The organism is Kineococcus xinjiangensis (assembly GCF_002934625.1).
Lineage (GTDB): Bacteria > Actinomycetota > Actinomycetes > Actinomycetales > Kineococcaceae > Kineococcus_A > Kineococcus_A xinjiangensis.
Map to the genome: position 1 here is coordinate 1 of NZ_PTJD01000020.1, position 42,529 is coordinate 42,529.

General features: G+C 69.7%; 39 protein-coding genes and 2 pseudogenes. 13 read left to right on the plus strand and 28 right to left on the minus strand.

The features are described 5' to 3' along the window. Positions 1 to 507 precede the first annotated feature (507 nt). On the plus strand, positions 508 to 1,068 hold the full coding sequence (locus CLV92_RS21155) for a hypothetical protein (protein WP_146099678.1): 561 nt from the start codon (positions 508 to 510) through the stop codon (positions 1,066 to 1,068). A gap of 96 nt (positions 1,069 to 1,164) precedes the next feature. On the opposite strand, the gene CLV92_RS19510 is transcribed toward CLV92_RS21155, so the two are convergent. After that, a protein-coding gene (locus tag CLV92_RS19510) for an IS5 family transposase (RefSeq protein ID WP_245886987.1) occupies positions 1,165 to 1,921 on the minus strand; the annotation gives its coding sequence in 2 pieces (ribosomal slippage) (positions 1,165 to 1,618 and positions 1,617 to 1,921; 759 coding nt in all). A 291-nt stretch (positions 1,922 to 2,212) separates the two neighbouring features. Between CLV92_RS19510 and CLV92_RS19515 the strand changes: the two genes are divergently transcribed. Then, the gene (locus CLV92_RS19515; RefSeq protein ID WP_104435584.1) at positions 2,213 to 3,607 is read left to right on the plus strand and encodes a chymotrypsin family serine protease; all 1,395 of its coding nucleotides are present in this window, start codon (positions 2,213 to 2,215) and stop codon (positions 3,605 to 3,607) included. 323 nt (positions 3,608 to 3,930) lie between these two features. Beyond that, entirely contained in the window at positions 3,931 to 4,152 is a 222-nt protein-coding gene (locus CLV92_RS19520; RefSeq protein ID WP_146099679.1) for a hypothetical protein, read from the plus strand. Positions 4,153 to 4,300: 148 nt separating this feature from the next. Here CLV92_RS19520 and CLV92_RS19525 read toward each other — a convergent pair whose 3' ends face one another. From CLV92_RS19525 to CLV92_RS19560, 8 genes and pseudogenes are all read right to left on the minus strand, one after another. Next, on the minus strand, positions 4,301 to 4,648 hold the full coding sequence (locus CLV92_RS19525) for an integrase core domain-containing protein (RefSeq protein WP_104435588.1): 348 nt from the start codon (positions 4,646 to 4,648) through the stop codon (positions 4,301 to 4,303). A gap of 173 nt (positions 4,649 to 4,821) precedes the next feature. After that, positions 4,822 to 5,139: pseudogene (locus CLV92_RS23255) on the minus strand (IS3 family transposase); the annotation flags it as partial. Next, a complete protein-coding gene (locus CLV92_RS19535; protein ID WP_104435590.1) occupies positions 5,136 to 5,453 on the minus strand; it encodes a transposase in 318 nt (105 codons plus the stop codon). The pseudogene CLV92_RS23255 and the gene CLV92_RS19535, both read right to left, overlap by 4 nt. A 57-nt stretch (positions 5,454 to 5,510) precedes the next feature. Then, positions 5,511 to 5,753, minus strand: a complete 243-nt coding sequence (locus tag CLV92_RS19540) for a hypothetical protein (RefSeq protein WP_104435592.1) — start codon at positions 5,751 to 5,753, stop codon at positions 5,511 to 5,513. A gap of 875 nt (positions 5,754 to 6,628) precedes the next feature. Beyond that, the gene (locus CLV92_RS19545) at positions 6,629 to 7,069 is read right to left on the minus strand and encodes a hypothetical protein (protein WP_104435594.1); all 441 of its coding nucleotides are present in this window, start codon (positions 7,067 to 7,069) and stop codon (positions 6,629 to 6,631) included. 152 nt (positions 7,070 to 7,221) lie between these two features. Then, positions 7,222 to 8,217, minus strand: coding sequence for a hypothetical protein (locus CLV92_RS19550; RefSeq protein ID WP_104435596.1), 996 nt, complete (start codon positions 8,215 to 8,217; stop codon positions 7,222 to 7,224). A gap of 90 nt (positions 8,218 to 8,307) precedes the next feature. Beyond that, entirely contained in the window at positions 8,308 to 9,504 is a 1,197-nt protein-coding gene (locus tag CLV92_RS19555; protein WP_104435598.1) for a hypothetical protein, read from the minus strand. Positions 9,505 to 9,767: 263 nt separating this feature from the next. Next, entirely contained in the window at positions 9,768 to 10,748 is a 981-nt protein-coding gene (locus tag CLV92_RS19560; protein ID WP_104435600.1) for a hypothetical protein, read from the minus strand. Positions 10,749 to 11,378: 630 nt separating this feature from the next. On the opposite strand from CLV92_RS19560, the gene CLV92_RS21690 reads away from it, so the two are divergent. The 3 genes from CLV92_RS21690 to CLV92_RS19570 all read left to right on the plus strand — a co-directional run bounded on the left by CLV92_RS21690 (position 11,379) and on the right by CLV92_RS19570 (position 13,325). Next, on the plus strand, positions 11,379 to 11,546 hold the full coding sequence (locus tag CLV92_RS21690; RefSeq protein ID WP_158257349.1) for a hypothetical protein: 168 nt from the start codon (positions 11,379 to 11,381) through the stop codon (positions 11,544 to 11,546). A gap of 110 nt (positions 11,547 to 11,656) precedes the next feature. Beyond that, positions 11,657 to 12,445: an LGFP repeat-containing protein gene (locus CLV92_RS19565; protein ID WP_158257350.1), complete on the plus strand. Its 789-nt coding sequence runs from the start codon at positions 11,657 to 11,659 to the stop codon at positions 12,443 to 12,445. A gap of 115 nt (positions 12,446 to 12,560) precedes the next feature. Beyond that, positions 12,561 to 13,325 (plus strand): LGFP repeat-containing protein, encoded by a 765-nt coding sequence (locus CLV92_RS19570; RefSeq protein ID WP_104435603.1) that lies wholly within the window; start codon positions 12,561 to 12,563, stop codon positions 13,323 to 13,325. A gap of 289 nt (positions 13,326 to 13,614) precedes the next feature. On the opposite strand, the gene CLV92_RS19575 is transcribed toward CLV92_RS19570, so the two are convergent. Together CLV92_RS19575 and CLV92_RS19580 are read right to left on the minus strand one after the other, a co-directional pair. Beyond that, complete coding sequence (locus CLV92_RS19575; protein WP_104435605.1) at positions 13,615 to 14,079, minus strand: hypothetical protein; 465 nt, start codon at positions 14,077 to 14,079, stop codon at positions 13,615 to 13,617. A 64-nt stretch (positions 14,080 to 14,143) separates the two neighbouring features. Next, positions 14,144 to 15,304 (minus strand): coiled-coil domain-containing protein, encoded by a 1,161-nt coding sequence (locus CLV92_RS19580; protein ID WP_146099680.1) that lies wholly within the window; start codon positions 15,302 to 15,304, stop codon positions 14,144 to 14,146. 245 nt (positions 15,305 to 15,549) lie between these two features. Here CLV92_RS19580 and CLV92_RS19585 point away from each other — a divergent pair, with 245 nt between their 5' ends. The 3 genes from CLV92_RS19585 (at position 15,550) to CLV92_RS21160 (ending at position 19,506) form a co-directional block, all read left to right on the plus strand. Then, entirely contained in the window at positions 15,550 to 15,750 is a 201-nt protein-coding gene (locus CLV92_RS19585) for an antitoxin VbhA family protein (protein ID WP_211291295.1), read from the plus strand. Between the two features lie 8 nt (positions 15,751 to 15,758). After that, positions 15,759 to 16,598 carry a Fic/DOC family protein gene (locus CLV92_RS19590; RefSeq protein ID WP_211291296.1) on the plus strand — a complete coding sequence of 280 codons (840 nt, stop codon included), beginning with the start codon at positions 15,759 to 15,761 and terminating at the stop codon, positions 16,596 to 16,598. A gap of 820 nt (positions 16,599 to 17,418) precedes the next feature. Further along, positions 17,419 to 19,506: a hypothetical protein gene (locus CLV92_RS21160; protein WP_146099681.1), complete on the plus strand. Its 2,088-nt coding sequence runs from the start codon at positions 17,419 to 17,421 to the stop codon at positions 19,504 to 19,506. Positions 19,507 to 19,630: 124 nt separating this feature from the next. Here CLV92_RS21160 and CLV92_RS19600 read toward each other — a convergent pair whose 3' ends face one another. From CLV92_RS19600 to CLV92_RS19625, 6 genes are all read right to left on the minus strand, one after another. Continuing rightward, positions 19,631 to 20,986: a site-specific integrase gene (locus CLV92_RS19600; protein ID WP_104435611.1), complete on the minus strand. Its 1,356-nt coding sequence runs from the start codon at positions 20,984 to 20,986 to the stop codon at positions 19,631 to 19,633. Positions 20,987 to 21,038: 52 nt separating this feature from the next. Beyond that, complete coding sequence (locus CLV92_RS19605) at positions 21,039 to 21,572, minus strand: hypothetical protein (RefSeq protein WP_104435613.1); 534 nt, start codon at positions 21,570 to 21,572, stop codon at positions 21,039 to 21,041. 92 nt (positions 21,573 to 21,664) lie between these two features. Then, positions 21,665 to 21,904 carry a hypothetical protein gene (locus tag CLV92_RS19610; protein ID WP_104435615.1) on the minus strand — a complete coding sequence of 80 codons (240 nt, stop codon included), beginning with the start codon at positions 21,902 to 21,904 and terminating at the stop codon, positions 21,665 to 21,667. Further along, entirely contained in the window at positions 21,901 to 22,656 is a 756-nt protein-coding gene (locus CLV92_RS19615) for a DUF6225 family protein (protein WP_104435616.1), read from the minus strand. Before CLV92_RS19615 ends, CLV92_RS19610 begins: the two co-directional genes overlap by 4 nt. Before the next feature lie 69 nt (positions 22,657 to 22,725). Beyond that, complete coding sequence (locus CLV92_RS19620; protein ID WP_104435618.1) at positions 22,726 to 23,268, minus strand: hypothetical protein; 543 nt, start codon at positions 23,266 to 23,268, stop codon at positions 22,726 to 22,728. A gap of 110 nt (positions 23,269 to 23,378) precedes the next feature. After that, positions 23,379 to 24,398: a 3'-5' exonuclease gene (locus tag CLV92_RS19625; protein WP_104435620.1), complete on the minus strand. Its 1,020-nt coding sequence runs from the start codon at positions 24,396 to 24,398 to the stop codon at positions 23,379 to 23,381. Positions 24,399 to 24,775: 377 nt separating this feature from the next. Here CLV92_RS19625 and CLV92_RS19630 point away from each other — a divergent pair, with 377 nt between their 5' ends. Beyond that, entirely contained in the window at positions 24,776 to 25,402 is a 627-nt protein-coding gene (locus CLV92_RS19630; RefSeq protein WP_104435622.1) for a hypothetical protein, read from the plus strand. A gap of 246 nt (positions 25,403 to 25,648) precedes the next feature. Here CLV92_RS19630 and CLV92_RS19635 read toward each other — a convergent pair whose 3' ends face one another. Continuing rightward, on the minus strand, positions 25,649 to 26,191 hold the full coding sequence (locus tag CLV92_RS19635; protein WP_146099682.1) for a hypothetical protein: 543 nt from the start codon (positions 26,189 to 26,191) through the stop codon (positions 25,649 to 25,651). 132 nt (positions 26,192 to 26,323) lie between these two features. Here CLV92_RS19635 and CLV92_RS19640 point away from each other — a divergent pair, with 132 nt between their 5' ends. Continuing rightward, entirely contained in the window at positions 26,324 to 27,130 is an 807-nt protein-coding gene (locus tag CLV92_RS19640; protein WP_104435626.1) for a transposase family protein, read from the plus strand. A gap of 141 nt (positions 27,131 to 27,271) precedes the next feature. On the opposite strand, the gene CLV92_RS21165 is transcribed toward CLV92_RS19640, so the two are convergent. Beyond that, positions 27,272 to 28,006 (minus strand): hypothetical protein, encoded by a 735-nt coding sequence (locus CLV92_RS21165; protein ID WP_146099683.1) that lies wholly within the window; start codon positions 28,004 to 28,006, stop codon positions 27,272 to 27,274. A gap of 205 nt (positions 28,007 to 28,211) precedes the next feature. Here CLV92_RS21165 and CLV92_RS21170 point away from each other — a divergent pair. Beyond that, positions 28,212 to 28,340, plus strand: a pseudogene (locus CLV92_RS21170) (IS5/IS1182 family transposase); the annotation flags it as partial. On the opposite strand, the gene CLV92_RS19645 reads toward CLV92_RS21170, so the two are convergent. The 8 genes from CLV92_RS19645 to eccCa all read right to left on the minus strand — a co-directional run bounded on the left by CLV92_RS19645 (position 28,334) and on the right by eccCa (position 39,575). Then, the gene (locus CLV92_RS19645; RefSeq protein WP_104435628.1) at positions 28,334 to 29,248 is read right to left on the minus strand and encodes a hypothetical protein; all 915 of its coding nucleotides are present in this window, start codon (positions 29,246 to 29,248) and stop codon (positions 28,334 to 28,336) included. The pseudogene CLV92_RS21170 and the gene CLV92_RS19645 sit on opposite strands and share 7 nt — an antisense overlap. Before the next feature lie 47 nt (positions 29,249 to 29,295). Continuing rightward, positions 29,296 to 29,910: a hypothetical protein gene (locus CLV92_RS19650; protein WP_104435630.1), complete on the minus strand. Its 615-nt coding sequence runs from the start codon at positions 29,908 to 29,910 to the stop codon at positions 29,296 to 29,298. A gap of 143 nt (positions 29,911 to 30,053) precedes the next feature. Further along, positions 30,054 to 30,350, minus strand: coding sequence for a hypothetical protein (locus CLV92_RS21175; RefSeq protein ID WP_146099685.1), 297 nt, complete (start codon positions 30,348 to 30,350; stop codon positions 30,054 to 30,056). A 354-nt stretch (positions 30,351 to 30,704) separates the two neighbouring features. Then, positions 30,705 to 32,354, minus strand: a complete 1,650-nt coding sequence (locus tag CLV92_RS19655) for a DUF4407 domain-containing protein (RefSeq protein ID WP_158257352.1) — start codon at positions 32,352 to 32,354, stop codon at positions 30,705 to 30,707. A 104-nt stretch (positions 32,355 to 32,458) separates the two neighbouring features. Continuing rightward, positions 32,459 to 33,631, minus strand: a complete 1,173-nt coding sequence (locus tag CLV92_RS21695; protein WP_158257353.1) for a hypothetical protein — start codon at positions 33,629 to 33,631, stop codon at positions 32,459 to 32,461. A 156-nt stretch (positions 33,632 to 33,787) separates the two neighbouring features. Continuing rightward, positions 33,788 to 34,357 (minus strand): excalibur calcium-binding domain-containing protein, encoded by a 570-nt coding sequence (locus CLV92_RS19660; protein WP_211291297.1) that lies wholly within the window; start codon positions 34,355 to 34,357, stop codon positions 33,788 to 33,790. A gap of 453 nt (positions 34,358 to 34,810) precedes the next feature. Next, complete coding sequence (locus tag CLV92_RS21180; protein ID WP_146099686.1) at positions 34,811 to 35,125, minus strand: helix-turn-helix domain-containing protein; 315 nt, start codon at positions 35,123 to 35,125, stop codon at positions 34,811 to 34,813. A 262-nt stretch (positions 35,126 to 35,387) separates the two neighbouring features. Further along, a complete protein-coding gene (gene eccCa / locus CLV92_RS19665) occupies positions 35,388 to 39,575 on the minus strand; it encodes a type VII secretion protein EccCa (RefSeq protein ID WP_342762372.1) in 4,188 nt (1,395 codons plus the stop codon). Here eccCa and CLV92_RS21185 point away from each other — a divergent pair. After that, the gene (locus CLV92_RS21185) at positions 39,565 to 41,043 is read left to right on the plus strand and encodes an EsaB/YukD family protein (protein WP_146099687.1); all 1,479 of its coding nucleotides are present in this window, start codon (positions 39,565 to 39,567) and stop codon (positions 41,041 to 41,043) included. The two genes, eccCa and CLV92_RS21185, sit on opposite strands and share 11 nt — an antisense overlap. 759 nt (positions 41,044 to 41,802) lie before the next feature. Here CLV92_RS21185 and CLV92_RS19675 read toward each other — a convergent pair. Further along, positions 41,803 to 42,477 (minus strand): hypothetical protein, encoded by a 675-nt coding sequence (locus CLV92_RS19675; RefSeq protein ID WP_146099688.1) that lies wholly within the window; start codon positions 42,475 to 42,477, stop codon positions 41,803 to 41,805. Positions 42,478 to 42,529: the final 52 nt, after the last annotated feature.

Here is a 42,529-nt window from a genome sequence, read left to right on the forward strand (position 1 = left end):
GGCCGATTGACCCCTATCGAGTACGAGACCATCATGACCGCACCGGCCAATCAGGCCGCGTGACCTGATCTGACACCGGATCATGCAGCAGACCCCAGCGCCGGCGCTGATGGTTCGCAGGGCAGGGGCCGAGCCGCAGGCGAGCTCGGCTTGACCGAAGGCGGCGGGCGGCCAGGATCGAACGCCGGGAGGGGCAGGACCCCAAGAAGACGCCGCCGCGTCAGCGGCGACCGCCCAGCCCGCGAGGAGCGAGCGGGACGACCAGCCAGCAGAACAGAGGCGAACGAGGCACGAGCACGCCACCACCGCGGCGGCCCCAGAGCGAGGAACGAGCGAGCCGCCGCCACCCCCGGCGCCAAGGCCCGCCAGGGCCGCAGCCCCGGGGCAACAGGCGCCGCCGAAGGCGCCCGCACCAACCGCACCGTTCACAGCTGACCAAAGACTGCCATGGTTGTAGTTCCACAGTTAGCGAGACTTCGCCACCAGGGCCGCGTAGGGTCTTCGAGCGTGGAATGGAGTGACCTGGACTGGGGAAACCTTCCGAGCTGGGGAGCGTTTCTGGCTGCCTCAATCGCCGTCACTCTGGCCGCTGGCGCCTACAAGCGAGAAGGTCAGCGTGACCAGTTGAAGCAGCGTCTCGCAATACAGGAACAGGCATCGAAGGTTGGGGCCTGGATTGCCCGAGTCGTCGAAGGCCGGGCGGTTGAGGCGCGACTTCTCAACCGATCTGACCTCCCCGTCACAAACATGGAGGTTTGGGTTGAAGCGAAGCTCAAGCCCGGGCTCACTGGGCGAACTGGTCCTCCAATCATCAGCAACCTGGGGCATACGATTCCTGTACTGGAACCCAAGGATGACAAAACGGCGACTATGAACCTGCCGGCTGGAACCACGGAGGAGAGCTACGATTTCAGGGTAACCAGCACCTTCACAGATGCACTGGGGATCAAGTGGAGACGCACTCCGGACTCACTTGAACCTGACGGCGAGAACCAGCCGTCTTGGCATCGCCAGATGGCAGAGCTCAACGCGAGGGTTTGGCGCTCTGTCAGGCATCGAAGGTTGTGAAAATCTGCACGAGCTCTCTATGCCGCCTGATGTCCGTCCTCGTCACTGCTCGTCCAGCACGGCGAGGACAGACCTTGGTGCTTACAGCTCATTTCACTATGACTTCGGGAGTTTGCGGTAGCAGATGAGGGCGCAGGCCAGCTGCAGGAGCCCGAGGTGCAGGTCGGCACGGACTTCGAAGCGGGTGCGGAGGCGCTTGAACTGGTGCAGCCACGCGAATGTCCGCTCCACCACCCAGCGAACGTGCCCGAGGCCGGAGCCGTGGGCGATGCCGCGGCGGGCGATGCGGGGCACGATGGCGCGTGTCCGCAGGGCGCGGCGGTAGACGTCGAAGTCGTAGCCGCGGTCGGCGAACAGGTAGCGCGGGCGCCAGCCGGGCCGGCCGCGGATGCCCCGCACGAGCGGGAAGGCGTCCACCAGGGGCAGCAGTTGGGTCACGTCGTGGCGGTTGCCGCCGGTCAGCGTCACGACGAGGGGAACCCCGCCTGCATCGGTGAGGAGGTGGTGCTTGGAGCCGTTGGGGGAGCGGTCAACCGGTGAAGGGCCGGTGTGAGCCCCCCTTGAGGGCCCGCACGTGCGAGCCGTCCACCACCGCGGTCTCCAGGTCCAGCTTTCCCGCCGCACGCAGCTCATCGAGCAGGACCTGGTGCAGGCGGGGCCACACGCCCGCCTCGGTCCAGTCCCGCAGCCGCCGCCAGCACGTCACCCCTGAACAGCCAAACTGCTCAGTGGGAACCTGCGCCCAGGTGCAGCCGGTGATCAGCACGTGGACGATCCCGGCCAGCGCGGCGCGGTCATCGCGGGGCAGGCGTCCTGGGTAGCGGTGCCGGCGTGGCGGACGCTCAGGCAGCAGCGGCTACACCCGCTCCCACAGTCCCTCGGGCACCAGCTCCGCGACCCGCGCGGGCACCACGTCGTCGGCCATGCCACCAGGCTGCTCCCACCTCACCGCCCCAGCAAGTCATACTGAAACGAGCTGTAAGCCAACGGCAGATCCCACGTCGCAGCTCGCAGCGCGTGATCCTCGGTGGTTCCAGGCTCGACGCCTTCCGCGGCTTCTGTCGAAACGTGCACAGGGTGCGGAGTAGGACGGTAGGGTCCGACAACCCTTCCGGTGATGCAAGTGCTAGGAGCTGCTCGAACAATGCAATATCGCACCAAGACCGGCCTGGCCGCCGCCGTGACCCTGACGATCAGCTTGCTGATCCCGACCGCAGCGGCTACAGCGCCGGAGACGGCGGCCCAGCTTCCCACCGAGGCATCAACTCGTCCCTCGAACGCGCAGCCGTCCCCCACGTTGGCGGAGCGTCCGGATTTGGCAGGGAAGCCGCTGCGCGCGGTACGAGCTGACGAGGCAGATCGGCTCAAGGCCGCCAAGGACAATCTACCGAAGGTTGATGCCCTGCGCGCGACTGTCGCCAAGCTCGGCGGCACTACCAGTCTGGATGTCACCAGCGTCGCGGAGTACGCGCGCACCGAGGGCGTCAGCACTGAGGAAGCCGAGCGGCGCCTGCTCCTTGAGGAGCAGGCAGCAGTAACGATGAACTGGCTAGCGGAGAACCGCCCGCACAGCTATACGGAGTTCCGCTTGGAGAGGAACCCCTACCACTTCGAGTACCGCAGCACCGACCCCGTCGACAAGGCCCTCGCTGGCGCTCCTCTTGGCGACATCGGCGACCTCATCACTGTGCACGAGGTGAAGCACTCTGGCGTGTGGTTGCAGCGTAGGACCGAGGCACTGGCCAAGGGTGTGCGAGCGCGCGGCGTCAAGGTTGATGCGGGTATTGACTTGGGTGCGCAGCGGATCGAGTTGTCGGTTGAAGCCAAGGACATGTCCAAGGTGCGCAGTGTGGTCGAGGCTGACCCGGTAATGACGAGCAGTGCGACGGTGGACGTCACCGACACTGGAGGTTCCACTCCCGCGGTTCGGGTTCATGGCGGCCTAAATTTCGACTCCCGAGACGGTGACTGCACAACCGGGTTCGCGGCTGTCCGACGAGACGGTGTTCGTGTGCTGTGGATATCGGCGCACTGTCCCAACCGCGGGACTGTGGTGCACGGCAGCGGGTCGCCCACATATGTGAACGACGTCGAGCACTACTTCCAGGGCCAGGACGTCCAGCAGATGTTCGCGACTGTCTGCTGCATCCAGGTGCCGAACTGGGTTAACGACGCCCAGAACCCGGCTGGTGACCCGACGCCCTGGTACCGCCGCATTACGAACTACCAGCTCAGCAACGTGAACATGATCAATCGGCGGGTCGAAAAGTACGGACGCAACACCGGGTACAACTCTGGCCTCATCGAGCGTACCAACTTTTCCCCCAGTTACGTGCCCCGTGTCACCGCGACGTTCTACACCGTCGCTCTGCTAGCCCGCTGTGGCGACAGCGGTGGACCCGTCATGATCGGGGAGGTTGCCTACGGCGTCCTCAGCGGCAGTACGAACCGTGACTCGTGCCTTGCCACGACCCGGGACCGAATGATCTACATGCCGGTGCGTAACTCGACTCTGCCCTCTACGATCGCGGTCAATTAACAACCCGCGTGAGCCATCGCCCGGGCAAGTCTGGGTTTGTCGGTGGCTCGATTGCCCAAGCGATGGAACCAGCACATGAAGGGGCGCGTCTACGTTCCATGAGCGCATATCGAATCACGCAGCAGGGGACCCTGATCGCTGCCCTGCTTCTGCTGGCCGCCTGCGGCTCCGCTGAGAGCAGGGGAGGAGCAGCCCCACAGGCGTCCACGATGGCCCCTGTCTCTCCTGTCATTACCGCGCCGGAGCCGGCCGAAGCGGACTCCCCCGGCGCGCTCGTTAAGGGAACCTTGGAGCGGGCCGATGACTGCCTGTACCTCAACGGTGTGCCCATCATCTGGGTGGCCGGGACGACATGGGACGAGAGCGCAGCCAAGGTCCGCACCCCGGATGGATCGAGTGTGGCCGTCGGCGGTGACGTCTCGGGCGGCGGCGGCCAGGTCAGCGAGGTCGGCACCGTCTACGGCGAGGAGGTTGCTGACCGCGTGGCCAAGTGCTCAGACGGAGGCGACAAGGCTGTATACATCAGCGGCGCATCCACGGCGTAGAGCTAGCACGTGACCAAAGTCAGGCTGGCTGTCCTTGCACGTAGGGACGGCCAGCCTGACGGGTTCAGCCCGGATCAACCGCTGATCTTGATGGCTCAGCATGACCAGCGGAGCTTGACCCGGTTTCCCGGACAGGCGGGTGGCTCGATCATGCCGCAGCAATCGCCGCGGTGTGAAGCCTCTCGTACTCGGCAGGGCTGAGGTAGCCGATGCCGGAGTGGCGCCGGCGGGGGTTGTAGAACGCTTCGATCCACTCGAACATCGCCGACGCCAGTTCGGCTCTGGTGGACCAGGTGCAGCGGTCGAGCAGCTCGCGCTGCATCGTGGACCAGAAGCTCTCCATGAGCCCGTTGTCGACGCTGGAGGCGACGCGGCCCATCGAGCCCAGGAGGCCGGCAGTCCGCAACCGGTGCCCGAAGATCCACGAGGTGTACTGGCTGCCTCTGTCGGCGTGGACGATGGTTCCCGGCTGCGGACGGCGTCGCCAGCAGGCCATCTCCAGGGCGTCGACGACGAGCTCGGCGCGCAGTAGACCTTGCCCTCGCCGGTGGGGTGCTCAGTGATGTCTGTGACCCAGAGGCGATCCGGTTCCTCAGCAACGAAGCGACGCTGAACCAGGTCCTCGTGCGGTGCCGGCAGTGGGCGGGACCCGGACCGCTTGCGGCGGTGGCAGACCCCGACCAGACCGGCGGCGCGCATGAGCCGGGCGATGCGCTTGCGCCCGCAGGCGATGCCCAGACCCAGGCGCAGTTCGGCTGGGGGTACCTCCCGCTCGCGGGGGAGCACTCGTGGAGCACCGTAGGTGGCCCGCGACGCGGCGTGGACCTTGGTGATCGTCTGCGTCAGTGCCGCATTCGCCTTGGAGCGGCTCGACGCGGGGCGGTCGCGCCACTCGTAATAGCCCGAGCGGGAGACGCTCAGCACCCGACAGGTCACCGCGACGGGTAAGCCGTCGGCGGCAAGGTCACGGACCAGCGGGAAGATCATTTTGGGTCTGGCAGCGCCTCCCGAGCGAAGTAGGCGCTGGCCCGGCGCAGGATCTCGATCTCCATGGCCTGCACCCGCGTCTTGCGGCGCAGCTCGATCAGCTCAGCTCGTTCGCCACCGTCGAGCACGGTAGCCGCGTCTGGACCGGTGCGGCCGCCGGCACGGACGGTGCCGCCTTCGGCCAGGCCGACCCAGCGGCGCAGGCAGGACTCGCTGATGCCGAGGTCAGCGGCGATCTTCCCCAAGGGCTGCTCACGCAGCTGGGCCAGCTCCACGGCACGCTGACGGAACTCCGGCGGGTGGGGTCGGGGCATCGCAGGACTCCTCTCTGGGCGACATCATCGCCTCAGGTTGGTGTCCGGAGAAGCGGGTCAAGCTCCGGTGGGGTGTCCACCGCCGGGAGCGTCGACGTCGGCCACGTCTCGGCCGTGGTGGGTGAGGATGGCCGTGAAGGGGTAGCCGGGCACGTAGATCGGGCCGCAGTAGGCGCGGACGGTGAAGTCCTGCGAGGGGGCAGGGGTCAGGGTGGCGGGGAGCAGGACCGCCTCGCCGTCCGGGCTGTCGTCCTGCGGGTCGAGCATGGGCGCGTCGCTGAGGGCGCTGTGGCTGGTCACCAGATCGCTCCTTCTCTGCCGTGGGTTTGCCTGTGCGGGCGTGAACGTGTGCCGGGCGGGGACTCGGCCGTCTGCCTGCGGCATCCGGCCGAGCGTTTCTTCGCCCCCTCCCGGCGTCTTGAGATCCAGGCCGCTGGAGCCGTGCGCAGGCACCCGCAAGGGCAGCGGCGCAGCCGCTGAGCCGAGGAAGCCCCGCACCGAGAACGATCACGACGGCGCTGCCAGCGACCGAGGAACGAAGAAGCAGCGCCGGCGCTGATGGTTCGCAGGGCAGGGGCCGAGCCGCAGGCGAGCTCGGCTTGACCGAAGGCGGCGGGCGGCCAGGATCGAACGCCGGGAGGGGCAGGACCCCAAGAAGACGCCGCCGCGTCAGCGGCGACCGCCCAGCCCGCGAGGAGCGAGCGGGACGACCAGCCAGCAGAACAGAGGCGAACGAGGCACGAGCACGCCACCACCGCGGCGGCCCCAGAGCGAGGAACGAGCGAGCCGCCGCACCCCCAGCCGCAGGCCGGGCGACAGGCGCCGCCGCAGGCGTCCGCGTCAGCTTCGTGGCCGACGAGTGTCTGGTTTCGGCCTCTCAGATGAGGGACTGAAACCAGAAGCGGTGCCGGTCAGGCTTCTGGCTGCTTCGGTCGCGGCCGGGCCAACGACATCAGGACGGCACGTCACGTCGCTCGCGAAGTCGGCTGCATCAGCGGCGGCAAGAGCCTCCGTCGGCTTCTCCTCGTCGGCAGGGTCGGCAGCGTGCTGAGGCCCACACCGCTGCCGCCTACTCAGGCCCGGCAGGCGCCGGCGCCGTCCTTCGCGGCGTCAGCGCGACGTTGTGCGGTGTACCGGGTGACTCGTTTGCGGTGATCAGCGGGGGCCGTGGTGACTCAGCTACCGCCGCCGGCGATTACCCACCGATCCTCACGGAGGACCAAGTCGAGTGATCCTTCGGAGCTCGGTGTGTCGCTGAAGCTGATCGCTTCCTCCGGCACGTGGGCGGTGTCACCAGTCACCTTGATCATGGACTCGTCCACTTCCACGTCAGCCATCAACCGACGCAGCTCCTCGGTGGCACGCTCAGCGGTCAGGATCTCGCAAGGCTTGCCGGTGAGGCGTTGCAGCTGCTCCTGCAGTCCAGAGTCGACCATCGCGCATGCCTCGCCAAACTCGCTCTCGGCGACGTGCCCATAGAAGGTGTTCACCGTCTCAGTGGGAGAGTCCTGCCCTCCACCGCAGCCGCTCACCGCCGCGACGAGCAGCACACCGAGGCTCAGACGTGCCCCGGCGCCCCGGAAAAGGACGCGACTGGAGGAGCAGGTCTTCGTCATGGCGTCTCCCATAGCGGCGGCGGTGTCGGGTAGGGCGAGCCCTCTCAGTCGCTCTCTGCGCCGTGAGCGTCCCAGAGGGCAACCTATCCGCCCGCGCAGAGGCATGGCCAGGGTGGGCCGTGCGGCCCGGTCCGGTCGGGCTGCTGTGCTCGTCAGTGCTTCCGGATCGGCTTCACGCTGGGGTCGTTGGGCCGCCGTTCAGTGACGTACCAGGTCAACGCCTCCTCAATGCGGACATCGCCTGCGGTGACCGGCGCGGTCGGCGCCGCACCCTCGAGACGGCGTGCTCCGAGGACGGCCGCGGCGAGACGCTCGGCCTGCTGCTCCTGGATGGCGGTGACATCGGTCGGACTGGTGTGCAGGGAGACGTGGCGGACGATGCCAGCAGAGTCGACGCCAATCAGGACGCCGAGCGGCGAGGTGGCCCCCGCGTCGTCGAACGGGGCCTGGTCGCGTGTCGCCTCGTCCGCTCCTGCGGCGGTCAGCGCCGAGGCGCGGCGGGCGAGCGGCGTGTCGCGTGTGACGCCGAGGTGGGTCACGACGGTGGCGGCGTCGGTGGCGATGCCGCGGCGCACGAGCTGGCGGGCGACTTCGCCTTCGCGCACGTTCAGGCGGGCGGCCAGCTGGGGCAGCGGCTCGCGCTGCTGCCAGGCGGCGCGCAGTTCCTCGGTGGTGGCGGGGAACGTCTTGGCCCGGGCCTGACTCAGCGCCTGACGCCAGTCGTAGACGCCGGCGGTGGGGCCGTACACGGACAGGCGGTCGCGCAGCCAGTTCACCCGCTCACCGATCGCGTCGGGGAAGCCCTCACCTTCGGGGACCATGCGGGAGCAGCGGGACTCGATGGCTCCGCGGGTGCGGTTGTGGGACTTGGCGATGTCGGCGATGGTCAGGCCGGCGGCGAGCTCACGCACGAGCTGGGCGTCCTCGGTGTCGTTCCAGCGTCCACCGGCCCCGGCGGGGCGGGTGCGGGTGCGGGCCGGGGTGTCGCTCACGCGGTCCATGCTGCCAGGCCAGGCGGTGTCCGGCCGGGACCTGGCGGGGTGGGGGCGGCGGTTTCCGCCGCCGTTGAGCATGGGCCGGCGCACGATCCAGGGGATCGCGCGGGTGCCGGGGCGGGAGGTCTGGGTGGTCGTGGTCGTGGCGGTCATCGGTTTCTCCGTTGGCTGGGTTGTGTCGGGTGGGCTGGTGGGAGGCGGCCGGGCGTGACCGCCTCCCACGGGGCTGTGCGCGGTGTGGTCTCAGGCGGTGTCGTGCAGTGGCTGGCCTGCGTCGAGGCGGCGCCACCAGAGGTCGAAGTCGGGCTTGGCCTTGTCCGCGAGGCCGGCGGGGGCGATGGTGACGAAGTGCTCGCGGGTGGGCAGGGTGGCGCCGCGGCGGCGCAGCCACAGGCGGGTGATGCCGTCGTGGTCGCTGACGGGGAAGCCGGCGCGGGCCGCCTTCTGGTGCAGTCGCTGCTGCAGCTGGGCGCGGCTTCCGGTGGCGATGATGCGGATGCTGCGGTCGGCGCGGCCGAGCTTGGCGGGGTCCTTGGCGGCGGGGCGCAGGATGCGGCGGACCTCGACGAGGACGTGGTCGGAGGCGTCCAGGGCGTCGTGGAAGGCGGTCAGGACGTGGCCGAGGTCGGCCTGGCGGATGAGGTCGATGGCGCTTCCTCTGCCGAGCAGGCCCTGCGCGGGGTTCAGGGCGAGGGAGCGGTGTTCGATCATGAGGATGTCCACGCCGGCCGCTGGGTCGGCGGCGATGCGCTCGAGGACGCGCTGGCGGCCCTCCTTGTTGGCCAGGGAGAACGGGCAGTAGGAGCAGGCCGACTTCTCCCAGACGATCCCGCCGGTGACGCCGGCGATGAAGTCGATGCAGCGCTGACGGTCCCAGTTCCAGTCGATGAGGGGGTAGACGGCGCTACGGTTGGCCGGTCCCTGGACGTGGTCTCCCTTCTTCTTGCCGCCGGTGTGGAGGTTGCCGAACGCCCGGGTGAGCTCGTTGGCCTCGAACCCGATCGCGTGGCGGTAGCCGCGTCCGGCGGTGAGGGCGTCGATCACCGGGTCCAGCACGGCTCCCTTGGCGCGCAGGGAGCAGCGCCGGTCCCCGCCGACCTGGGGGACGGTGGCGGTGAGGGTGAGCTCGTCGGAGAGGCGAAAGTCGCCGTCCAGGTGGAGCCGCTCAGGGGATCGGGAGTCGTCGAGGATGACGATGCCGTCCCCGGCGATGGTGGTGTGCAGGCGCGAGCGTGCGGCCTGCACCAGCCGCACGCCGTGGGCCCGCAGCAGGGGCAGGACGTGGTCCTCGCAGTCGCGGCCGGTGGAGGCCCACTCGTCGCCGGTCATGGCGACGACGACCACGAGGTCCTCCAGGGCGAAGTCGCGGCTGGCCGGCTCCTGGATCCAGCGCAGCAGGATGGCGGTGGAGTCGACCCCGAGCCCCCAGGACAGGATCATGCTGGGGCGCCGGCTCCCGGTCAGCTGCTCACGCCACTGCCGCAGCGGAGTCCCGACGCGACTGCGGGTCCTGCTTCCGATGCTGCTCGGGCGGGGGGTTGCTCGGCGGCCGGATCGGGTGGGTGCCTGCGTGGGGTGCTGGCTGGGCATGGTGCTCTCCTGCGGTTGGGCTGGTCGGTGCGGGCGGCGCGGGATGTGAGGGAAGCGGCCAGGGGGGCGCCCCCGGGGACCCTCCGGGTGGTGGGTCCCCGGGGCGGTCGGGCTCAGGAGTCCGTGGCGCTGCTCCGGGCCGTCTCGGCCGCACGGGAGTCGGTGGCGGTGGGGTCGAGGATCTGGCGCAGCCAGCCCTGTCCCTCGGGCAGTCGCACGACGGTGGTGGCAAGGTCACCGGCGGCGAGCAGGGCGCTGAAGGCGGCCATCATGCGGGGGTCGTCGTCGCTGTGGGCGAAGACGGCCACGATGTCGGTGGCCGGTCGGGCGTCGAGGTAGCTGACGCTCAGGCGCAGGGCGTCGGGGGGAAGCGCACCGGGGGTGACGTCGACGAAGGAGAACTCAGCGGCCGGCCCGAGCTCCAGCAGGTACATCAGCAGGTCGGTGGTGCAGGCCAGGGCGTCTTCGACGTCGGGCAGGCCGACCCGCACCGACACCAGCGCCTCGCCGTCCCCGTCGCGCACCGCGCCTGCGGGCAGGTCCTCGTTGTCCCGCTTGCCGGGCAGCAGCTGCGGCTCCACCAGGTTCAGGGCCTGCACGGGGTTGCGCAGCTGGGTGGCGGTGGCGGGCTCGGCGTGGAAGCGGGGCAGGTCGCTGTCGCCGGTGAGGCGTTCCACCGTCGCCTGCCACTCGCCGAGCGTGATGCCGCCGTCGTGGAAGGCGGTGACGTAGACCTGGCCGCTGCAGTCGGTGTCGGTGATCGGCAGGTAGTCCACCACCGACGTCGTCACGGCGTGCCGGGCGGCCTTCACTGCCGTCTGCTCCGCGAGGAGGTCGGGGTGCTCGGAGATGACCACGACGCTCTGGCTGCCGTCGCCGTGGGTGATGCAGAGCTGGCCGGCGTCGGCCTCGCTGAGGTGGACTCCGCCGTTCCTGGCGGCGGTGTCCAGCAGGACGAATGCCTTGGCGTGGGCGTCGCTGCGGTTGCGGTGGCTGCTGTCGTGCTGCGGCATGTCGTCGTGGCGGTTGAGGTCGAGCAGTTCCAGCTCGACGGGCAAGACCTCGTGCTCGCTGGTGTTCGGCTGTGCGGTCACGTCGCGCTCCTTGGGTCGAGACCAGGTGTGCCGGGGCGGGAACCGGGCCGTCTGCCTGCGGCATCCGGCCGAGCGTTTCTTCGCCCCCTCCCGGCGTCTTGAGATCCAGGCCGCTGGAGCCGTGCGCAGGCACCCGCAGGGCAGCGGCGCAGCCGCTGAGTCGAGGAAACCCCGCACCGAGAACGATCACGACGGCCGCGTCCTCGAGGGAGGCACGACCGAGAGCGGCCGGCGCTGATGGTTCGCAGCGTGCGGGGTCGAGCCGCAGGCGAGCTCGACTTGCCGCAGCACGGCGGGCGGCCAGGATCGGAAGCCGGGAGGGGAGAAGACCAACAACCGCCGCCGCGTCAGCGGCGACCGAGTGGCGGGCGAGGCACGAGCCCGCTCACCAGCAGCAGACCCGCGAGGCACGAGCGGGACGACCGCCCGCAGGGCGCACGCCGACGCAGGAGGCGCACAGCGGCGGCAGCAGAGCGAGGCACGAGCGAGCCGCCGCACCCCCGGTGCGCAGGCCCGCCAGGGCCGCAGCACCGGGGCAACAAGCGCCGCCGCAGGCGCCCGCCGGCCCGATCGGCGCTGTCCTGTGGATAGTCCAGCCCGGTAGCGGACTGTGGCGGCGACACTGGGCGGGTGGACGTCGACTGGACCGAGTGGCCGCACGTGTGCGCCGTGTGCGGACAGCTGCTGCACCCGACCCTGACGAGCACGGGCCGTCCCACTCAATGGCTCCACGGGCAGGTGCACGTCGACCACATGACTGTGCCGCTGCTTCTGGCTCCGGCGGACCTCGCCAGGTAGGCAGCGGACCATCCGAACCGCCCTCATGGCCTTCCGTCCGCCGCTACGGTGCGATCGTGTCTTCTTCGTTCAGGTCCACCCGCGGCGTGCGCCGTCGAGGTGCCGCTGTCGTGTTGTCTGTGGCCGCCTTGCTGACGGCGGCTGTGCCCGCGCAGGCGGACCCGCGAGTCGGTGGCGACATCGGCGTGGCCTACGAGCGGGACTACGGCGGTGCTCGCGGCGTGCTGGGCGAGCCGCTGACGCCGGAGATCCGCACCCCGAACGGGAGGGGCGCCTACGTCGGCTTCCAGCACGGCTCGATCTACTGGAGCCCATGGACCGGCGCCCACGCGGTCCGCGGGGAGCTTCGCAACGGCTGGGGTCGCCTGGGCTGGGAGGGCGGACGCCTCGGCTTCCCCAAGTCCAGCGAGCGACCCACCGACAGCCGCAGGGCTGTGGTGCAGGACTTCGAGGGTGGGCGGATGTACTGGACGCCGTCGACCGGCGCCCACGCTCTCCAGGGCGCCATCCTCGAACGCTACGAGCTGCGCGGTGACCCGGAGAACGGGCGGGACATCATCGCCGAGCAGGCCCTCGGCTTCCCCACCTCCAGCGAGATCCGCACGCCCAACGGCAAGGGCGCCTACAACACCTTCCAGTGGGGTGCCATCTACTGGGAGCCGCAGTACGGCGCCCACCCGATCTTCGGGGCGATCCGCAGCCGCTGGGGCCGCGAGGGCTGGGAGAACGGCTGCCTCGGCTTCCCCATCACCGAGGAGTACAGCTACGAGGGCTACTCAACGGTTCAGGAGTTCCAGGGCGGCTGGATCTGGTTCCACCCCAGCTACGGCACCGAGGTGGACCTCTACCCTCGCAACGACCCCAGCTACAGCCGCTACGGCCTCTACCCCCGCTGCTGACCGCCCCCGCAGTCACCGGGGCGCACCGCGGCCTCACAGCAGCGGTCAGAAAGGCCCTGCTGTGGCTGTGTGAAAGCACCCCAAGCTGTGTCTCGCTCTGGATACCGTTCACGCCATGACCTCTTGGAAGCTTCGCGCGGCGGGTGCTCTCGCCGCCGCGGTCGCGGCCGTCACCATGGCCGCTCCTGCGCAGGCCGATCCCCGCGTGGGCGGGGAGATCGGCTTCATCTACGAGCACCAGCACGGCGGTGCCAGCGGCTGGCTCGGGCAGCCGCTGACGCCTGAAATCCGCACTCCCAACGGCAAGGGTGCCTACGTCGTCTTCCAGAACGGCTCGATCTACTGGTCCCCGGGGACTGGCGCCCGCGAGGTGCACGGGGAGCTCCGTAACGGTTGGGGTCGGCTCGGCTGGGAGGGCGGCTACCTCGGCTTCCCCACCTCCGACGAGCAGCCCACGGCGAGCCGCCGGGGCAGGTTCCAGACCTTCCAGGGCGGGGCGCTGTACTGGGCACCCTGGACCGGCGCCCACGCCGTCCGCGGCGACATCCGCGATACCTACGCGAGCTGGTATCAGAGCGAGGACATCCTCGGCTTCCCCATCACATCCGAGGTCCGCACCCCAAACAATCGCGGCGCCTACAACCACTTCCAGTGGGGCTCGATCTACTGGTCGCCGGACTACGGCGCCTTCCCCATCTACGGTGCAATCCGTGACCTGTACGCCAGTCAGGGGTGGGAGAACGGCCCCCTGGGCTTCCCTGTCTCAGCCGAGTTCGATTACGCCTTGTCCACCGTGGGTGAAGTAAAGGGCCAGGAGTTCGAGGGCGGATTCATCTGGTGGTGGCCGGAGGGCCACGAGATCTACCTCACCGAGGGCTGATCCACGCTGAGGTGCAAGAGCGTCCCCCTGGACTGGCTCGGTCTTCGGCGGCTGTGCACGGGCGGCGGTGCGGTCCGGTGACGTGGCAGGTGGTGGTGCGCTGTCGCCGGTGCGCAGCCAGTCCGCTGGGTCCCGTCGTCCACGGGTGGGCGAGCTGAGCCGCGCAGCGGAGAGGAGCTCGGGTCGTCCACGGGTGGGCGAGGGGCCGGCCCCGCTGACCCGGTCACCCCTGCGCGAGGCCGCCCGCCACCTCTCTTGAGGTGGCGGGCGGGCTCCGTCGGCGCAGCGGTCAGGCGCTGAGCCGGGTGGGTGCTGGCACGGCCGGCAGGTCAGTGCTCTGCGCCCCTTCGGCTGTCGCCTCGGCTCTCGCCTCGGCGCGGCGCGGCAGTTCGCTGGGGATGCGGTTGGCCTGGGCGAAGTGGAAGCGCTGCTCAATCCTGGCGAGGTGCTCGTCGGCGAGCTCGCGCAGGGGGTGGCCGGGGCACATCGCGGCGAACTCCGAGAGCAGCGTGGTGATGGTCATGACCTCCCCGACGGTGAGGAGGGCGACGTGGTCCTTGGCGACGTCGCAGTGCAGGTGTCCCGGCGGGGGAGTGTGGAGCTGGCCGTCGTCGCCGCGCACGGCGAAGTGGCCGTGCTCGGCGTTGCCGCCGGTGAAGGTCCACACCCCCTGCAGGGTCTGGCCGTCGGGGTAGGTGAAGCGCACCCGGTCACCGGCGCAGGGGGTCCGGTGGTCACCGATCTGACGCAGCATCGTGGCCAGTGCCGCCGAAGCGCCTTCATCTGGCTGGTTCGCCGTGCGGGTACTCCGCCGCTGCTCAGGCATCTGTGTCTCGCTCCTTCGCGCGGCGGGTCCTTGCGGACTTGGCAGGGCTGGCCGCGGTCGTCTTCCGTGACGACCTGCGGCGGCTAGAACTAGGAGCCGGGATGCGGACCGCCGCGGCCGCGGGGCCGTCGCCTTCCTCGACCTCGTAGCGATAGTCGTCGTACTCATCGACCACGGCGCTGAGCTGCGACTCCAGGTCAGCGATCAACTGCTGAGCTTCCTGCCACCGCTGCGCCACCTTCTCGCGGTCGCTGCGGACTTCGGCGATGAGCTCCTGGAGGTCTTCGACGCGCTGCTGCAGTGTCTCCTGCCGGGCGGTGAGCAGCTCCCGCACGGCTGCGACGGCTGCTTCCTGGCTCCGGGCCGCCTCGCGGGCGGCGTTCTCGGCGGCGTCGGCGGCGGCGTTGGCCTCACTGGCGCGGGCGGCGCGTTCGATGTCGCGGTCGGTGCGGACCTGGCGCAGCAGCTCCTGGGTCTCCTCCAGCTTCGCCTGCGCGGTCTCGGCGTCGCGCCGGCGCGCTGCCTGCTCCTCGGCGAGCTGCTCGCGCAGCTGGGCCTTCTCCTGCTGCAACTGCTGCAGCTGCTCGCGGGCCTGCTGGGTCTGCGCCTGCGCCTGCGCGTGGTCGCGCTGGGCCGCCTCCAGGTCGGCCCGTGCGGTGGCGGCGTCCTGCTGGGCGGCCTCGGTGGCGGTCTCGGCGGCCTGGGTCTGCTCCCACGCCTCGGCGGCGTCGGCGACCGCCTGGTCCCGTTCCGCCTGGGCGGCCTCCTCCGCGGCCCGAGCACGGCTAGCCTCCGCGCGAGCCCGGGCGGCACGGTCCTCCGCTTCGGCGACCTGCCGGGCGACGTCGGCGCGGGCGGCTTCCAGCTTCTCGTCGACGGCGTCGGGGTCGGCGAGCAGCTCCAGCGCGGCACGGGCGAGCTCCACCTGCTCGGCGATGCCCACCTGGGCGTTGTGCAGGACCTGCTGCAGGGACGCGACAACGCCGGCCAGCGACGCCACCGCCAGCTCAGGGCGCTCCGGTGTCACCGCGGCGCTGCGCCCGCCGCTCTCCGCCTGCCTTTCCCGGTAAGCGCGAGCCCGCTCCGCGGCGGAGGCGTACTTCTTCACGCGCCCACCGGTAGCGGGGGCCTGCCCGACGGGCGTCTCACTCATACCCATCAGTATCTACGTTCGTTCGTTCGCTTACAAGCGTTCGTGACGAACGAACGAACGAACGGCGCTGCATGCCGCAGCCGCGGGAACCGCGCCACGGGGCGTCGCATCGCGCCCCCCTCGGTGCCCCGCTCAGCGCCTGCCATCTGTCGGTCGACGGCCCGCTTCACTACGGGATGCGTTGCGGCGTAGCGAGAATGGCGCTGCGCGAGGTACAGTGGATCACTGACACTCTGGAGGTCGCCGTGACGGTTCCACCCCGCGCCATCTCTGCGGCCGAGCAGGAGCGGCGACGCCGGCAGGTGGAGACCGTGCGTGCTTCGACCGAACTCGAGGGCGGTCGCTCCGACGATGAGGCCCGCGCAGAGCAGGACCGCTGGGTGCGCGGGGAGATCGACGTCGACGAGCTGGTGCGCCGGGCCCGCGCCCAGTGCGGCCTGACCTGACCCAGCCGGTGAGCGAGCCGACGCCGGGCGCCCCTGAACTCAGCGCGGAGCAGCGAGCCCGCGCGGCGGAGATCAACCGGCAGCGAGCTGCGGGCGATCCCTACCTGGACCCGGAGACCGGGATCCTGCGCAACAAGGTCGGCGCCACCACCCAGGCGGAGCTGTCCCACAAGGAGGACATCCTCGTCGAGGCCCGGGCACTGCAGCTGACACAGTCACCGGGGAAGCTGACCTTCGACCTGGAGCACCTGCAGCGCATCCACGCGCACCTGTTCCAGGACGTCTACGACTGGGCCGGCCAGCTGCGCAGCATCGACATGCGCAAGGTGGGCGACACGGAGATGTTCTTCCCCCAGGCCCACCTGCCGCTCGGCGCGTTCCATACCTTCAACGCGCTGCATGAGGACCGGCTGCTGCGCGGCCTTCCGCGGGAGAAGTTCGTGGATCGGCTCGCCGAGCACCTGAACAACGTCAACATCCTGCACCCCTTCCGCGAGGGCAACGGGCGCACCCAGCGGATCCTGTTCGACCAGTTGGCCCAGCGCGCCGGCTACGAGCTGGACTGGCCCGCCGTGCGCGGTTTCACCAACGACCACGCCTCACGCGCCGCCCGCGGGGGAGACCTGCAGCCCCTGCGGGAGATGCTCGCCTCCATCACCCACCCCGCGCAGACCAATCCGAACGCCCAGCTCGAACAGGTCCGAGACGTCCTTAGGGCCCAGCGGGCAGCGCCACGGCAAGGCGTGGCGGCGGAACAGATGGCGCAGGGGGAGAGCTACTACGGCTCCGTTCACGAGCGGCAGCAGCGCCAAGGGCACCTAGAGCCGCGGCAGGGGCCGTCGCGGTGAAAGCGCAAGGGCCGACGGCTGAGGCTGTGAGCCCTTGCGAGTTGGGATCAGTTGTCACTGGGAAGGCTCATTGAGGTTCCGTCGGTGGCGTTCCCTGCGGGTGCTGAGAGCGAAGGCCGGAGCATGATCGAATCAGCCACCTGTCCGGGAAACCGCGGCAAGCACCACTCACGGTGGGCGACGCCATGCCCGACGAAAGCTTGAGGCTAGAGCACGTAGAGGTGTCAGCCCTGGGCGGCCGGGCCAAGGGTCTGCCCGCAGCTGCGGCCGCGGATGCCTGCCCCTGAGCCGGCGGTGCCTGGTCGGCAAGAGTCGAGATGCTCTGACGCGCAGCGCCGCAGCGCGCCGGGACAGCGTGCCCGCTGGCCACGGTCAGGTCATGGATCCTGTCGGGCGCGGCGGTTGGCTTGGTCGCCACCGTCGTGACCGACCGAGTTGTACATTCTGCAACGACCCTGGCCCCGTCCATCCACGCGCTGAGCACGCCGCTACGGACCAAGGGGCGGTGTTACGCAGTGGCGATCGACTGCAACCGGCGAAGCCTGGATGCAGCCCACTGACGAAGGCCGTTGACAAGCGCAGCCCCCGTTGCTCTACTTTTCGAATCCGCGCTCTGCGGGCACGACCGCACGCTACCGGCGGACGGGGAAGTCATGTTCGACGCGGCACATGACCCATGGCGGACGCCTCGGCGACGTTTTCTGAGTGAAGTGGCTGCAGGCGCAGCCTCTTCGCCGGCGCCCCGACTTGTTGGGCTCACTTGCTGCGAACTGGCGCACGTTACCGCGCGCCGACTAGCTCGCCGGACTCGGAATCGGCGATGGGCGGGGACGACGTGATCTCCGTCGAGAAGCTGGCGGCGAAGGTTCACGCCGGGGGCAGGGGAGCCCAGCCGGCACTGGTAAGCGCTTTGCGGGCCAGCGGGGTACCAGTGCTCGACAAGACCGGCGCGCTGATGCAGCCCGACCTGCCGGCTTTGGGGATTGCCGTGCCTGCTCGGGAGCTCCAAATAGCCAGTCGGTTGGCCGGCAACGGTGGCGGCGTCCGACTCCCCGATCTTCAGAAGGCTCTGGCGGGTGGACAACTACCTCCACTAGGCCAAGCCCGGTTGGCCAAGTCCATCGCGCACGGCATCCGCGACGACGCCGATGGCCCCGACGGCCCGGCTCGCACGTGGGCGCGTTTCGTCGCCGCTCTCGGCCGCGAATCAGGCCGTGGGGATTTGCTGTCCACCGCTACGAAGTACGGCGAAGTGGAGCTTGACGGGTTGCAGGCGCAGCTAGTGCTTCGCCGAATGGCCGATGTCTTCGCTGTCGAGGCTAAACAGCTCAGCGGAACGCTGCCCAACGTCAGCGACAAATCCTCCGGGGCGGGCGTGGCGGTCGCGGTCCCAGCTCCTGCCGCAGCCAACCCCGGCGCACCATGCATGCCGAGCAGCCCAGTCTGGGGAAAGATCTACTCCGGACTGCATACGGGTCAACATACTGCCTTTGGGTGGGCTTGGAAGCTGCTGCTGGGTCTCAGTCCTGAGGCGGGGACTGGGACGGGGACGGATCGGCTCGGAACAGCACTGATGACCGCCAGCGTCGTCACCGACTACGCCAAGTTGATATTGACGTACATGGCCCTGACCATGGATATCCATCTTGACGAAGGAGACCGCCCACTAGAGCGCACGAAGAAAATGCGGCCCGCCGGTGAACGTCGACGGCTGCACGCAAGGCTACGCTACGACACCGGTAAGCCCGAGGTCGCGAACTGTCTCAAACTCCTGACCGGCTTCTCGGGAATCGATGTCAGCCTGCCAGACTCCGGCCCCGTAGCCGGGGCCATTTTCGGATTCGTCGGAGTGCAAGGCTTTCCAGGCGCCACCGCGGAACAGACCAAGTCGGCCCTCGTCCAATTCTATGGCGGCAACCCACGCATGCGACTGTCCGACGCCAAGGGCGAGACGTCGATCGGAGTCGAGGGCCTCGGGCAGCGACAAAAGATCTCCGAGGCGGCGTCCCCTGTCGACAAGACAGCCAGTGTCCGCGTTGAGGTCGTCCTGAAGCGCGCCAACATGTGGCGTGACCTGAAGGACGCGGTAGACGCTGCGAGCGATCTCATCCCCGGACCGATCGACTACGTCGTCACGGATGGGAAGCCCACGCCCGGTGGCGCCTCATTCCTCAAGGTGCCCGTGGAACTTCTCATGCGCACCCGATGGATCGCATTTCGGCACCAATTCACCGTGCGCGACTGGTCAACCAACTGGCGACTCGTCGGAAAGATCACCGTCAAACAACAGAGAGAGTACAAGTATACATTTTCCGAAGGCTACGATAACGACGTGCAGGACAATCGGCTTGACCTCGACCTCAACCTGACGCAGTCGATGGGAAACCTCGACTCCTCTCTCGTGCTCTTCGACCTCGAAGGTCGCGACAGCACTGAAATGACGAAGTGGGGCGGGCCGGCGAAGTTTCGGCAAACTTACGCCGCATCGTATGAGCATGTGGGGAAGCGTTATGTGTTCACGCGTACGGAGCACGGGAGGAATCCAGTCAAGCCACCGGCGGGAACGGGGATTGCCTCCGTCTTGTGGACCGGTGGAGACGAGGTCTTACTGCGCCTCGATCTGCACACCCCCTACCCCGTCGGCACCTACAAGCAGCTAGCTAAATGGCCGGAAAAGGAGGAGCGAAAGGAGGGAAAGTTGGGGCAGCCAGACTGGTTCAAGGATCCGCCGAGTCGGCTCCCGATCCTTCACGGTACCGTAAGCACGGATGGCGTCACCGGCGAAGCCGTCTTTGACTTCGACTCATCGATGTATATCGCGCCTGGACCCCGATGGAACGGGGGCAACGACTCTTCGTCAGAAACTATTGAGGTGAGCGGTTCGCTTCGTCTCGTCGCGGCACCGTGAGGGGCCTCCATGTCCTGAGTCGCACGGGCCTTGTGCATGATCAGGTGACGGGTCGGGTCGCCTGGTCATGCAGCAGACGCGGCCGTTTCGGAGGTGGCATGCGCCTGCAAGCACGTGGTGGTTGCTAGAGCCCGAGTCGTCCGGCGGGGTTCTTGGTCCAGACGGTGCCGCGGCGGATGTAGCGGCGGGCGACGGCGAGGGACTTCCACCGGCCGTGGCGCATGAGGTCGCGCTCGGCGACACCGTTGAGGGCGGCCTGGGTGGCGAAGCCGGCGCGGGTGGAGTGCGCGGAGTAGTAGCGTCTTCCCTCGGCCGGGCGCAGGCCGGCGGCGCGGGCGCGACGGGTGATGATGCGCTGGATGGATTCCGGCCAGAGCGGCGCGTCGATCCGGTCAGGGTCGGTGGCGGTGCCGAGGCGGTCGGTCTTGGGCACGATCGGGCGGAAGACGGGCCCGGTCAGGGCGTCGATACGGTTGCGACGTTGTTCGAGGGTCTCCATGGCCGCCTCGTGGTCGGCGCCGAGGAGGAGCTCGTCGGCTTCGTCTGCGGCGGCTTCATCGACTCCGGCGCGGGTCACCCCATCGACGTCGCGGGCGCCGCTGCTGCCGGTGGCGGGGGAGTGCTCGCGCAGTTCGGTGGTGAGGCGCTCGAGCCAGGCGTCGACGGCGCTGGGGGCGTCGAGCTGGGGGCGTTGGGCGAAGGGGACACCGACGTAGTCGCCGTGGCCTTCCTGGTCGGTCTTGGAGCTGCGCAGGTGCACGAGGAGGCCGGCGTCGTCGGCGACGAGGTCCTCCACGCGCAGCGCGGCGAGCTCGGAGGCGCGCAGGGCGGAGGTGAAGGCGAGCAGGATGAGGGCCTTGTCGCGCACGTCGGCCAGCCCTTGGCCGTGGCTGGGGCTGTCGTTGATGGCGGCGATGATGCGTTCGATGTCGGAGGTCAGCAGCTCCGGTGCCTGGCTGGGGCGGTGCTTGTGCTCCTTGCGCAGGGCCGTGAGCGTGTCGCGCACCGTGGCGTGCTTGGTGGGGTCGTCGAGGCCTGCGTCGGCGTGGACGGCGGCGATGGCCGGCAGGTAGCGGGCCAGGGTGGCGATGCTGACCGGACGTGGCTCCGTGCCGGGCTTGCCAGCTCGGCCTGGGGTGCCGACCTCACCTTCGGCGGAGGCGATGAGGTAGCGGGCGATGTCGGTGGGCTGGGCGGGGATGACGGGCAGGTGGTGGGCGGCGGCCCAGCCTGCCCAGCGTTCCCAGGAGTAGATGTAGGCCCGCCAGGTGTTCTCGCTGCGGCCGCGGTCGCGCAGCTCCTCCAGGCGGGCGTCGAGTCGGGCGAGGACCTCGGCGACGTCGCTGGGAGCAGCCGGCCCGCCTGCGCTGCCGGAGTCGCCCGCTGCAGCGGTCTCGGCCTCGGATGCCGACGCGGTGGCCCCTGCGGTGCCCGCGATGCCTGCCGTGGTCGCGCTGCGGCGTGGCGGGTCGGGGGTCACCGGGTCTCCTGAGCGTGAGGCATCGGGGGCGGGGCATCGGGGACGGGCGGGGTCAGAACAGCATGCCGTCCTCGGCGGCGGGCAGGAGACCTGCCTCGGCGATGAGGTGGTTGATGCAGCCCCGGCAGCGGGGCAGGTCCTCCACGGTGCGGGCTGGCGCGGGGGTAAAGATCCGCCCGCACAGCGACTTCACCGGCGGCAGGATGGGTGGCGGGCTCAGCGGCCGCCCGCGGCGTGGCCTGCGCCCGGGCTGGACTGCGCCGTCGGCGGGCGCGGGATCCGGCGGGGTGGCTGCCTCGGTGGGCAGGGGGCGGCAGGCGTGGCGACTGCGCCCGCCTGTGGACGTCATCCAGGTGACGTCGCGGGTGGGCGGGGGAGCAGTGAAAGCCTCCACCACCGCGCTGCAGCGCGGGCACGGTGGCCGCTGCACCTGCTCGGCGGGGTGACGGGGCCGGCGGGTGAGGTAGACATCGACGCTGGCTCCGCACAGGGCCAGGCCGCGGTGCTCTTCCTCGGCCAGGCCCGGTTGGCGGGTCAGGGCGTGCAGCAGCCGCCCTCCGTGGCTGCGCCGCCAGACGACCTCCACGCCCTCCTCCTTCCCCTCGCGGTCGAGGACCGCAGGAGCTGCTGGCCCCACCACTGCCCCCGTCTCTGTTCCGAGCACTGCCAGGGTCACTGTCAGGGCCGCCGGGTGTGGGCGTCCAGCCTCAGGCAGTCCCCGCACAGCCAGCGCCCGGGCGCGGTCTGCTCGCCGGCGACGTCGACGCTGTAGCCGCAGCCGCGGCAGGGCCCGGCGTTAGCGACGGCGAAGACGTGCTCGACCCACTCCAACTCCGCCATCGGGTGCTCGTGGCTGATGTCGAGGGCGGCGCGCAGATCCTCAGGGAGGTCCTCGACGCGCTGCACCTGCTCGCTCATCGCTGCGCCCCCCGATCGCTGCGGTCGCCGATGGGGGCAGCGCCCCCCTCGATGCCGCCCTCGGTGCTGTCCTGCGCGCAGTCCTCAGTGATGAGGAGGTAGGTGCCGGTGGGGAAGTCGCAGCGCAGCACGACGGCCTGCTCCAGAGCGCAGGAACCGTCCGGCAGGTCCACCACAGCCAGGTCCAGGCGCAGCGGCACCTGCCGCAGCAGCTCCTGACTGCCCCGGGCGGGGGAGACGTGCACGCTGACGGGCAACTCGCCGGCCGTGCCCTCCAGCACGTGGCGCAGGGCCGCGACGCTCATCGCCCCACCCTCGCTGCGACTCCCACTGTCACTCCCGCCATCACTGCCGCGGTTGCTGTTGCTGTTGCTGTCGGGGTGGGGGAGTTCTCCGGGGAAGGCGAAGCGCAGGGCGGGGCCGCCTTCGAGGTCGGGGGTTCCGTCGGCTGCGGAGGTCTGGACGACGTCGGTGTAGGCGAGGACCTGCCGCAGCGTCTGGTCGCTGCCCGGGTGGGTGGCCACGGCGGCGGTGACCGCCAGGTGTCCGGGCAGGCCGTGCAGGGCCTCGCGCAGGGCGGCGACGTTCATGGCGGGAACGCGGTGGGCGTAGACGTGGTGACGGTCGCCCGTGGCCAGCTGCAGGGCGTCGGCGTGAGCTTCGGCCAGACGCCGCGTGAGCAGCTGCTCCAGGACGGACTCGCCCGGTGGGCAGTTCTGGGACGGCTGCTGCGGGTCGTGGTGGTCGAACATGGTCGCCTCCTCGGCTGCGCGGCTGCCCCGACGAGGGGCAGCCAGCGGGGGGGTGGCTGGCGGGGCGGGTCAGCTCTTGCGGCGGGCCAGCGGGTTGTTGCCCGGGGTCATGCGGGCCTGGAGGACCTCGTGGGCGCGGCGGCAGTTGGCCTGGACGGTGGCTTCTCCACCCAGGCGCCCGTTGCGGCTGACTCTGGTGGTCAGGGCGTAGGCGAGGCAGTCGTGGCTGCGGGTGTCGCCGCTCTTCTCGCGGTAGGTCTGCGCGGTGGCGCTCAGGCTGGCCTCGATGTCGCAGCTGAAGGAGCGCAGCCGGCGCCCGTGCAGGGCGCCGGGGCGGCGCTGGATGCAGGTGCGGCACCACCACTGGCCGGTGTCGTCGTGCCCGCCGCACAGCCCGACGGGGCCCCGGCAGGTGGTGCAGGGCGGGGCGGCGGCGAGGGTGAAGACGTGCTCGGTCCAGGCGTCCTGCCGCTCGGGGCTGCCCGCCCAGCGGTACAGCGCGGCCTGCAGCGACTCGGAGAGCCCGTCGTAGTGCCAGGTCCTCGCCGCGACCCCAGCGCCACCCTGGTGGACGTCGGGGGTGGTCTGCTCGGTCGGCTGCTGAGTGCTCACGTGCATCCTCCGCGGTGTGAGGTGGTGCCGGCGGTCGGGGCGATCGGGGCGGTCGGGGCGAGCGAGGTGGGGCTGCTCAGGCTGTGGGGCTGGTTGGTCTGTTGGGCTGGTCAAGCGGTGATGGCGAGGGCAGTGATGTCGTGGGCCCAGCGCTGCTGCGGGGTGTTGGTCATGGTGAGCAGGCGGCTGCGGGCGCGGCGGCAGTCGTCGAGGACGCGGTGCCCGCCGTCGAGTCGCTGCCAGCGGCGCTGCATCGACCAGCCCGTCCAGCGGCGCATGATGCAGTCCCAGCGGTCCTCGTCTTCGAGGCCGTGCAGGTCCAGTGCGGTGTGCGCGGCGGATCGCAGCAGCGTGGCGTGGTCGAACCAGCAGTTGTAAGCCAGCACGCTGCGGTTGTCCGTGACGGCCAGCAGATCCGGGAGCACCTCGGCGAGGGTGGGGGCGTCGGCGACGTCGGCGTTGCTGATGCCGTGCACGGCCTCGGTGTCCGCGGTGATCGGTGTGGCCGGGCGAATGAGCGTGTGCAGCAGCGTCTCGCCGTCGGCGGCGTCGATGACGCCGAGCTCCACGACGTCGCCGTGGCGGTCGGAGGACTCCACATCCAGGACGACGGCCTGCCCGGGGCGGGTCATCTCCTGCGCCCACCGCTGCGTCGCAACCGCAGCGGCCTGGGCTTCCTGCGCTTCGGCGGCCAGCCAGCAGGCAGCCCGCTCCAGGGCCTCGCGCCGAACGTCGCCGGCGGCGTCCAGCAGCTCGCGTGCCTCGACGTGCTCACGCAGCCACGCGAAGGTAATCAGAACTCCCAGGGGCAGCGGGTCGAGGACCGGCTGCAGTTCCTCCCGCCACGGGGCGACGTGCGCCTCCAGCACCTCCAGCGCGTGGCGCTGGACGGCCAGGGCCCGCTGCTCGCGGGCCTCGACGTGGTCGCGGGCGGTGATGGCCTCGCGCAGCAGGCCGAGGTGGAAGGCGGAGTCTTCGTGGCGCTTCTCACCCCACAGCTCCCGTCGACCCTGCACCTGCAGGCCGACGTGCCCGGCGTAGGGGTGGCGCGGCCGGAAGTTCACGGCCACGGCCGGCACCGCGGGCCAGGACGTCCCCAGGGCTGCGGGTGGAAGGACCGTGGTGCTCATGCGTGCTCCTGACGAGGGGGGAGAACTCGGCAGCTCTACTGGCCTGCTTCAACGTGGCGTGACGGCCTGCATGCGGCGCACCATGCCGTCGAGGTCGGACAGAACCTCCTTCCTGGGCCGTTCGCGACACGTCGTTACCAGACGCCACATGGCGACGCATCGCGGCTGCGACACAGCATGTTGAGCCTACCGCATCACGTCAGATAAGGGAACATTATCTGACGTGGTCGAGCGATACGCCTGCTGCCCAGCACGAATGTGTATGGCACAAGGTGGTTAAGAACGCACAGGTGCTGCCGGTGACCGCAGTGCCCCAACCACTCCTCACCCGCATGAGCTTCGAGTCCTGCACCCAAGGGCTCGACTAGGGTCCAACGATGCTCGACGCCGCCTGGCTCATGGCCGTAGTCCTCGACGCGGCCACTCACGTCACCGACTTGACCGAGCACACCGTCTCGGCCTCTACCCAGAGCGGCACAACGGAGTCCACCGTTGGTGCCGCCGCCACCGGCGGGGTGATCGGAGCACTCATCGGTGCCTTCCTGACTGGCATCGTGAACTGGCTCCTGCATCGAGCCCAGGAAGACCACAAGGCCGCGGCCGATCGCGTCGAAGCCCTCCGTAAGAGGTTCGATGCCCTCATGGACGACGTCTTTGAACTGACAGATCCCAACGATGGGGTCGGCGAAGATGGCAAGCTGACCGCCGAGCGGCATGCGACCTTCGCAAAGAGGGCGCGAATCGTTCCAATCGTTGCCCTCCGCCTTCAGCGCGTTTGTGCAGCCGCCCGGGTCGCTGGCTACCCCGTACTTGAGGCCGACATCAGGGAGCTGACGTCCAGCACCGACTTCAAAGCTGTCGCGTCCAGCTGGGACGTCAGCACACGATTCACGACGCGCCTACACGAGATTCACTACATGTGGGAGATCGCTCCTGAACGGTACCTGGCCGGCGGAGAGGGCACGCTGCCCCTTCCAGAGGAAGGTGCAGCAACGGAAGTCTGAGTGCGCCAAAAGCTCAGGATGGGAAGCGGCCCTCCGCTTCCGTTCGTAGCAACATCAGGTCCTCCGATCCAACGCCGGCGCCAGCTCACGGCTTGACCATGGCTCACAGGGTTGACGTTTCCGCCGAACTGCATGCCCGCGCCTCCCTCTCAAGAGGAAGGCAGTAAGCCATTCTCAGTAGCGGTCGATCGCTACCGAAAAGGCTTACTGGAAGCCTGGGTGGATGCTGGATCGACAGCGACACGCTCAGGAGATCTCGTGGGGCTCGGAGATTCTGACAATTAGGTCGGGAGAGCCCCCTTCAAAAGGGCAATCGATGTTGTGGGCGATAACCTTGGAACTGCCTGGCCGGGCAGTGAGCTTGACGCAAATGCTCATGCCATAACCCACACCGGACTTTCCGAGAAAACCGCCGTCAGTACTGTCATATCCGGTCACCGCGAACTCGATCTCCGTAGCGCCGTCAGCGCGGGCGGTAACGTCACCCATAAACACGTCGCCCTCGACATCAAGTGCTCGAGGTAGCGCGGAAGCATCAGCCATGCACTGACTCATCGGTGCCTGTCCCTGCTGTGCAGACCCGTTGGTGGCTGCGCATGCCTGCATCTTCTTCATCAGCTCCGGGAGTATCTCCTCAGCGCGCTCCTTGGCGTTCTCCTTCAACTCGACGTCCGAGGTGCCGTCATGCAACAAGCCCAGAAGGAGAGGTGCGAAAATCACAAGCGCGAAGAGCAAGAGGACCACCATAAGCGGCTTCACGTCGCGCGGCGGCGCGTCCTGCATGGTCATGGCGCCTTTCACTGTGCCACTTCTCAGTGGCGAGCTGATCAGGGCTGATGCTGGGGCGATTGGCGCAGACAGGGCTTGAGTGGTCATGATTTCCAGCCACCAAGCATGGAACCGTGACCCCTTGGGGCCCGTGTGCTCTTCTATCGTGCCAGCCTCGACGTGCCCGTCGAACTCGCCTACGACCTCGCCACCCTGCTGCGCGCCCACCGCACTTTGATCGGCACCCGCAGGGGCCGCCGGGCTCTGGGCTGCTACCAGCAAGCCGTCTTAGCCCTGCGGTGGTTCCGCGACGCCACCCGCATCCCCGCCCTGGCTCGAGACGCCGGCATCGGCCTGGCCACGGCCTACCGCTACCTGCATGAAGTCATCGTCGTCCTCGCCGCGCAGGCACCCGACCTACACGACGTGCTCGCTGCAGCGCTGCGCAGCGGTCAGGACCACGTGCTCCTAGACGGGACCCTCATCCCGTCCGACCGGGTCAACGAACCGCACCGGCGCAGTGACCGCTGGTACTCCGGCAAGCACCACCGTCACGGCGGCAACGTCCAAGTCCTGTGCGCCGCGGACGGGACACCGATCTGGACTTCACCCGTCGAGCCGGGCTCCACCCACGATCTCACCGCCGCCCGCCGCCATGCCCTCCCCGCGCTGTACCCGGCCGCCACCAAGGGCCTACCTGTCCTCGCCGACAAGGGCTACACCGGCGCCGGCGCCGGGATCCATGTCCCCGTACGCCGCCCCGGCGGCACCCACATCCTCGACCCGGTCACGCGAGGGTGGAACTCCTACATCAACACTCACCGTGCCCCCGTCGAGCGAGGCATCGCCGTGCTGAAGAAGCGATGGAAAGCCCTTCAGCAAGTCAGCCTCTGCCCTCAACGCATCGGTGACATCGTCGCCGCAGCCCTCGTCCTCACCATCCACGAAAAGCGCTACTGAGAAAGGCTTAGTGAGCCCCTCCATGTGACGGTCGACGGCTTCGAGTTGGAACACAGTAAGGTTTTGTCAGTAGCGACCGGTCGCTACTGACAAGGGCTCACTGGATATCGCTGTAGCTAAATGCACCGCAAGCGCCAACTGTCAATCAAAAATCAGCAGATGAGCCAACCATGAAAGTGTTCCAACAATCGCGGCGCCGGAGATTGTCGCGAGAAGACCAAACGAAACACTGATAACTCCGCCAAGCGCACTCACTGCAGTCAACAGTGTGGCGCTTGATGCTCCGCTTGTCGGCATGGTAGTTCCAAGTTTCGACATGGCAATTGCCCAAGCGCCTCCGATCAACCAATTGACCAGAATTAATAAAAGTGTGACCCCTGCGATGGCCAGGGTTGACGCCCAGTCTGGCCACCTCAGTCCGCCCTCCCACCACCACGGCAGCGCGGCAACGATGGCTGCGATGGCACCGCCATGCGCGACCCAGGTAGACGAGTCGCTGAGACTCATCCGCACGAGACGCTTGCCGGCTGTAGGAAGCCGGGGCACGAGAACGCTGACGTAGCCACCGGCCTCAACGAGAAGGTCTTCACGAGCGGCTTCCTGCTCGGGTAGCGAGCGGTTGCGCCGAAGGTCTTTGAGCGCGCGTATGAAAAACAATCCGGTGAAAACATGCGCAAGCGTCAGGGCAAATAATCCCACCCACGCCGCCTTCAATGGAAAATTTTCAATTATCCAGAAATTGACTTCTCCCGAGTTACTGAGAATTCGAGCGCTAATTATGACAAGCGCGGCAACGCTGCCAACTTGAAGGACGAGACTTACCGTCTTGGCCCATTTTATGGCCATCCGGTGCTCCAGCGGCTTGTCTTCCGGCACCGTCACACTCTGCCACTCTGACAATGAGTGAGGGAAGCAGTTCGCAAAAGTTCCTTGCTCCTTCTTCGCTGCGCCGAGGAGCTTCCGTCCCTTCTGGACGTCCGCTCATGGCTGCGGGCGTGGTCGGGTGTCCGTGGAAGGTGGAACGCGCGACCTCCACTCTGCCAGAGGCTGGAACTCCTACGTCAACGCCAACCGCGCCTTTGTCAAGCACGGCATCGCCCACCTCAAGACCCGCTGGCGGGCGCTACGCCGCGTCAGCCTCTGCCCGTGGCGCATCTCCGCGATCATCGCTACAGCCCTCGTCCTCAGCCAGTTGGAGAGCCGCTACTGACAAAGGCTCAGTAGGTGAGCGAATCCGGTCCCAGTCAGGTCGACGAGGTCGCGCAGGCGAATCGTGGCGCCGTCGCGGGTGAAGTGGTCCCCCTCCCCCGGCTCCGGCGTCCACTCCGCTCCGGCGACGGCGTCCAGCAACACGGGCAGGTGCGGAGCGATCGACGCGCTGCGGGCCCTGGCGGCCGCGTCGTCGTCGGAGGCCAGCGTGGCGACCGTCTGCCCCAGCAGGGCCAGGCCGTTGTGGAGGGTCCCGCGCAGGAAATCCTCGCCGGCGGCCGGGCCGGAGAAAAGCGTCGCGTCGTGGGCGGGGTCCACGGCGACGTAGCGCAGCTCCAGATCCTTGCGGGACACGCTCAGGCGGGCTCCCGCTGGCCACGGGCCGGCGCCCGGGTCCTCGCCGTTCAAGGTGAAGGCGGTGCGGCCGAGCATGGGGCCGGGATCGCGGCGGGCGACGTCGGGGAACTGCCCGATGGTGGCGTCGAGAAAGCGGTCCAGGGTGGGGAACCGCAGCACGCAGTGGCCGGCGAAGTCACCGGCCTCGGTGAAGTGAGGCTCCAGGCTGCCGTAGGCGTTGCCGCCGTGGGCGCCGTGCACTTCCAGGCGGACGGGCTTGATCTCCACCGGCACGCCAAGGGCGGTGTAGGTCACACGCATGCTGTGCGCCGCCTCCAGGCAGGCGTTGCCCGGCAGGCCGTGGTGGTGCAGGTGGTCGAGGAAGATGAGTGTCGGCAGCAGGGTGAGCAGGTGGATGGGTTCTCCGCGCTCCAGCAGCATTGGAATCAGGCGCGGGTCGCTGACGAGACGCTGGGGGCGGTAGCCCTGCCGGCCCCGGCTACCGCGGGAGGTGGTGGTCGCATCGACCGGCTTGCGGGTGGCGGTTCGGTTCGGTGTCCGCTTGTTCTTCATGACGCTCCTCGTGGCGGTTGGCGTGCGGTGCGGGCGGGATGGTGCACTCAGGTGGTCAGACCAACCGTGAGAGCGACCTCGAGGGCGATGGCGGCCATGAAGCAGCAGGCGGCGAGGCCGGCTGCCCCGGCAGCGAGGACGGGCATCCACGCCGGGCGCTGCCACTGCGGGACGTTGCCTCGCACCGCGGCTCTCCACTGCGCAACGCTGGCGTAGCCGTGGACGGTGACTGCAGCCGGTGGCGCCTCGAGGCATGCCACGGCCCGGTCCCAGCGGCGCACCGCGAGGGCCTCGTCCGGCAGCTGCTGCAGCGCCGTAGGGGCGAAAGTGTGCACCCAGATCGCTGAGCTCTTCGACCAAGGCCAGATCCCGAGATCCCACAGCACCGTCCAGGTGTCGGGCACGCCGGCGAAGACGAAGGCGGCCGGACGCACGAAGGGTGGCGTCATCCACCGCACCCACGGGCGGCTGCGGCGGCAGCAGCGGGCCGGGTCGAGCTGGATGGGCCCCGGCGCCGGCTCCCCCGCCTTGGCCCGCTGCACGTGGAAGACCTGCACGCGACGTAGCTGTGCCAGCTCCGCGGCCGTGGGTCGGCGATAGGAATTCGTACCCAGCACAGCAAGAGCGCCCACAGCCACCAGCAGCAGCATCGTCGTCAGCACAGCCCCTCCCCCACCTCGGCAAGATCGACAAGACCGAGCATGGCGGCACCCTCCGACACATGAACGGCTACACGCCGTAGCCAACGTCCAGCCCCCGTGCCGGCGACGTCCCTCGCCCCATGACGCCCCGACAGGAGCTCACCTCACAGGCGGGGTCGCCAGGTGCGGCCCCTGAGGGCCTCGTGCAGAACCGAGGTTCCACGAGCCCGGGCGGTCAGTTCCCGCCCGATGGACGCCACGGCGTCACGAACGGCGAGGCGCTCAGCAGGAGTGTGCTCCGCGACCACTCCCCCAGCATCGGGCTCGCCGAGTTCCCGCCAGCATCGACGAGCAGCTTCGACGTCGGCGCGCACCTGGTGGCTGGCCAGCCACGCCAGCACGACGGGGTGACGGCGCAGCACTTCCTCTTCCCGCCAGCTCGCCGGGCCGTACGAGAGCATCAGCTCCGCCGCTTCTACGTCCCACGTCTCGACGCTCGGCGGCGGTACGCCGGGAGGCCAGCCGGGCGGTCTCCAGGACCGCGCGACAGGCCCATCTCCGGCGCGGCGCATGCCAAGAAGTCTGACGCACCACACGGGGTGGCGCTCGAACACGCGTTCGACAAGCCTGCGGCTCGTCGCTAGGGTCAGTTCGTCGCTGGCCGGGGGCGTGGAGTGGGGAAGCTCTCCGCTGCCCGGTCAGCGGCACCACGTGTGAGGGCAGGATGAGCCGTCCATCCCGCGCCGGAGCAAGACTGTGGTCGTCCCGCAGCAGCGCCCCGTCTGAAGACGGCAGAGAAGCCATGACGCTTCACTTCAGAGATGGCGGGGGTGCTGATGCGGCAGGGGGACGGTGTCGGAGTCCCTTGTCGCGGTGCCGGCGGCCGGCTGGACGTGCCCTGGGTTGGGTTCGAACGGGGCACCGGGACCATGCGGGCGCGGCGGTGCTGTGCCGTGGCTGAGATCTGCAGAGTCGATGGGCTTGGTCAGTGATGACGTCCCCGCCGCGGCCCAGTTGCCGTCGTCGTGCGGCTCGCCGGGGGTTGCGGTGTCTGTGGAGGGCTGTGCGCCGGTGGTGCGTGGGTGGTGCTGCGGCGTCACGTGGGGATAGGTGACGCTGACGTTGTTGAGGTTGAGGATGCGACGTCGAGGGTCTGCGTCAGCGGTGGTCATCTCGCTGGCCAGCCGCGCGGTTTGGGTGGTCTTCCAGTGCTGGACTGCTTCGGCGGCCAGGTCTACCTGGGCGTCGAGGACGATGCGGGCCGCGCGAACTTCGGCGGTCAGTTGTGAGGCGGAGCGGGCCCGGGCGGCGTCGAGCTCGGCTTGCGCCTTGGCTTCGGCTTCGTTGTACGCGGTGTGGGCGAGGAGCAGCTCTCGCTTCTGCACGAACTCGTCCTCGGCTTCCATCAGGGTCTCGTAGCTGCTGCGCTTGCCGAGGAGCAGGATGGTCTTGAACAGTACCGGCAGGCACTCCAGCGCGGTGAGGAAGCCGAAGAGAACCCCGTGCGCGAGCTTCAAGGTCGGCCGGTTTTCCTCCAGTTCGTGCAGTGCCTGCAGGCGGGCTAGGAGACCGTCGTCTGCGGCGACGGCGGCGTCATTGGCGGCGACTTCTCGTGCCCGGGCCTGCTCGGCGGAGGCGACCTTGGTCTGCAATGCCTTCAGCTGTGCCTGCTTGTCGGTGACGAGGGCGCTCACCTGCTGTTCGGCGCTGGCGGCGACTTGCTGCTTTGTGGTGGTCAGCTGTGCGATGAGGGTGGCTCGCTCGCCGGCGAGACGGTCGCGGCGGGCTTCCTTGTCCCGGGCGGCGGGGCCGGCACCGAGGCGGCCGGAGCCGCAGGTGCCTTCCTTCTCGCAGGCCACGTCCTGCTCGGCGCGGTTGTAGTCGGCTTCCACCTGCGCCAGTCGCTGGGTGAGGTCTGCCACCTCGGGGTGGTTGCGGATGACGTCGGCGGGGCTGGCGGTGGCGATCTCCTGCTGCAGGCGCACGGCCTGCTCTCGGTCGGCGGGCAAGCTGGTGAAGCGGGGGTCGGCCTGCATGCGCCGCTCGAAGTCGGCCAGGGCTTCAGCGTGAGTCACCTGCAGGTGAGCGTTGATCTCGCCGTTGAAGGCCAGCAGCGTCAGCGGCGTCGAGACCACGAGGCCGATCACCACGGCGAGCACCACCCGCGGCACTCCCATGAGGAGAGTCTTGATCCAGTGGGACTGGCGCAGGGTGGACACCACCAGCCAGCGGTCCAGGTTGAGGATCAGGACACCCCAGATCAGGCCGCCGACCGCGGCGGCCAGCCAGTGCAGGTGGAAGACGACCCCGAGGGCCACTGAGCAGGAGATGACGGCCAGAAAGGCCGTCGTGAGGACCGCTCCCCCGAGGCTGACCTGCTTGACATGGTCCTGCGGGGCCCGCTGCAGGATCGTGCGGTTGGTACCGGCGACCGTCAACATCGCGCCGGAGAGGGCCGAGGTCACTCGGGCGAGCTGACGCGCGGGAAGTCCGCGCAACCACCGGAGGAGGCGGCGCAGGCCGTCGAAAGCGGCCCCCAGGAGGCTGGTGAGACGCTGTGCGGGGCGGGTCACGGTGTGCAGGGCCCTTCCTGGCGCGTGTGGTGGTCCTGCGATGAGGATGGCTCGGCGCCGGGCGTGTGCTGGGGGGCGCTGAAGCCTGCGGGTGGGCGTTGTGGTGGGTTCCGGTGGACGGCGCGGGCTTGGACGAGGGCGTCCAGAGCCGTGTCCAGGCCTGCGCCGAGGGCGGAGGTGACCGCGGAGTGCACCTGCCGGGTGGCGCCTTGCCACCACCGCCACAGGGGGGCCGGGGTCAGCATCGGCTGTAGCTGCGGTGGCGGGGCCAGCGGGCGCACGCCGTCCTGCTCGGCGTAGAGCTTCTGCAGCGCCCATGTCGCCGGCCGGGCATCCAGCAGTGCGGACACGTCCGCGCGAAGCCGCACCTGCGGCGGGGCCGGCACGGTGAGGGTGTCGATCCGCGGCATCGGCAGGACGACGACAAGCTCCGTCCACTCCGGCCGTTCCCCCAGCCCGTTGCGCCCGATGACCGGGATCGCGCGGGACTCCTCCACCAGCAGCTGTGTGGAGCCGGTCGGCGGGAAGCCGCCTCGCCCATCGACGGTCACCTCGACGGCGTGCTCGAAGGACCACGACACCTGCACGGGCAGGCCCTGGCAGGTCACCGCCGGCTCCACGCTCAGGTGGCGCAGCACCGGTGCGCTGGGCCAGTCATGAGGCAGGTGCGCCAGCTGGTCATCCCAGTACCCGTCGCGACCGCCTCCTCCCGCCGGCAGTGCCCCCACCGGCACGCCCGCTTCAAGGCCAGACGCAGGTGCCTGCCCGTCGATGGGGAGGGAGAAGACCCTGCGCCCACCCTCCGCGCCCCAGACCGCGGTGGCGTTTGCCGGTCCGGCATGTCGACCTGGACCGAGGCCCGTGGCCCAAAGCCATCCCGCTGCGCCTGCGCCCTTGGCCGGGGGTCTGGCGCCGGTGCCTCGTCCGCCTTTCGCGGAGGGCTGCAGGGCGTACAGGAGGCGGAAGGTCACGGCCACAAAGGTCAGCAGCAGGGCGAGGGCGAGGAGTTGAGCGGCGGCGTCGATGAGGAACTGCACGAACGCCGGCCAGCTGAACGGGGCACCGAAGTCGATATAGGGCATGGCGGCCCCGACCAGCACCACCACTGCCGCCGCGCCCCCTGCCAGCCGAATCGGACGCTGCAGCCACCGCCGTACCTGGTTGCCCATGACGACTCCCTCCCCTACGAACATCACCGGGCGCCACAGCCCCCGTCGTCAGCACATCCACTACCTGCAGTGCCCCCTGCCCACGTTGTCCTCGTCCGCGGCCGGTGGTCGATGCGTGCGTGTGGGCACCGGGGCAGCTGCGGTAGGCGCGAAGGACTACTCGCAGCCCACCCCATCGCGGTCGCGGTCGAACTTCTGCTGCCATCCCGGCTCACTGGGGTAGATCGGTGCGGCGCCGGCTGCGCGTACCGCCGCGCAGTTGGCGTAGTACACCCGCGGTTCGCTACCGGCCACCACACCCGCAGAAGGCGTCGACGCCTTCGACGGAGGCGCAGTAGAGGTCGGGGTGACCGGGGATGCCTGCGATGTGCCGGAAGGCTGACTTCCTGGCGCTGCGTCGTGGTCGGCTGCATTCAGCTGATCAGCTGCAGTGGAGCTGTCCGCTGACACAGGCGTGGGCGTGGGCACCGACGTGGCATCGTCTGGGGCAGCCGGTGAGGAGGCGAGAACAGCACCGGTCAGCAGACCAAGCAGACCCATGGCGGCGATCACGCAGCCGGCGACACGGGTGGGGATGACCGCCCATTCCAGCCCGTCGCGCAGCGCGGCGACTGCACCGAGAACGGTGAGCACCGCCCCGGCTGCGATCAGCCCACCCGGCAAGATGGTGCTCGCCCAGCCGGCCGTCAACGCCGCCAGGCCCCCGAGGCACCCGGCGGCCGCCACGAGCCCTTGAGCCGCCCGCGGCGGCCCCGGCTGAGGGGCACCTGGACCCTCTAGGCCACGGGCAGGATCACCGATGTGGCTGTGGGTGTCTTGCAGTGGCACCTCGAGGGGCGTCTGGACATACAACGGCGCGGTCGCGCCCGGCACCTTCGGTCCCGGCCGCGGTGACGACATGCGCGGCGATCGGGTCACCGAAACCTCCAGGCAGAACGCTCCAGCTCCGCACGCTAGCCACCCGCTCGCTTCGCTTGGGGGCGTTTCGCATTCCTCACCTAGATGGCAGGAGGCACGTCACCGCACGTCGCCTTCCAAGCGACCCATAGTCACGGTTCAGAGGGTGTTCACGGTCTTCACGGCAGGCACACGGTGGTGTGACGGGACGGGGGGAGACTGGCGGGGGTGCGCGGTGGACTGCGTCGTCGCCGTGGGACAGCGGCTTGAGCCACGCCCCAGTCATGATCTTTTCGAGGGGGTGTCGGGTCGGCTCAGGCGGTAGCCGGTTTGCCGAGGTGGCGTCTGCGCCTGCCGGTGCAGCCAGCCGGCTGCGCGCAGCCACGCCACGTGCTCCGCGACGCGACGGCGGCTGCATCCGGTCGCCGCGACCAAGTCGTCCCAGGTGGCGCAGGTGACGCCGTCGTCATTGATCGAGGCGGTCAGTGCGCCGGCGGTGCGGCTGGCGTTGCGGATGAAGTCGGCGCGACGACCCGAGGTAGCCAGCGCGGCTTCGACGGCCTTGAGCCATCTCAGCGGTTCCGGCGCCACGCCCACCTCTATCAACCTACGCGATCCCTCACATGCCGCTTACCGCGACGAAGGCGGTCCTCGCGCAGCGTCCAGGGCCGAGTTGAGAGGCTGAGAGCGGGCGTACGCGAGGGCCAGACGTGAGGGGCCGCCACGCCAGCGGCTGGGTGTTGTGAGTCCCCGTTCACGTCGAGCATCACGTCGATTCAACGCTCCTGAGACTCCGGGCTCAGCCGGGCTTCAGTTGAGGACCGCGATCGGCACGGGTCGCGGTCCGTGGCGGGTTGCCTCAGCGGGTGTCGTCGTCGGCGAGGGCGACCTGCACGAGTTGCGGGCTGCGTCCACGCGCTACGTGCAGGGCGCGGCCGGGTGGCAGGGTCTGCATTCGTGCACCGTGTGCGATGACCCCTTCGTCCTTGGGACCTGACAGCAGCAGCGCCTGGCTGCCCAGCTCCCGCAGCCGGCGCAGGACCGGCTGCATCATGGCAGCGGCCACTCCCCCGGCGGATTGGGCCACGACCAGGTGCAAGCCGACGTCGCGGGCCACCGGCAGCAGGTCCAGCAGTTCCGCGAGGGGGTCGTTGCCGCTGTTGGAGACGAGGTCGTGGTCGTCCATGACGACCAGGGCGCGGGGGCCGCTCCACCAGGTGCGGGCCTGCAGTTGTTCGCGGCTGACGTCGGGGCCGGGCAGTCGCTCGGTGAGCTTGCCGGCGAGGTCCTTGAGGGTGCCGGCTGCGGCGGGGGCGGAGGCGCAGTAGCGGGAGAGGTGGGTGTCGTCGACGGCATCGAGGAGGCCGCGGCGGTAGTCGACGACGACGACGAGGAGTTCCTCGGGGGTGTAGGCGGTGGTGACCTGCCGAAGCAGCGTGCGCAGCAGGCTCGTTTTGCCTGCGCCGGAGTCACCGATCACCAGCAGGTTCGAGTCGCGGGCGTCGATGAGGTCCAGATGTGCCGGGGCGAGGTCGCTCTCGCGGACTCCGATGGCCAGTGGGGGACGGCGCTGAGGACGAGCGCCGGGGGCTGCCGCCGAGGTCGTCTCGCTGCTCGTTGGGCTGTCGGCGTCCGGCTGCGAGACGGGGGTGCTGTGCTGTTCGGTGAGTCGGGTGTTCAGCTGGGCGAGGGTGAGGTGGGTGGGCAGCAGCCGCACCGGCGGGGCGGGCGGGCCCGACCATGCCTGGGCGAGGCGGGCGGCGGTCTCGGTGAATGGCTCTGGCTGCGCTGGTTGGCCGCTGAGGGTGGTGAGCGTAACGGGCAGGGCGACCTGCACCTTGGAAGTGGCGTTGACCAGCAGGCGCCCGGGGATCGTGGGCATGGCCTTGGCGGCCTTGCGGTCGGCGCTGGTCTCAGCCGGGTCTCCCAGGCGCAGCTCGACCTTGGTGCCGAGGCTGTCCCGCAACGCCGGACGTAGGTCGAACCAGCGTGCGGTGCTGACGATGACATGCAGGCCGTAGGCGGCGCCCCGGGCCGCGAGGGCGGTGACGGGCTGCTCGAGGTCTTCGAAGTCTGAGCGCAGCACACTCCAGCCGTCGACGATGAGGAAGACGTCGCCGTAGGCGTCCCATGCCCACTTCGCGGCACCCGCGTCACCGGAGACCGGGACCTCAGAGGAGGAAGTCGGGGGCGTGGAGGAGGTGGCTGCGGCGTTGCGCTGGGCGCGGTAGGCGAGCCAGGACTCCACCCCGGCATCGACGAAGCGCTGCTCACGGGCTTCCAGCAGCGCTTGCATCTGGGCGATGGCGCGGCGTACCAGCTCGGGACGCTGACGGGAGGCGACGACCCCGACGTGGGGCAGGGCCTCCAGGCCGGTGAGGGCACCCCCTCCGAGGTCGATGCAGTACATCTGCACCTCCGCCGGGGTATGGGTCAGGGCCAGGGAGGTGACCAGGGTGCGCAGGAAGGTGCTCTTGCCGGACTGCGGTGCCCCGGCGATGCCGAGGTGGCCACCGGCGGCGGCGAGGTCGAGTGCGTAAACCCCTTGCACCTGCCGCTCGGGCAGGTCGATGAGCCCGATGGGTGCGCGCAACCCGCCGCTGGAGGCGCTGGCGTGGTAGCCACGTTCGGGGTTGCTGCTGAGCCGGCCCAGGCAGGCGTGCAGCGGCAGACTCGTGGGCAGCGGGGGCAGCCAGACCTGCTTGACCGGGGCCGCGGCGCCGCGCAGGCGCTCAGCGATCACGTCGAGGACCGAGGCGGTGTTGGGGTCGGACAGTTGCGGGGCCAGCGCCGGCAGGGGCGCGGTGGTCTCCTGCCCGGCGGCGAAGGCGTCGAAGCGGCGCGGGCGCGGCAACAGCGGCTGGACAGGGGTGACGTCACCGGCCTGGTAGGGGGCGGAGACGGTCGCTGCCCGCAGTCGCTGGAAGACGGTGGTGTCGACCTTGAGATATGCCGAGCCCGGCACCGGTGGCAGTTCGAACGCGTCGGCGCTGCCGATGACGGTGCGGCTCTCGGCGGCGGAGAAGGTGCGCAGCGCGATGCGGTAGGACAGGTGGCTGTCCAGGCCGCGCAGTCGGCCTTCCTCCAGCCGCTGGGTGGCCAGCAGAAGGTGCACGCCGAGGCTGCGCCCGAGGCGGCCGATCATGACGAAGAGGTCGATGAACTCCGGCTTCTGCGCCAGCAGCTCACTGAACTCGTCCACCACGACCAGTAGGTGCGGCATCGCGGCGATGTCGGCGCCGGCGAGGCGGCGGGCGCGGTGCTCGCGGATGCTGGCGAGGTTGCCGCAGTCACGCAGCAACTCCTCGCGGCGGCGCATCTCCCCGCGCAGGGTTTCAGCGAAGCGGTCGACGGTGTCGGGATCGTCTTCGAGGTCGGTGAGGGCGCCTGCGACGTGGGGCAGTTGCTGCAGGCCGGCGAAGGTCGCCCCGCCCTTGAAGTCCACGAGCACCAGCGCCAAGTCCTCGGGCGCGTGGGTGAGGGCCAGGCCAGCCACGAGCGTGCGCAGCAGTTCGGACTTGCCGGAGCCGGTGGCGCCGACGACGAGGCCGTGGGGGCCCATCCCGCCGAGGGCGGACTCCTTCAGGTCCAGCTCCACGGGGCGTCCCTCGGCGTCGACGCCGATCGGCACGCGAAGCAGTGCCCGCTGCGGGTGCTGCTGCCAAAGCTGCTGCGGTGCCAGCTGCTGCAGGTCGTCGATGCCGAGGAGGTCGGGTAGGCCGCTGACACTGCCCAGGGACATCTCCGTCGCCTCCTCCTGCAGCTGCAGAGGGGACAGGCGGCGGGCGAGGACTTCTGCCTCGGCGAGGCTGAGCTCGTCGGCGTGCAGACTCGAGGTCTGGCCCAGCAGCTCCAGCGCAGCGCGGCGGGCCAGCTGCACTTCCGGCCCAGCCTGCGAGCCGGAGGTTCGGCTGCAGTGCTGCGGTGAGCGCAGCACGACCGTCATCTCCGCCGGCGCCTGCGCTGAGGGTGCGCTCAGGTGCAGGGAGACATCGACGGTGGCCGGCTCCTCGCTGGCGAAGGCCAGCAGCCGCAGCTGCGCGACGCCCAGGGCGGCGACCTCGGCGAAGGGGTCGGACTCCCCCACCGCGCCGTCGATGACGACCAGCAGGGCGGGGCCCGCGGGGCTGCCGGTGGCGGCGTGGGCGCGGCGGCGCTCCAGCTCCGCGTCCAGCAGCAGCGCCAGGCTGGAGGCATCCTCGGTCAGCAGCAGCCGCCCGGCCCCCTCACCGCCGGTGTCGGGATGGCGGGCGTGCGGCGCCCACTTCAGCCACTCCCACTCCTCCACCGCGTGCGCACCGGCCGGGGTGCACACCGCGATGCGCACGTCATCTGGTGCGTGCAACGCCAGCAAGGAGGCGATCATGGCGCGGGCGGTGGCGCGGGTACGCGCGGGAGTCCCGATGAGGGTCGTGATGCCGGTCTGCAGGGGCAAGGCCACCGGGACCTCGGCGACCTGGGCGTGGCCGTGCAGCAGCTGCTGCACGGCCTCCGCGCAGGTGGGGTCGCTGGGGCGGGACGGGTCGTCCTCGGGCAGTCCTGGCAGGTGCAGCGCAGGCACCTGCCCCACCCCGACTCGCAGGAGCAGGAAGTCCTCATCGTCGCTGCGCCGCTCCCACACCCGCCCCGCCTGCACGACGCCCGCGGTCAGCTGCGCCGGGGCGGGGTGGCGGGTAGCGGCCTCTTCCCGTTGGGCCGCGGCGTTGGCCTCGATCAAGGCACGCACGTCCATCAGGTGCCGCAGGTAGCGCACTCGCCCGTCGAAGGTCTGCCCCCGGGTGCGTGAACGCATCTGCAGGAACATCGCCAGCCCCATGGCGATGGATCCGAGGACGAACACTGCGCCCGCGATGAGGAACAGCGGGTTGCCTCGCATCAGCGCCACAACAAGCATGCCCGCGCTGCCCAGCACGGGAAACAGGGCGTAGGTCCAGTTTGAGGTGGCTGTGGGATCGGCCAACGGAGGGGGTGGGCTCAACCGAACGGGTGCGCCGATGAGCGCCGAGGCTGGCCTGCGCGGGCCGCGGTGAACGAGCATGTTCGTCATGTCGGCGACCTCAGACCTCACCACGTCCGGCAACGGGCACAACCCCTGGCTCAACGAGGTTGCCAGCCTGGGTGGGGACGACGCCTGCTCCGCCACACGAATGCACTGGCTCAACGTGAAGGTCGTCACTCCAACGGGCGCCCTCGACATCACCCTTCCGGACTCCCGGCCTGTCGCCGAGATCATCGACGAGCTCACCTCCCGTCTTGCCCCTGGCGCACCGCTATCGGCTCCGGCTGGTGGCTGGCATCTGCACCGTCTCGGTGGGGCCGCCTTCCGCCCCGGCCAGCCCCTGGCCGCGCTGAAGTTGCGTGATGGTGACGTCCTCTATCTCAGCGCTGAGCGGACACCGGATCCGGCGCGGCCGGTCGATGACCGGCTGCTCGTGATGGCTGAGGGTGCCGGTCTTGCTGGGCGGTGGAACCCGCGCTCGATGAGCGCGTTCGCGACGGCGGCTACTGCCCTCACCGCCGCCGCCGCGGTCGCCGCCGCGCACCTGGCGCTGCCGGGAGTCGCGGCGCTGCCGCTGGTGCTGGCCGCTGGACTGCTCACCGCAGCGGTGGCCCTCCGTCGCACCCGCACCGCCGCCGGCGAGGCCGCCGCGCTGGCCTCCCTGCCCGCCTGGGCCGGCGCCGGGCTGAGCGCAGCGACTTTCTGGTCTGCAGGCGTCGCAGCCCACGCCACCCTCGCCGGGGTGGGGCTGCTGCTCGGTGCACTTGCCGCGGCCGCCGTCGCCCCGCAGCGGATGCCGTGGTGGTCCTTCACCTGGGCCGCGGCCGGGGTCACCGCGGCCCTGGCCACTCTCAGCGGTACGCGCGCGTTGGCTCTGGGGCAGGCCGCAGCCATTACCGCAGTCATGTTGTTGCTCCTCAGCGCCGCCCTGCCGTGGCTGATCACCCGCAGCGGTGTGTGGAGCGCACCGGCGAGGCGAGCCGGCACCACGGACGCGGCCGGCCTGCGTGTCCTGGCCCGCGCGCACCGCCAGCTGCTCAACGCCGTGACTGCTGCGTTCTCGGCCGGCATCGCTGCCTGCGCAGCACTTCTGATCTTCTCCGGTGATCCCCTGCAGCAGGGCCTGGCCGCGGCGCTGGCGGTGGTGACCGGCCTTCGCGCCCGGCGCAGCTCCTTCGCGGTGGAGTCCGGCTCCATGCTGGCCGCGGCACTGACCTCATCGCTGCTCCTGCTGAGTGTGCTGGCCGTGCACGCCGACCTGCGGCTGCGGCTGCTTGTGCTGGCCGCGGCGCTGCTTCTGCTGGTGCTCTTGCTCGCCACCGTCGCCGCCCTCCAGGCCGGTGCAGGCACTGCTCGGGCAGACGCCGCGACTGCTGGTCTCGCCCGCTTCGCCACGCCCCGGCTGCGACGCGCTCTCGACGTCAGCGAGGTCATCGTCGCGATCACCATCATGCCGTTGTTGCTGGGCGCTCTCGGGGTCTACACCGCTGCCGCCAACACCGGCGCCCAGCTATGACCGATGCTTCCTAGCGCCGGTCGGCTGCCGGTGAGCCGCCGCGGCATCAACATGATCACGCGGCGAGAGCTCAACCAGACATTGGTGGGCCGTGATTTCCCGTTGACCAGACGCTCCAGCGGCCAGGTCGTCTTCATGACCTTCGAGGACGCCCTTTACGGCGCCTGACTGGCACCGAGCGGAAGACCTCAGAGCGGGCATGGAATGGAACGCTTCCACGCACCCGCCGGTGCGCTCGATGGGCAGCACCCCGTCGAGGCGCACCCCGTCGAGGCTCACCCTGTCGAGGCTCACCCTGTCGACGCACTTCGCCGTCGTCGTCCCGCCCCCGCACCGGCCGGTCCCGCGGTAGCGAGCCGATTGGGCGCCGGACGTGTGCGACACCGTGGTGTGGGTCTCCTCGCGCCGGCGCCGCAGCGATTCCCTTTTCGCTTCGCCTTTGGTCCCTGACCGAAATGCTGGGGCGGCAGAACCCTCCGTTTCCGCGCATCGGGTACCCGCGCGTTGGACCCTGCACGAGGATGGCCTCGGGGGTCCACCCGACGTGTCCAGAGCTGCAGCTGCTGAAGCGAGAGGTAGTGAAGCTTCCGGGGCGGTGCCTCGCTCAGAGTCCCGCATGCCTCTCGTGCGAGCCGACCCGTCCGCGCATTGCAGTGCGGTGGATACGCCAAGCGCCCGGGATACCCATCGGCTGATGAGTATCCCGGGCGCGATCTGACGTGGCTCCGGCGACCGCTCGGAGGCGTGACGAAGGTGCCGTCAGGCGAGACTCTCGGCGGAAGCGGCGGCCTCGGCGGCGGACAGCACCGTGTCACCGTCAAGGTCGATGACGTTCAGCGTCGCACCGTTCCAGGTCCAGGTCCCGTCACTGCCTTGCACCAGACCCTGCTGCGGCGCAGGGTCTGCTGCAGGCCCTTCCGGCGTGACCGGCACCTCAGGGCTCAGCACCTCAGGGCTCAGCACCTCAGGGCTCAGCACCTCAGGGCTCAGCACCTCGTCGGGGGTGCCCACGGTCGGCTCTTCCGGCAGGACCGGCGCCTCAGGCGCCACCACCTCAGGCGCCACCACCTCGTCCGGCGTCCCCAAGCCCGGCTCCTCCGGCAGGACCGGCGCCTCAGGCGCCACCACCTCAGGCGCCACCACCTCGTCCGGCGTCCCCAAGCCCGGCTCCTCCGGCAGGACCGGCGCCTCAGGCGCCACCACCTCAGGCGCCACCACCTCGTCCGGCGTCCCCAAGCCCGGCTCCTCCGGCAGGACCGGCGCCTCAGGCGCCACCACCTCAGGCGCCACCACCTCGTCCGGCGTCCCCAAGCCCGGCTCCTCCGGCAGGACCGGCGCCTCAGGCGCCACCACCTCAGGCGCGCAATCGGACACCTCGTCGTCGGTGTCGGGGAGCTTGACCCGGTTTCCCGGACAGGTGGGTGGCTCGATCATGCCGCAGCAGTCAGTGTGGTGTGAAGGGCTTCGTACTCGGCAGGGCTGAGGT

Bases quoted from the DNA above. Each gene is read 5' to 3' on its own strand.
- CLV92_RS19675 (WP_146099688.1), bottom strand. From the start codon at position 42,477: ATGATCGAGCCACCCACCTGTCCGGGAAACCGGGTCAAGCTCCCCGAC.
- CLV92_RS21185 (WP_146099687.1), top strand. From the start codon at position 39,565: ATGTTCGTCATGTCGGCGACCTCAGACCTCACCACGTCCGGCAACGGG.
- CLV92_RS19635 (WP_146099682.1), bottom strand. From the start codon at position 26,191: ATGACCATGCAGGACGCGCCGCCGCGCGACGTGAAGCCGCTTATGGTG.
- CLV92_RS19550 (WP_104435596.1), bottom strand. From the start codon at position 8,217: ATGACCGCCACGACCACGACCACCCAGACCTCCCGCCCCGGCACCCGC.
- CLV92_RS19575 (WP_104435605.1), bottom strand. From the start codon at position 14,079: ATGCTGCGTCAGATCGGTGACCACCGGACCCCCTGCGCCGGTGACCGG.
- CLV92_RS19545 (WP_104435594.1), bottom strand. From the start codon at position 7,069: ATGACGAAGACCTGCTCCTCCAGTCGCGTCCTTTTCCGGGGCGCCGGG.
- CLV92_RS19610 (WP_104435615.1), bottom strand. From the start codon at position 21,904: ATGAGCGAGCAGGTGCAGCGCGTCGAGGACCTCCCTGAGGATCTGCGC.
- CLV92_RS19525 (WP_104435588.1), bottom strand. From the start codon at position 4,648: ATGGCCTGCTGGCGACGCCGTCCGCAGCCGGGAACCATCGTCCACGCC.
- CLV92_RS19615 (WP_104435616.1), bottom strand. From the start codon at position 22,656: ATGTTCGACCACCACGACCCGCAGCAGCCGTCCCAGAACTGCCCACCG.
- CLV92_RS21695 (WP_158257353.1), bottom strand. From the start codon at position 33,631: ATGGGCAACCAGGTACGGCGGTGGCTGCAGCGTCCGATTCGGCTGGCA.
- CLV92_RS21175 (WP_146099685.1), bottom strand. From the start codon at position 30,350: ATGCTCTCGTACGGCCCGGCGAGCTGGCGGGAAGAGGAAGTGCTGCGC.
- CLV92_RS19515 (WP_104435584.1), top strand. From the start codon at position 2,213: ATGCAATATCGCACCAAGACCGGCCTGGCCGCCGCCGTGACCCTGACG.
- CLV92_RS19645 (WP_104435628.1), bottom strand. From the start codon at position 29,248: ATGAAGAACAAGCGGACACCGAACCGAACCGCCACCCGCAAGCCGGTC.
- CLV92_RS21160 (WP_146099681.1), top strand. From the start codon at position 17,419: ATGGGCGGGGACGACGTGATCTCCGTCGAGAAGCTGGCGGCGAAGGTT.
- CLV92_RS19625 (WP_104435620.1), bottom strand. From the start codon at position 24,398: ATGAGCACCACGGTCCTTCCACCCGCAGCCCTGGGGACGTCCTGGCCC.
- CLV92_RS19535 (WP_104435590.1), bottom strand. From the start codon at position 5,453: ATGCCCCGACCCCACCCGCCGGAGTTCCGTCAGCGTGCCGTGGAGCTG.
- CLV92_RS19580 (WP_146099680.1), bottom strand. From the start codon at position 15,304: ATGAGTGAGACGCCCGTCGGGCAGGCCCCCGCTACCGGTGGGCGCGTG.
- CLV92_RS19570 (WP_104435603.1), top strand. From the start codon at position 12,561: ATGACCTCTTGGAAGCTTCGCGCGGCGGGTGCTCTCGCCGCCGCGGTC.
- CLV92_RS19555 (WP_104435598.1), bottom strand. From the start codon at position 9,504: ATGATCCTGTCCTGGGGGCTCGGGGTCGACTCCACCGCCATCCTGCTG.
- CLV92_RS19630 (WP_104435622.1), top strand. From the start codon at position 24,776: ATGCTCGACGCCGCCTGGCTCATGGCCGTAGTCCTCGACGCGGCCACT.
- eccCa (WP_342762372.1), bottom strand. From the start codon at position 39,575: ATGACGAACATGCTCGTTCACCGCGGCCCGCGCAGGCCAGCCTCGGCG.